This is a genomic window from Gorillibacterium sp. CAU 1737 (assembly GCF_039888655.1).
GTDB lineage: Bacteria > Bacillota > Bacilli > Paenibacillales > NBRC-103111 > Gorillibacterium.
In genome coordinates, this window is sequence record NZ_JBDQQO010000001.1 from 459,000 (window position 1) to 516,670 (window position 57,671).

45 protein-coding genes (2 of these 45 cut by a window edge) are annotated in these 57,671 nt (G+C 52.0%); 22 read left to right on the forward strand and 23 right to left on the reverse strand.

What is annotated here, in order from left to right:
• From AAFN83_RS02160 to AAFN83_RS02170, 3 genes are all read left to right on the forward strand, one after another.
• A protein-coding gene (locus AAFN83_RS02160; protein ID WP_347766704.1) for a molecular chaperone HscC crosses the window boundary here: on the forward strand, positions 1–254 show its 3' portion. Its footprint begins 1,444 nt before the window's first position; only the last 254 of its 1,698 coding nucleotides appear in the window; its start codon lies off the left edge, out of view; its stop codon occupies positions 252–254.
• A 245-nt stretch (positions 255–499) separates the two neighbouring features.
• A complete protein-coding gene (locus AAFN83_RS02165; protein WP_347766705.1) occupies positions 500–2,689 on the forward strand; it encodes an alpha-galactosidase in 2,190 nt (729 codons plus the stop codon).
• Positions 2,690–2,694: 5 nt separating this feature from the next.
• Positions 2,695–3,570: an Rgg family transcriptional regulator gene (locus AAFN83_RS02170; protein ID WP_347766706.1), complete on the forward strand. Its 876-nt coding sequence runs from the start codon at positions 2,695–2,697 to the stop codon at positions 3,568–3,570.
• A 44-nt stretch (positions 3,571–3,614) separates the two neighbouring features.
• On the opposite strand, the gene AAFN83_RS02175 is transcribed toward AAFN83_RS02170, so the two are convergent.
• The 3 genes from AAFN83_RS02175 to AAFN83_RS02185 all read right to left on the reverse strand — a co-directional run bounded on the left by AAFN83_RS02175 (position 3,615) and on the right by AAFN83_RS02185 (position 7,509).
• Positions 3,615–4,586, reverse strand: coding sequence for an immunity protein YezG family protein (locus AAFN83_RS02175; protein WP_347766707.1), 972 nt, complete (start codon positions 4,584–4,586; stop codon positions 3,615–3,617).
• 64 nt (positions 4,587–4,650) lie between these two features.
• The gene (locus tag AAFN83_RS02180) at positions 4,651–5,952 is read right to left on the reverse strand and encodes an MFS transporter (RefSeq protein ID WP_347766708.1); all 1,302 of its coding nucleotides are present in this window, start codon (positions 5,950–5,952) and stop codon (positions 4,651–4,653) included.
• A 183-nt stretch (positions 5,953–6,135) separates the two neighbouring features.
• Positions 6,136–7,509, reverse strand: coding sequence for an erythromycin esterase family protein (locus AAFN83_RS02185; RefSeq protein WP_347766709.1), 1,374 nt, complete (start codon positions 7,507–7,509; stop codon positions 6,136–6,138).
• A 259-nt stretch (positions 7,510–7,768) separates the two neighbouring features.
• Between AAFN83_RS02185 and argS the strand changes: the two genes are divergently transcribed.
• Together argS and AAFN83_RS02195 are read left to right on the forward strand one after the other, a co-directional pair.
• A complete protein-coding gene (gene argS / locus AAFN83_RS02190; RefSeq protein WP_347766710.1) occupies positions 7,769–9,481 on the forward strand; it encodes an arginine--tRNA ligase in 1,713 nt (570 codons plus the stop codon).
• 149 nt (positions 9,482–9,630) lie between these two features.
• The gene (locus AAFN83_RS02195; RefSeq protein WP_347766711.1) at positions 9,631–9,816 is read left to right on the forward strand and encodes a YqzE family protein; all 186 of its coding nucleotides are present in this window, start codon (positions 9,631–9,633) and stop codon (positions 9,814–9,816) included.
• 55 nt (positions 9,817–9,871) lie between these two features.
• On the opposite strand, the gene AAFN83_RS02200 is transcribed toward AAFN83_RS02195, so the two are convergent.
• The 9 genes from AAFN83_RS02200 to AAFN83_RS02240 all read right to left on the reverse strand — a co-directional run bounded on the left by AAFN83_RS02200 (position 9,872) and on the right by AAFN83_RS02240 (position 21,532).
• Positions 9,872–10,738, reverse strand: a complete 867-nt coding sequence (locus AAFN83_RS02200) for an ATP-binding cassette domain-containing protein (protein WP_347766712.1) — start codon at positions 10,736–10,738, stop codon at positions 9,872–9,874.
• Positions 10,710–13,148 (reverse strand): hypothetical protein, encoded by a 2,439-nt coding sequence (locus AAFN83_RS02205; protein ID WP_347766713.1) that lies wholly within the window; start codon positions 13,146–13,148, stop codon positions 10,710–10,712. The genes AAFN83_RS02200 and AAFN83_RS02205 overlap by 29 nt, the downstream gene beginning before the upstream one ends.
• Positions 13,149–13,150: 2 nt before the next feature.
• Positions 13,151–14,362, reverse strand: coding sequence for a hypothetical protein (locus AAFN83_RS02210; protein WP_347766714.1), 1,212 nt, complete (start codon positions 14,360–14,362; stop codon positions 13,151–13,153).
• Positions 14,363–15,069: 707 nt separating this feature from the next.
• Positions 15,070–16,038: a hypothetical protein gene (locus AAFN83_RS02215; protein WP_347766715.1), complete on the reverse strand. Its 969-nt coding sequence runs from the start codon at positions 16,036–16,038 to the stop codon at positions 15,070–15,072.
• A 159-nt stretch (positions 16,039–16,197) separates the two neighbouring features.
• Positions 16,198–17,289 (reverse strand): YqhG family protein, encoded by a 1,092-nt coding sequence (locus AAFN83_RS02220; RefSeq protein ID WP_347766716.1) that lies wholly within the window; start codon positions 17,287–17,289, stop codon positions 16,198–16,200.
• Positions 17,286–19,211: a DEAD/DEAH box helicase gene (locus tag AAFN83_RS02225; protein WP_347766717.1), complete on the reverse strand. Its 1,926-nt coding sequence runs from the start codon at positions 19,209–19,211 to the stop codon at positions 17,286–17,288. Before AAFN83_RS02225 ends, AAFN83_RS02220 begins: the two co-directional genes overlap by 4 nt.
• Before the next feature lie 201 nt (positions 19,212–19,412).
• Entirely contained in the window at positions 19,413–20,426 is a 1,014-nt protein-coding gene (locus tag AAFN83_RS02230; protein ID WP_347766718.1) for a hypothetical protein, read from the reverse strand.
• Positions 20,423–20,917 (reverse strand): RNA polymerase sigma factor, encoded by a 495-nt coding sequence (locus tag AAFN83_RS02235; RefSeq protein ID WP_347766719.1) that lies wholly within the window; start codon positions 20,915–20,917, stop codon positions 20,423–20,425. Before AAFN83_RS02235 ends, AAFN83_RS02230 begins: the two co-directional genes overlap by 4 nt.
• Positions 20,918–21,046: 129 nt before the next feature.
• Entirely contained in the window at positions 21,047–21,532 is a 486-nt protein-coding gene (locus AAFN83_RS02240; protein WP_347766720.1) for a DinB family protein, read from the reverse strand.
• A gap of 297 nt (positions 21,533–21,829) precedes the next feature.
• Between AAFN83_RS02240 and AAFN83_RS02245 the strand changes: the two genes are divergently transcribed.
• Both AAFN83_RS02245 and AAFN83_RS02250 read left to right on the forward strand, forming a co-directional pair.
• On the forward strand, positions 21,830–24,484 hold the full coding sequence (locus AAFN83_RS02245) for an adenosylcobalamin-dependent ribonucleoside-diphosphate reductase (RefSeq protein WP_347766721.1): 2,655 nt from the start codon (positions 21,830–21,832) through the stop codon (positions 24,482–24,484).
• 200 nt (positions 24,485–24,684) lie between these two features.
• Positions 24,685–26,124, forward strand: coding sequence for a helix-turn-helix domain-containing protein (locus AAFN83_RS02250; RefSeq protein WP_347766722.1), 1,440 nt, complete (start codon positions 24,685–24,687; stop codon positions 26,122–26,124).
• 64 nt (positions 26,125–26,188) lie between these two features.
• Here AAFN83_RS02250 and AAFN83_RS02255 read toward each other — a convergent pair whose 3' ends face one another.
• Positions 26,189–27,064: an AraC family transcriptional regulator gene (locus AAFN83_RS02255; RefSeq protein ID WP_347766723.1), complete on the reverse strand. Its 876-nt coding sequence runs from the start codon at positions 27,062–27,064 to the stop codon at positions 26,189–26,191.
• A 152-nt stretch (positions 27,065–27,216) separates the two neighbouring features.
• On the opposite strand from AAFN83_RS02255, the gene AAFN83_RS02260 reads away from it, so the two are divergent.
• Complete coding sequence (locus AAFN83_RS02260; protein ID WP_347766724.1) at positions 27,217–30,567, forward strand: DUF5107 domain-containing protein; 3,351 nt, start codon at positions 27,217–27,219, stop codon at positions 30,565–30,567.
• Between the two features lie 4 nt (positions 30,568–30,571).
• On the forward strand, positions 30,572–33,754 hold the full coding sequence (locus AAFN83_RS02265) for a galactose-binding domain-containing protein (protein WP_347766725.1): 3,183 nt from the start codon (positions 30,572–30,574) through the stop codon (positions 33,752–33,754).
• 73 nt (positions 33,755–33,827) lie between these two features.
• Here the strand turns inward: AAFN83_RS02265 and AAFN83_RS02270 are convergent, their stop codons facing one another.
• The 5 genes from AAFN83_RS02270 to AAFN83_RS02290 all read right to left on the reverse strand — a co-directional run bounded on the left by AAFN83_RS02270 (position 33,828) and on the right by AAFN83_RS02290 (position 40,849).
• The gene (locus AAFN83_RS02270) at positions 33,828–35,555 is read right to left on the reverse strand and encodes an ABC transporter substrate-binding protein (protein ID WP_347766726.1); all 1,728 of its coding nucleotides are present in this window, start codon (positions 35,553–35,555) and stop codon (positions 33,828–33,830) included.
• 73 nt (positions 35,556–35,628) lie between these two features.
• Entirely contained in the window at positions 35,629–36,531 is a 903-nt protein-coding gene (locus tag AAFN83_RS02275) for a carbohydrate ABC transporter permease (protein WP_347766727.1), read from the reverse strand.
• A gap of 12 nt (positions 36,532–36,543) precedes the next feature.
• Entirely contained in the window at positions 36,544–37,500 is a 957-nt protein-coding gene (locus AAFN83_RS02280; RefSeq protein WP_347766728.1) for an ABC transporter permease, read from the reverse strand.
• A gap of 129 nt (positions 37,501–37,629) precedes the next feature.
• Positions 37,630–39,192: a response regulator gene (locus AAFN83_RS02285; RefSeq protein WP_347766729.1), complete on the reverse strand. Its 1,563-nt coding sequence runs from the start codon at positions 39,190–39,192 to the stop codon at positions 37,630–37,632.
• Positions 39,167–40,849 (reverse strand): cache domain-containing sensor histidine kinase, encoded by a 1,683-nt coding sequence (locus AAFN83_RS02290; RefSeq protein ID WP_347766730.1) that lies wholly within the window; start codon positions 40,847–40,849, stop codon positions 39,167–39,169. The genes AAFN83_RS02285 and AAFN83_RS02290 overlap by 26 nt, the downstream gene beginning before the upstream one ends.
• 418 nt (positions 40,850–41,267) lie before the next feature.
• Here AAFN83_RS02290 and AAFN83_RS02295 point away from each other — a divergent pair, with 418 nt between their 5' ends.
• Positions 41,268–42,173 (forward strand): ArsR/SmtB family transcription factor, encoded by a 906-nt coding sequence (locus AAFN83_RS02295; protein ID WP_347766731.1) that lies wholly within the window; start codon positions 41,268–41,270, stop codon positions 42,171–42,173.
• 101 nt (positions 42,174–42,274) lie between these two features.
• On the opposite strand, the gene AAFN83_RS02300 is transcribed toward AAFN83_RS02295, so the two are convergent.
• From AAFN83_RS02300 to AAFN83_RS02315, 4 genes are all read right to left on the reverse strand, one after another.
• Positions 42,275–44,035 carry an ABC transporter ATP-binding protein gene (locus AAFN83_RS02300; RefSeq protein ID WP_347766732.1) on the reverse strand — a complete coding sequence of 587 codons (1,761 nt, stop codon included), beginning with the start codon at positions 44,033–44,035 and terminating at the stop codon, positions 42,275–42,277.
• Complete coding sequence (locus tag AAFN83_RS02305) at positions 44,035–45,786, reverse strand: ABC transporter ATP-binding protein (RefSeq protein ID WP_347766733.1); 1,752 nt, start codon at positions 45,784–45,786, stop codon at positions 44,035–44,037. The genes AAFN83_RS02300 and AAFN83_RS02305 overlap by 1 nt, the downstream gene beginning before the upstream one ends.
• A gap of 119 nt (positions 45,787–45,905) precedes the next feature.
• Positions 45,906–46,949: a HAMP domain-containing sensor histidine kinase gene (locus AAFN83_RS02310; RefSeq protein ID WP_347766734.1), complete on the reverse strand. Its 1,044-nt coding sequence runs from the start codon at positions 46,947–46,949 to the stop codon at positions 45,906–45,908.
• Complete coding sequence (locus AAFN83_RS02315) at positions 46,946–47,620, reverse strand: response regulator transcription factor (protein WP_347766735.1); 675 nt, start codon at positions 47,618–47,620, stop codon at positions 46,946–46,948. The genes AAFN83_RS02310 and AAFN83_RS02315 overlap by 4 nt, the downstream gene beginning before the upstream one ends.
• A 187-nt stretch (positions 47,621–47,807) precedes the next feature.
• Here AAFN83_RS02315 and AAFN83_RS02320 point away from each other — a divergent pair, with 187 nt between their 5' ends.
• The 11 genes from AAFN83_RS02320 to AAFN83_RS02365 all read left to right on the forward strand — a co-directional run bounded on the left by AAFN83_RS02320 (position 47,808) and on the right by AAFN83_RS02365 (position 56,114).
• Positions 47,808–48,437 carry a class I SAM-dependent methyltransferase gene (locus AAFN83_RS02320; RefSeq protein ID WP_347766736.1) on the forward strand — a complete coding sequence of 210 codons (630 nt, stop codon included), beginning with the start codon at positions 47,808–47,810 and terminating at the stop codon, positions 48,435–48,437.
• 24 nt (positions 48,438–48,461) lie between these two features.
• On the forward strand, positions 48,462–49,007 hold the full coding sequence (locus tag AAFN83_RS02325) for a hypothetical protein (RefSeq protein ID WP_347766737.1): 546 nt from the start codon (positions 48,462–48,464) through the stop codon (positions 49,005–49,007).
• A gap of 70 nt (positions 49,008–49,077) precedes the next feature.
• The gene (locus tag AAFN83_RS02330; RefSeq protein ID WP_347766738.1) at positions 49,078–49,614 is read left to right on the forward strand and encodes a GNAT family N-acetyltransferase; all 537 of its coding nucleotides are present in this window, start codon (positions 49,078–49,080) and stop codon (positions 49,612–49,614) included.
• 11 nt (positions 49,615–49,625) lie between these two features.
• Positions 49,626–50,066 (forward strand): hypothetical protein, encoded by a 441-nt coding sequence (locus tag AAFN83_RS02335; RefSeq protein ID WP_347766739.1) that lies wholly within the window; start codon positions 49,626–49,628, stop codon positions 50,064–50,066.
• 43 nt (positions 50,067–50,109) lie between these two features.
• Positions 50,110–50,880: an HAD-IIB family hydrolase gene (locus AAFN83_RS02340; RefSeq protein WP_347766740.1), complete on the forward strand. Its 771-nt coding sequence runs from the start codon at positions 50,110–50,112 to the stop codon at positions 50,878–50,880.
• Positions 50,881–51,459: 579 nt separating this feature from the next.
• Positions 51,460–51,996 (forward strand): NADPH-dependent FMN reductase, encoded by a 537-nt coding sequence (locus AAFN83_RS02345; protein WP_347766742.1) that lies wholly within the window; start codon positions 51,460–51,462, stop codon positions 51,994–51,996.
• Between the two features lie 143 nt (positions 51,997–52,139).
• Complete coding sequence (locus AAFN83_RS02350) at positions 52,140–52,565, forward strand: NUDIX hydrolase (RefSeq protein ID WP_347766743.1); 426 nt, start codon at positions 52,140–52,142, stop codon at positions 52,563–52,565.
• Positions 52,566–52,599: 34 nt separating this feature from the next.
• Positions 52,600–53,100: a cysteine hydrolase family protein gene (locus tag AAFN83_RS02355; protein ID WP_347766744.1), complete on the forward strand. Its 501-nt coding sequence runs from the start codon at positions 52,600–52,602 to the stop codon at positions 53,098–53,100.
• Positions 53,101–53,143: 43 nt separating this feature from the next.
• Entirely contained in the window at positions 53,144–53,641 is a 498-nt protein-coding gene (locus tag AAFN83_RS22100) for a DUF2569 domain-containing protein (RefSeq protein ID WP_481810470.1), read from the forward strand.
• A gap of 38 nt (positions 53,642–53,679) precedes the next feature.
• Positions 53,680–53,913: a hypothetical protein gene (locus tag AAFN83_RS02360; RefSeq protein ID WP_347766745.1), complete on the forward strand. Its 234-nt coding sequence runs from the start codon at positions 53,680–53,682 to the stop codon at positions 53,911–53,913.
• Positions 53,914–54,179: 266 nt separating this feature from the next.
• Positions 54,180–56,114: an FAD-binding protein gene (locus tag AAFN83_RS02365; protein ID WP_347766747.1), complete on the forward strand. Its 1,935-nt coding sequence runs from the start codon at positions 54,180–54,182 to the stop codon at positions 56,112–56,114.
• 24 nt (positions 56,115–56,138) lie between these two features.
• Here AAFN83_RS02365 and AAFN83_RS02370 read toward each other — a convergent pair whose 3' ends face one another.
• Positions 56,139–57,041 carry a LysR family transcriptional regulator gene (locus AAFN83_RS02370; protein WP_347766749.1) on the reverse strand — a complete coding sequence of 301 codons (903 nt, stop codon included), beginning with the start codon at positions 57,039–57,041 and terminating at the stop codon, positions 56,139–56,141.
• Positions 57,042–57,287: 246 nt separating this feature from the next.
• On the opposite strand from AAFN83_RS02370, the gene AAFN83_RS02375 reads away from it, so the two are divergent.
• A protein-coding gene (locus AAFN83_RS02375) for a hypothetical protein (protein WP_347766750.1) crosses the window boundary here: on the forward strand, positions 57,288–57,671 show its 5' portion. 33 nt of this gene lie beyond the right edge of the window; only the first 384 of its 417 coding nucleotides appear in the window; it begins with the start codon at positions 57,288–57,290; its stop codon lies off the right edge, out of view.

Sequence of the window (57,671 nt, forward strand, 5' to 3'; positions counted from 1 at the left end):
CCGAGCAAATCAAAGCCCGCCTCGAGGAGCTGAGTCATCTAAAAATCCACCCGCGTGATCGCAGCGAAAACCGCCTGTTGTTGGCACGGGGCGAGCGGTTGTACGAGGAGGCTTTGCATGAGAAGCGCGATTATATCGGCCGGCTTGTTTTTGCCTTCGAGAACGTGCTTGCCTCGCAAAATGAGCAGGAAATCAAAAAACAAGCGGTGATCTTCAAGCAGAAGCTGGACTCGCTTGAGCATTGGCTTGGCTAACCCATGCGCTAGGTTCAGAGGAGGGGAAGGCTTGTCTAAGGCAAGTCGGAGGTCGGGTGGCCGTTGCTCACAACTGCATGATCCTGTCCAAGGAAAGCCAAAACCCGCTCTAGGTGCAGGCGCGAATTTATTGTAAGATAGAGGGGGACAAATGACGGTCTCCCTTTTGTGAACTTCCAAAACGGAGGCGCTTTCCGTAAGCGATTGCACGACATAAATCCATGAACCCATAACAGGAGGACAACATGACGATCCATTATGATCCCGCTATTCGGACGTTTCACTTGAAATCCAAATCGTCCAGCTACATTTTGCAGATTACTAAAGAGGGCCTTCCGGTCCATCTCTATTGGGGACCGCAGGTGGAGCGCGTATCGTCCACCCATCCGCTCGTGACCATCGAGCGCTGCTCCTTCAGCCCGAACGTGTCCGCAGAGGACAAGACCATTTCCCGCGACACCCTGCCGAGCGAATTTCCGGCATACGGGAACGGAGACTTCCGGGAACCGGCGATCGAGCTTCGTCTCGCGGACGGAACCGTCGTTTCGGATTTCCGCTATATAGAATATAAGATCGCGAGCGGGAAGCCGCAGTTGGAAGGCTTGCCGGCGACTTACGCTGAAACCGATGAAGAAGCGGAGACGCTCGAACTTGTTCTGGAGGACGCGAAGACAGGGTTGCGGGCCATCCTGCTCTATACGGCTTATGCCGACAAGGATGTCATCACCCGTTCGGTTCGCATCGAGCATCATGGCAGCGAGCGCGTCGTACTGACGAGACTGCTGAGCGCATCCCTTGACCTGCATCGAACGGACCTCGATTTCGTTCACCTGTCGGGAACCTGGACCCGCGAACGACATGTCTACAAGAGAGCGCTCGTTCCGGGCCTTCATCGTGTAGACAGCAAGCGGGGAGCCAGCAGCCACCAACACAACCCGTTCTTCGCCCTATCATCGAAGGATGCAACAGAAGAGCACGGTGAAGTATACGGCTTCAGCCTGGTCTACAGCGGGAACTTCCTCGCGCAGGCAGAGGTAGATCAATATGGCATGACCCGTGCGGAGATCGGCATCAACCCGTTCGGCTTCGAATGGACCCTGGAGCCGGGAAGCCACTTCCAATCGCCGGAAGCCGTGCTGGTCCGCTCGAACGAAGGGTTCGGCGGCATGTCGCGCACGTACCATCAGCTGTATCGCACCCGGCTGTGCCGCGGTCAGTTCCGGGACAAGACCCGCCCGATTCTGATCAACAACTGGGAAGCGACCTACTTCAATTTCAACGCGGAGAAGATTCTGGACATCGCACGCGTGGGCCACGAACTCGGCATTGAGCTCTTTGTTCTGGATGATGGCTGGTTCGGTGAGCGGGACAGTGACAACTCATCCCTTGGAGACTGGGTCGTCGACAAGAAGAAGCTTCCGGAAGGACTCGGCAAGCTGGGTGAATCCCTGACTGCTCTTGGAATGGAGTTCGGCCTCTGGTTTGAGCCGGAGATGGTATCTCCGAACAGCAACCTGTACCGCAAGCATCCGGACTGGTGCCTGCACGTGCCCGGCCATGCCCGGACGGAAGCTCGCCAGCAGCTGGTGCTGGACCTTTCCCGCCAGGACGTTCAGGATTACATCGTCGAGGCGGTCAGTGCTGTGCTGGACTCGGCTCCGATTACGTATGTGAAGTGGGACATGAACCGCAACATGACCGAGATCGGTTCGGCCCTTCTTCCGGCTGATCGCCAAGGAGAGACGGCTCACCGCTACATTCTCGGCTTGTACGAAGTGCTGGAACGGATTGTTACCCGCTTCCCGCATGTTCTGTTTGAAAGCTGCTCGGGCGGCGGCGGCCGCTTCGATCCCGGCATGCTCTATTACATGCCTCAAACCTGGACCAGCGACGATACGGATGCCGTGGAACGGCTCAAGATCCAATACGGAACCAGCATGGTCTATCCGGCAAGCGCGATGGGCGCCCACGTCTCCGCCGTGCCGAACCATCAAGTGCACCGGATGTCTCCGCTTGAAACGCGAGGCCATGTGGCAATGTCCGGTAACTTTGGCTACGAGCTTGATCTTTCGAAGCTTCCCCAGGAAGACCGGGAGTTGATCCGTGAACAAGTGGCTCTCTACAAGGAGCTGCGTTCACTCATTCAGCAAGGAGAGTTCTACCGCCTGCTCAGTCCGTTCGAGGGAACCGAAACGGCATGGATGTTCGTCTCCGAAGAGAAGAACGAAGCGTTTGCCGCCTATTTCAAGGTACTCGCCGAGCCGAACCCGCCGCTGAAGCGTCTGCGTTTGAAGGGGCTCGATCCTAATAAAGCATACAAAATCAGTCACACCGGTGAAGTCGTTCGCGGAGACGAGCTTATGCACTGGGGCTTGCCGCTTCCGATGCTGGAAGGGGACTATCGCAGCGCTCTGTTCGTCTTGAAGGAAGTCTAAAGGGCATGGATCATCCCGGTGTTACCGTTCGAAGCATTCGTTTGTCGAAGGGGATTCCACAGAAGCAGATTTACACCGGCATCGTCGCCAAAAGCTTTGCGATCTCCTTCGAACAAGGCCGATCCATGCTGAACCTGCATGATTTCATTCAAGTACTGGAGCGAGTAGGGGTGAGCTGGAATGAGTTTGACTTCATTCAACGGGGATATCGCAACTCGGAACACACCTCCCTATGGAGGCAATTCGCCGAAGCGGCAAACAACCGAAACTCACGAACGCTAGACAGGCTGTATCGGGAGCATCGGGATGATCGCGCGGACTTTGGACGAGTGGTTGCCTATTTGGCTCGTGCGTTTCAGCACGAGCAGACGGCAGACAGTGAGGCTCCTTGTGCACCCTGCTCAGAAGCGGAGAAGCGATTCCTGACGCGTTATTTGCTCGACAAGGAATCCTGGTCTTTGGAAGAAACCAATCTCTTTACCAGCTTCTATTACTTGTTCGAGGAGGAAGCGCAAAGCGAGCTGATCCGCATTTGTTACCGCAGCCTGTTGCGTTATGAGGAGTATCCCGGCTATTTGGAGAGGATCTACAACCTTCTGACCAACTACACCTCCTCCTGCTACGAGAAGGGGAAGCGGGCGGAGGGGGATGAATGGCTGCAATGCATACGGGAGCTTCCGCATTCCAAAGCTTATCTGCACCAGATGCTCAATGCCAAGCTATGCGAAGCGCTCCACCATGCGGCGCACGGCAGGGTGGCGGAAGGAAGCAAGCTTGTGGAAGAGGTAGCGGGTGTCTATCGAACGTTCGCGTTTCGCCGGGAAGAAGAGGACTGCCGACTTCACTTCGAGCAGATTCGAATTCGGTACGAGGTAAAATAAAAGCAGGGCCCCTTTCATTACGGGGCCCTGCTTTTATTTTTGGTTCACGAACCTGTCTTGGCCAAGTATTTATCCAGGAAGGCTTGGTCGCGTTTGTTCGTCGGAAGCTTGCCCAGCTGGTTGTACTCCCATAGGAGAATGCGCTGCGGTTCTTTAAGCGTATACAGGGGTTCATAATCGCAGTCATATTCCACTTTCAAGGCACCCGTATTGTCCATGTGCAGGATTAGGGAGGTCCAGGTGAGTTGAGGGGTCGTATCCCACTCCTCCCACAGTTCTTGCAGGCGGGTTAGGGCACTCTGCCAGAGTTCGTCGAACGTTTCCGGGTTTATGGCGCATCGTTTTGGAATGGTTTGGGCTTTAACCAGCGTCTTGTCACTCGCCGTTGTGTAATAAAACCATTGATTGAGGCTCTTCTCGTAGGCTTCGGCGTACAAGGAAACCGTGCTCCATTCCTCAGGAATAAGTTGACGGAGCGCGAAACCGTACGCATCATGAAGTTCCTTCAATCGTTCCTCCTTGATGGTCATTCCTTCGATTTCACTCGCCAAGTGCTTATCCAGGAAGGCTTTGTCGTGCGGATGCGAGGGAGTCTCTCCCAAATGCTTGTAGCACCAGAGGATGGTTCTCTTGTGATCGTCGGCTTGGGACAAATCTGAATAGTCGTAGTCGATCTTGAAATGACCTGTCCTATCCAAGGAAAGGGTTAGGTTGGTCCAAGCCGATTCTCCGCTCGCTTCCCATTCTTTGTGAAGGGTTCGCAGCACATCCACCGAACGGTACCAATAATCGTCGAATGCATTCTGGTTCAAGTGAAAGAGCTCGGGAATGTCGTGACAATGAATGGGTTCTTTGCTGTCTTGAGGATAGTAAAAGAAAAACTGCTTCGCTACTCCCGGAGCAATTTCACCGTATAGAAGCAGCCGGCTCCATTTTTCCGGAATCATATCGACGATCGCTCCCGCGTACGCTTCATACAAATCATTCAGTCTTGCTGGATCCAGGAGTAGATTCACCTCGTTGGACCTCCTTCTATCGTGTACCTTCTCTACCAGAAAATATAAAATGCGAATGATTTCGTCAAGGATTTCCATCACAAGAGGGATTTTTGTCGACGGCTTCTCTTTCCGTTGTCTGATTTGCTTGACGGAAGGTGCCCTTTAGGAGATAGAGAAACCCGATCACCACAAGCAGGGAAAGGGCTCCTGCGCCTGCGGGAAGGGAGAGAGTGGACGCGGCTCCGCCGATGAGGATCTGACTGAGCGGGCCACCGATATTGCCAAGGGTGTTGGACACACCGGAGATCGAGGCCAGATGGCGGCGATCCACTTCCCGTGCAAACATCGCCCCATACTTCGGCGATAGTGCCCCGACGCAAGCGCAGGCGATCAGATACATAAGCAGAGTCAGGTAAAGCTGACCGGTCCAAAGCCCGATGCAAAAGCCCAACACCGCTGCGTAGTTCCAGCCGATGATCTTCATGAGCGAGGTCTCCTTCATCCATTTGGCTGAGACGACATTCCCCAGAATGACACCGACGGAGCCAAGAGTTGCAAACAGAGCCAGAGTGAAGGAGAAGCTGCGGATCAGGGGTGCGCCGGTAGCGGCCGAGGCCATGGAAAAGAGAGCATTCAACGGAAAGAGGGCGGCGTTGATCAACGTTACTTGAAGAACGAGAAAGAACATGCGCTTGTTCTGATAGAGCAGCCGGAAGGACTGCCGGAGGTCCCCCCAGTATGAAGTCCTAGGCGCCACTTCATTCTCATCATGAGCTTTCTTAGGAATCGCATCTTCCAGCTTCATGAGCCGTTTAGCAACGGTAAGCAAGAGGAAGCCGCCTGCAACAAAGGTTGCGCTGTTCAGCCAGGCGAGCGTCCGAAAGCTGAAGAGGAGAATGAGGAAGGAGCCGGCGAATTGGGAGACCACGATTACGATGCGCTGGATCGCCGATCGCCAACTGTTTGCTTCCTCCAGTTCATCATCCTTGACCGCTTGAACATATAAGGGAACGGCCAGACTCGATGCGAGCTTGCCGATCAAGTCCGATCCAAAGTTCAGAAGGGCGATGACAGCGATCATGGCCATAGAAGGCGCATAGCCGATGAGAACGCCGACGGCAAGGTAGCAGATCATGCGAAGCGTAAACGTGTGGAGCAACAGTCGGGTCCGTCTCTTGACGCGATCGGCGTAGACCCCGAGGAACAGGTGGAGGACACCCGGCAGTGTCTCCGACAGCGATACCCACCAGATCGCTTGCGCAGAATTGGGGAGCTGACTGGCGTAAGTCATGAGTGCAAGGTAATAGATGCAATCTCCTATGATCGAGATGGCGTCGGAAAGCAGCATACGGCGGAAAAGCGTGTTACGACGAAGCAGATTCATGGAACAATCCCGTCCTTCAATGGAGAATGGTAATCCCTTGCTCGATTCTCAGTATAGGGGGAGCCGGGATCACTGACGGAAAAGGTCCTTGATCGTGGACCAAGTGTAAAGAATGCGGTAAAATAGAAAAAAGACGCCTCCTTCCTTAAGAAACGGGAAGGAGGCGTCTGCTCTACCCTTGATTCATTCCTGCGCGACTTCTTCAATCAGAGTAGGAGCATGGATCTGATCGATGACGACGAGCCCGTCAAACTGTTCCCTCGGTATGAATTTCATGGAATTTGGCAGAATGACCTCGCGTGTCATGCCATCTTCCGCGGCGTAAATCGGCCTCCACATCCAACGGTTTGCCTCATCCTCCTTCTTTTGCCCGGATAGATCGATAAAGGTATTCTTATATCCCATTTGCATTACGGTGTGCTCCAGAGAGCCCTTTGGCATCGGACCGACAGAGAATTCTTTCATGGTGGTAATCGACACGGTTTTACCGGAGTTCATGTAAAACCCGAGCACGTATACCTGATCCTTCAGCTTCTTGTGCAGCAATTCTCCCATACTGGTAAAGCTGTTCCCCCATTTGTCGTTCTCCAGCACGCTGATTTGGGAGGTGTTTTTGGCTAGATGATCGTTATGAGCCCATAGAATGATTTTTTTGCCAGGATACCTTACCTTCGTCAGCCATTCCACATGCTCCGCCATCTCCCGGTCACGCGATTCATAGGATTTCTGTACGTCGCTGATCAAGCCGTCTTCTATGAACCGGATCCGGTCATGCAGCGATTTCAGGACCACATCGATGAGCACTGAGTCATTCGGGCTGGCCTTCTCAAACCGCTTTCGCATCTCCTCTATGTACTGAATGTAGTTTTCGTACATGGGCACGTAGCGCTGGATGACGGCCTTCATCTTTTTTGTGTACGTAGGGTCATCGCTGGGCATCCCATATTCATTCAGCACCTCGTAAAACTCCGTAATGGCTTCCAGGTCCCGTTTCAAAAAGGCTTCCCCGTATGTCTTGTCCACTCGCGAAACAAAATCGCTGATGCCATACGATAGCATAGGAGAGGTGTACTGGTTGTCATAACCCGCCAATTGCAGCGGGTTGTCCGTTGAGCGCGTCTTTTTGATATAGTTGAACAGCTCCAGTGTTTCCGTGGAATGCCATACCGGCATAACGGAATATTGCATGGCCTCGAACGGAGTCAACTGCTCCACTTGCCGATTGATGAATTCGGCATCGCCAAGCCCGGATTCAAAGGCGATGACATCGAAGCCGAGCTCTTCGTGAAGGTATTTGATCATCTTCGTCTTCAGACTGGAATATTCGGCGACCCGATGAAAATTTTCGCCGAGGCTGACCACGGTCTTCCCCTCCAGGAGCGGCTTTAAGAACTCTAAATCGCTGGAATCCTCTCCGCTCAAGGACTTGATCTCGTGTGCATAGGCAGGCGGCTTCTTTGCAGGATTTGCTGCCATTGCGGAAGAGGCTGAGCCCAGGACCAGCAGCGTCGAGAGAAGGGCAAAAGCTCCTTTTTTCAGATGGGTTTTTGATAACATAGGTGTTCCTCCTTTGGAATGATTACCTATCGGTTGATTGTTGCTACACTCTCATCCTAAAAGGTGTTTCTAAAGATTTGATAAAGCTGTTTTCCGAGCCTATCTCTTGTCTGTTCATGCCGCGTCATTCTTGACATTTTCAGGCGAATGGAGTAAGGTTTTAGAGAGATTGTGAAGGTCTCCTGGTGCCATACATAAGTCAAAGCACCCCATCGGGGTGCTTTCTTTTATAAGGATGATGAAAGGAAGTTGGAAGGCTATGCTACGCTATAAACAATTGGTCAGCCATCTCGTCGCCGCTCAAGTGGAGGGCGTGGAAGAGAGCGCGATCCGTGACTTGTTGGAATATCCGCCGAATCCGGAGATGGGCGATCTGTCTTTGCCCTGCTTCAAGCTCAGCAAGGCGCTTCGCCAATCCCCGCAAGCGATTGCGGACGGCCTGAAGGAAACCCTCACGCACGAAGCCTTCGAACGCGTGGATTCGGTATCCGGTTATTTGAATATTTTCCTCGACAAGACGCGTTTTGTCTCGGAGCAGGTTGACGAAATTTTGATGGCTGGAGCCCAGTATGGAGCCCGTAACCTCGGGCAAGGCGGAACGGTTGTCATCGACTATTCGTCCCCGAATATCGCCAAGCCGTTCCACATCGCGCATCTGCGTTCGACCGTGATCGGTAACTCGCTTAAGAAGATCCACCGCTTCCTCGGCTTTGAAGTCGTGGGGGTGAATCACCTTGGCGACTGGGGAACGCAATTTGGCAAGCTGATCGTCGGGTATACCCGTTGGGGCAATGAAGCCAAGGTGGAGTCCGATGGAATCGACGAGCTTCTGCGTCTGTATGTGAAGTTCCATGATGAAGCGGAAAAAGACCCGGCCCTCGAAGATGAGGCGCGCGCCTGGTTTGTTCGCATTGAGCATGGCGATGAGGAAGCCATCCGCCTGTGGAAGTGGTTCGTGGAAATCAGCTTGAACGAGTTCAAGAAGATGTACGACCTGCTCGGCGTGGAATTCGAATCGTATGCGGGCGAAAGCTTCTACAATGACAAGATGGACCCGGTCATCCAGGAGCTGAAGAGCAAGAACCTGCTCGAAGAAGACGACGGCGCCATGCTCGTTCGCCTGGATCAGTTCAACATGTCACCAGCGCTCATGCTGAAGAAGGACGGCAGCTCGCTCTACCATACCCGCGACGTGGCCGCAGCTCTGTACCGCAAGAATACCTATCACTTCGTGAAGTCTCTTTATCTGACGGACTACGCGCAAAACCTGCACTTCCAGCAGCTCTTCAAGATCGTGGATCTGATGGGCTATGACTGGGCGGATCAAATGATTCACGTACCGTTTGGCCGTGTCAGCCTGGAAGGAGCCAGCTTGTCCACCCGGAAGGGGAACGTCATCAAGCTGGAGGACCTGCTTCTGCAAGCGATTGACAAGGTCCGCGAGATCATCGAGAGCAAGAATCCGAACATGCCGAACAAGGAAGAGGTCGCCCGTCAAGTTGGCGTTGGCGCGATTATCTTCAACGACCTGTTTGCCAACCGCATCAAGGACGTGGTCTTCTCTTGGGAGGATGCCCTCAACTTCGAAGGAGAATCCGGCCCGTACGTGCAGTACACCCATGCTCGTCTCTGCTCCGTTCTTCGCAAGGCGAACGGAACGGAATCGACCGAGCTGCCGGAGGGCGCTCTCGATCCGAGTAAGCTGCTGAACACGGAAGCGGTCGAGGTGCTGCGTGAGCTGTCCCGATTCAGCGAACGGATCGAACAGGCGATGGTGAAGCTGGAGCCGTCCATCATCAGCCGTTACCTGATCGACGTCGCCCAAGCCTTCAACCGCTTCTACCACGAATGCCCGATTCTCGTGGACGATCCCGCGGTTCGCGCCTCCCGTCTTGCGCTCGTTAAGAGCGTCCAAATTACGCTCGCCAACGGCCTCGCCCTGATCGGACTGGCCGCACCGGAGAAGATTTAAAATCGCCCTTACCTAAATAGCCTGCTGGAATGCGCTGTGATCTGCGCGTTTCCAGCAGGCTTTTTTTCTCGTTCTCGCTCTTGCATAGAATCGCGCGGGCATAAAACCCTCTTCCTCCGGGAATGCTTATACCAAATGGAGGTGAACGGATGGCATCGAAGCGGGACGATCTTGTGAAATACATTACCGAGCGAGTCGTGATCTATATGGATACACCCAAGGAAAAGCGTAAAGAAGCACGGGAGGCCAGAAGGCCGAAGGAGGCTTGGACGGTCCGTTGGTTTGGCATGATCCCGGATTCGTTAAGGATGTTGATCGGCGGCAAGCGGAAATGATTCGAGCCTACAAAACCCGACAGGTAAAAGAAAGAGGGCGCCTGCCGGGTTATTTCTATTCAAATCGGTAAAGATAGACATCCTCTAAGTTGGGTTTTACGGCTTTTGCCTGGTAGCCGGCAGGCATTTCATCACTGACGATTCGAACGGAAACCGAGCCGTTCCCACCGCTCAAATTGCTCACCTTGTAACGATTCTGAATGAGCGGCAATTCGCTTTCCTCTATTTCAAGCTCAAACACCTTGTTCTCCATAGCGTTCAAGATAGCCTCCGGTTTATTCCTTTCCAAGAGAAGGCCACCCTTTAGCAGAAAAACCTCCTTGGCAATGAACTCAATATCACTCACTACATGAGTAGCCAATACGACGATTTTATTCAGCGCAATGGTTGAAATGAAATTCCGAATGCGGATGCGTTCTTTTGGATCAAGGCCTGCGGTGGGTTCATCCATAATCAATAGCTCTGGATCGTTAAGGAGGGATTGAGCAATGAGAATTCTCTGCTTCATTCCTCCAGAATAGGAGCCGAGTTTCTTATTCGCTTCTCGTTCTAGATTGACGAGCTCCAGCAATTGTTCAATCCGCTCTGCCGCGATTTTTCGCCTCAATCCTTTTAAAGAAGCGATGTACCACAAAAACCGTCTGCCGGTAAAATCGTCGTAAATCCCTTGCTGCTGAGGCATGTAGCCAAGCTTAGCCCGATATGCTTTTCCTAGCTTGCGAATGGGAATTTCGTTGTATCGAATATCTCCTTGATCGGGTTGCAGGTTATCGGTCATCAGATTCATTAGCGTGGATTTGCCCGCCCCGTTAGGGCCAAGAATTCCGTAGATGCCAGGAGTCAAAGTCGCCGAAAAGTCTTGAAGCGCTACCTTGTTTCCACGGCGATAGGTTTTATGAAGATGTGACAGTTCGAGCTGCATGAATCTTTACCCCTCCCCAAGAAGCTTTATTGTAGCTGCGCCAACCTAGCCAGAGGGAGCAGATTGCCATTCCAGCTAGCATGATGAAATAACCGATAATCCTTAGAATCGATGTGGAGGAGAAGCCAGCGTACAGAAGGAACGTTTGGTTAAAGCTGATCGAACGGATTGACGAAAGACCCATCCATTCCATGAGAAGGGGCGATCCCCAGAGTGTCATGTTGAGAAGAATAGTAAGGGATTGACGTTTTATCAAAAGGGAAGCGCACAAGGAACAGGATACTAAACAGAAAGTACCGAACAATTGGAGTCCGGCTACAAGCCACAAGAACACACGAAGACTGATGTCAAATGGAAAGGTCTTGAACGATTCGATACTTTGCACAGGAGCAGCCCAATCAAGCCTGTGGAAGTGTTGTTGCAAATTGAAGAAGGCCGGTGAATAGACAAGTACGGTTAGCAGGATCGCTATACCAAAGGCAGCCGCATATTTTATGGCAAACAAACGCCTTCTGCCGTGCAAGGTGGTTCGAAGAATCGCAGCCATACCCGTTTGACTGTCCAATGGAAAGAGGGAGCTGATTCCTACCTGGAGGAGACCCATAAGAAGAAGGGCTTGCACGAGTTGCACCGTCGGACGTTCGAACAAGTAGCTCGATGCTAACTCGTTTACGAAATACCCCTCGATTCCTCTCTCCCTATTCAGCTGTTCCAGTCGATCTGCTTGTTCCATTACCTGTTGAAATCCCTTTTGCCGGGTAGCAAGAAGCTGCAGCTCGCCTAACCGCTCCTGATAGGTGGCGGGAAGAATCATTCCCAACTTTTGGTCTTGGGTCAGTTTTTTCTCTTCGTTCGGGAGGTCTGCATAGACTTGCCTTTCCTTTTCAAGAAAATCGAGTTTTTCTTCAGTAACCATCCCTTCCAACTGAGAAAGATAGCGCTGGTAAACGGCCTGGTCCTGATTGAACCGAAGAGGGATACGGTCGATACTAAGCCACGCAACCATGATCGCAACCACTACAATAAGCCCGGCCTTTCCTGTAACCATAAGCTTGCGGAGCTCATGTGTGGAAACCGAGAGTGGGTATGAACGTGGCCGCTGTCGGAGCTTATCCAGATAAGGGGGGACTCCTCGGCTGAGCGGACTATGCGAGGAGCCATGAGCGTATTTCCATGTACAAAGGACGGGCAATGTTAGCAGCAACCAGAGTGTTAAACTAGCGGTTAACGCGCTTCGCGCAATGGGATATCCCAGGATATTCAAGTTTTGATAGTGAGCGAGAATCGAATAGCAGTCAAAGAATGCGACAACATTCAGGCTTTGCAGAGCATTCCAGGTGGACGAGGGTGAAAGAAGCAAAGTCGCAGCAAAGCTGCCTCCTACTAGCCCAATTAGTCCCAATAAAGCATGCGCCGCGCGATGAAAGAAGGTAAACAGTAAGGCTGCGATCCATGCAAAAACAACGGAGGCACATAGTTTTCCAATGCTCATTAGTACCAGAAACTGAAGAACGGTAAGCCGGAGGTTGCTGTGTTGAAAGGCATTCATGGACTGAATAGGCCGAGACAGATCCCCAAACCCATAAAATTGATAGCCAAGCAGAAGAATGGTTCCATGAAAAGCGATCACAAGGAGAGCAGTCAAGGTGAAAAGAGCCGAAAGTTTCGCTATACCAAGTGATAGACGCCCTCGCTCACAAGATCTCAAAAGCGGGATTATTTTGGTCTCCTTCTCGAAAAGGAAAAGATAGATCCCAATCAAAAGAATGGAAGCAGCAGCCAGAATATCCGTAATGGGATAAGTTGCAGCACGAACGATTCCTTCCTCCAAACCCGGACGCAATTCCAATCCTGCAAGCGATTCGAAGTCTTCACTTGTTTTCTTTATATTTCGATAAGAATAGGACGACGGCTCCTGAAAAATGGATACGGTGAGTAGGCTTTCTGCTCGCTGTTTGATTTCTTCCAAAAACGCGGGATAGTCCGTAAGGGCCTTGTATTGCTTCAGAAGCCATTCGGAGAAGAGCAACTCTTTTCGTAAGAGGTCGGGTTCCTTGGAATAGGGACTTGCCGCAAAGCTCTGGAGAAGCCCAGGGCGCTCCTTTGTTACCCGGTCAGCCTCCGCAATCCAAACGGGATTGCTCGGATCGGCTGCAGCTGTCAGCAAGGCCAGATAAGCAAACTGAGTCTCGTAGTCAGCCATCGCTTTATCAGCTGCTTGCTGAACCGGAAGGCGAGCATAGGCTTCTTCAACTTGTTCAAATTCAGAACGATAGCGGATCAGATCGCCATGCTCACTCCACTGCTCCTTACTAAACAGGGCTCCATTTGCTATGAGCATCAACGGAATGAGAAGGAACACCAGTTTTTTTCGCAGCACCTTCATAAGCTCATTACCAAATAAGTGCATGGCTACCCCTCCGTTCGATAAGGGGTTTCAAGAAAATCCTGAAATACAGGGAAACGGGTAGGGAATTCTGTTTTTTTCAAGATTTTAACGAGCTGGGAACCTTTTTGGCCATAACGAACAAACATGTAGGTATCGTCGCCCATGATCAAGGAGTGATCTTTCTTGAAGGCGGTCATATCGACTTTGCCCAGTTCCTCATATTGGGGGCTATAGACGGTCATTTCATAGGGGATCGACTGGAATGGGTCGGTATCCAAGTAATACCAGGGGGGACGAGCATAACGATAACGATCATCCGCACTAAAGATGCTCAGATACGTTCGATCTACGGGAAGTTTGTGAATTTGACTGCCATCCAGGTTGGAGGAATAGACAACCCAGGAACGCTTGTCCTCAAGAGTCCCATAGAAGTAGCCGAATACCAGTTGATTGTCAGCGATATCTTCCAAGGTGGGGTATACAGAATCGTCGTCTGTAAATAGACGAGTGAGGTTCTTTTCTTGAATATCATAATGCATGACGCGAGTAAGGTTGGGAGCGAACTCCGTGAAGTAGAGGTGTTTCCCATACGCCGTTAACCCTTGGATACTTCCCTCTGGGAGCTGCCCCTTATAAATGACTTTTGATTTAGGAGAAGAGGAAGTCAGAGGAAAGGTTCGAACCTCATAGCGCAAGTTCGAATCTTTATCGAAATCCCGAAGAGCGTAGTACACATTTCCTCGGTGGACGATGATGGAAACCGGCAGCGACTCGAAGGTGAACATTTTTTTTCGGCTCGACCCATCTTTGGCTACCTGCATGAGGTGCGTTCGCTCTGCAATGACTTGATCCTTCTTAAAGATCGCTTGGTTTTCAAGCGTGTAAAGCTTGTTCTTGTGATAGGCTAAAAACCCGTATGTGTCGGGAATGTTGACATAGGCCGAGCAATGAAGGGCAGGATCGGTCTGGTCGGGTTGAAGACACTGGTTGTCGGGCCGATTATCCAGCAGAACAGGTTCCATGGATGATTTATCCGCATAGTAGAGGTAGTTGGCATTCAGAATGTAATAGCCCGCTTCACTGGGAACGATCCTGGTATTACTAGCCTGCTGCTGGAAGCGAATGGGGTAGTCGGTTTCGGGTTGATAGCTGTCGCTGTAGTCGACTTGCTTTGAACAACTGGACAGGATCAGACCAACCACGATCAGCGTAATGATTTTTCTAATCCGGCTCATGAACGTTCTCCCTTGACTAAATTGTGAAAAAAAGCACAAAGAAGAACAAACTTCTTTGTGCTTTTTCTGGTTATCATTGGGTTGAAGTGTTTGGACTCCAGTAATACGAGTCAAAGGAGACAGAATGACTGCCTGTTGCAGAAATAGACACAGAACCGTAGTGATTTGAATTTGCGGTTGCACTCGTGTACGTACTATTTGCCGAGTTGCTTGCAGAGACGGTATACCTAGCAACGCCAAAGCCGTACGTATAGCTAGTTCTTGCAACGACCGCCCCCGCTTTGCCGCTTGTGGTGGAAGCGGTTGCACTTGTGCTGCCCATAGACAGACTTGCGGACACACTATATCCTCCTAATGTGCCGCTTTGATAGAGAACGGCAGCAGAGGAAGGGAGACTCCAACTGAAACAGGCAACCATTGTTGCGGTCAATAAAGCGAGACGCTTTTTTTTCATAGCAAACTCTCCTTTTCAGTGATTTTGTTCAGACCGTTATGCATCAGGAAGCTCTGTCGATAATGGGCCGCACCTCCTCGAAAAAGGATGGCATTCCATGATTGGGAAAACGAAGATGTCCCTTCAATTATAGACACATAAAATGGAATTTGTATACTATAAAACCCATAATAAGAATTTTTATAAAAGAAAAGGCATCTGAGCTGCGCAAAATCGCAGGTTCAGATGCCGAATTGGGTCAAAAAACATGAGCTTAAAATGGGGGAAGCGTATAGATGGCCTGCTCGGTGAAAGCCCACGGGATAAAGCGGCTGCCTTCGTGGTCGACAGAGACAAAGGCAATGCCGTTCACCCAAAGGTGTATCCCGTTCAATGAAAAAGGATAAATGCATTGACCCTCATACAGAGTGAACGTTAAATGGACAGGGCGCTTCATCAATTGGGATAAAAGCTCTGATGCATTCGGCAGGATTACTTGCTTTGCTTGTGGATGGATCCAGTCCGCTCCATCCAGAGGGTCGCTTCCTGGTTCTTCGGCATGCCATTCCTTCTCAATCGTTGCCTGTGCGGGAAGAGTAGAGTAGCTCCCTTCGGGCGCTCGCGAGGATGAAGTCTTGTCAAGCTTTGGCAGGCGCTGCCCGGATTTGGCATCCAGGTAGAGCATGCCCTCATCCGTCGGAACGATCCAGTAGCTTTCTAGCGGCCCGAGGTACATCCTCTTGATGCTGTCCGCTTCATCGGATAAGAGAATAAGTCCACGCTGCGCCAATACGCGGTGCAGCGTCTTCATGCTGAACAAGGGATAGGAACCGGTTCCATACTCGGCAAGGCCGAGCTGACCTTGGGGATCGTAGGTTACGACGAGGTAGCCTGCCTCTGTGCCGTCAGCTGTCGAGAGTGAGACCAACCAGGAGTGAGTTCCAGGCCCCAGAGGTTCGGTGCGATGGACGGCATCCTTCCAGGCTTCGAAGCCCGGCTTGCCGGACAATTCCTTGATCCAGGCCTCGATTCGCGCTTCCCTTGCTGCTTCGGAGGGGGAGACGGAGTTTTCAGTTGTTGCTTTAGCTGACGAGGAGCCGGAACGATCGGGAAGGGGAAGAGGCGCCTCCACCGTCGGAGCGGAAGGGGAAGGAGCTTCTGCCCTAGCAGGTGCTGCGGACAGGAGCAAGCAGGTCGAGATCAGCCATACGGTTCGTACCGCCGCTCGAGAGAAGGAGTTCAATGCGAAGCCACCACCCTTTTTCGGGAATCCGTTGTATGCTGTCATTGTACAAGCTATGCCCGGAGAAGTTTGTTTATTCATGGGTGACGAAGGGGCATTTTCTTTCAAGGATTATGCCGGGGTTTAGCGGCTAGCGTCAGCAGCGCTCCGACAACATCCTTACGTCAGGTGCAAAAGCGCGGAATTCACAACCGATACGACAATTCGCGGGGCATACTGCCATTCGGCTTCTTCCCGTCTCATGGTATAGTGCTTGGACCCTTCTTCTTTCTCCTCGTCGGAAAGTCCCTTCAGCGCTTCCTCGTAAAAACCATCAATACGCGCAAGTTCTTCAGACAGGCGCTCCTTGGCGTCCTCTGCCCATTGATGATCGTAGCCTTTGAGCTTCTTCTCCAAGTGGGCTTCCAGCAGCGAGGCCGCTTTGTTCAGCGTATACTTGGCCGGGAGCAGGTGGATCCCCGCCGGGATGCGCGTCGTGAGCTTGCGCTTGCGGACCCCCTCCCAAAAGCCCTCCACCAATTCTCCTGTCCCGAGATGCAGGCCAAGGGAGTGAAGCTCTTCTCGCTTCATGTCCGAAATGAGGTCGATGCGGTAGTTAACGCACAACCAGGGATGGGCGGAGGACGGCGCAGCGCCTGCTGCCGGTTTCCCGTTGTCCTCAAACAGTCTGATGAAGCGCCCTTTCTGCCGTACGACCTGGAAGATCTGGTTCAGCCTCCGGCTGCCGAACGTTACCGTATCGGTGGGAATCCGGCTAATGGGAGGAAGCGACACGCCAAAGTAACGGCCCAGGATGGAATCAGGGGCAGGAGCAGCCGGATTCGCGGGCAGCGACGAGGCCGACGCGGTAGCCGGAGACTCGCCTCCTGCAGGCGCGCGAGGGGCAATATCAGGCCTTGCGCCAACAGGGGCGGGCGCAGGAGAAGCAGCCGGCGTTGCGCCACCAGCAGCCGCCGCGGGAGGAGAGAATCCCGCCGGAACGGCCATCGGCGGCAAGCCGCTTGCTCCCGGCGCGGCGACGGTGCCGATGCGGGCCTCCGCCGCCGGGTCAAACACGAAGCGCATCGTCATCGGTTCCGGCTTCACGCCGGTCTTCTCGACGAAGCTCCAATAATAGGATCGCCCGGTCAGGTCCTTATCGGCTTCGGGCGACAGCTTGACGAGCACCGAGGAGGAGGTTTTCTCCTCGATGGTGCAGTTCATCGATTCCAAGTACCGGAGCAGGTAGCGCTCCACCTGTTTGCTGTTCATGTGAAGTCCTCCTCCGTGGACGCAACCGCTGCAGCTTCTGGAAAGGTGTTTGCCGTTACGGCGCCGCTGTCCGGCAGGAAGCGGTACGAGGTCAAGCCGCTTCCTGGAGAGGCTCCGCCTCTTGCGGCTGGACGTCGCGATCTGCTTCCGTCATGAGAAGACACGCTGGCAGCGGTCCGTTTGTCAACATCTGCCCTTCGGGAGTCACGAGCAGCGCGGGGCGATTCTTTCGTTAAAACCCCGTCCCCCAACCGGTCGAGCTTCGTTTTCAACTCCTGGTCGCTGTCCGCTTCCATGACGAGCTTCATCAGGTCATTTTCGAGCGCAGCCTTTTGCTCCATCGATTCGAGGATTTCATCCAGCCCGCCGATGACCAGCTCGAACAGGTTGATTTTCTCATGCAGCAAATTCAAGATGTGCTCCTCGATGGTCCCGCGAGTCGAGAGATTGTAGATATGAACATCATGCTCCTGACCGAGCCGATGCACCCGTCCGATCCGCTGCTCCAGCCGCATGGGGTTCCAGGGGAGATCGAAGTTAATCATGTGATGGCAAAACTGCAGGTTGATGCCTTCGCCCCCGGCTTCTGTCGCAACCAACACCTGAGCGCGTCCCCGGAAGAGATCCATCATCCAGTCCTTCTTGCCTCGGTTCATTCCGCCCCGATAGGGGACAGCGGACAGTCCATGGTCCTTCAGAAACTTCAGCAGGTATTCCTGGGAGGCCCGATATTCGGTGAAGATGATGACCTTATCTTGAATGGATTGGACGAGCTCCATTACCTTTTCCGCCTTGCTGTTGGCCTGGATACTGCGAATCAGTTCAACAAGCTCCCACACCTTAGGCCGCATGGGCGAGGTCTCCGGCAACTTCTTGAACAGGTTGACCAATGTCACGAACACCGCATCGCGGCTGCTGCACACTTCTCGCTGGAGCGTGACCAGGGTGAAGGCGCTCGCGGTCTGTCGGCCCATCTCGTCATAGCGCTCCTTGACGAAGCGGGTAACGCCGTCGTACAGTGCTTGCTCCTCCGGCGAGAGCGTGAGCGGAATGTTCTTGACCTGCCGCTTGGTGAAATCGACGCCGCCGTCCGAGCGGCGATTGCGGATCATGACCTTGGACAGCTCGGTTTGCAGCCGTCCCTCGTTCTTTGGCGTCCGCTTCTCGACAACATAGTTGTCCTGGAAGCTGCCCTGTCCACCGAGCTGTCCCGGCTTCAGCACATTGATGAGGTTGTAGAGCTCCTCCATGTCGTTCTGCACCGGTGTGGCGGTGAGAAGCAGGCAGTATTTGCGGCGCAGTTGGTTGACAAAATGATAGTTGGTGGTCTTCTTGTTTTTGAGCTTGTGTGCCTCGTCGATAATCAGCATGTCGTAATCGAGACCGAGCACGATGTCCTTGTGAGGAGGACGTTTGGCGGTGTCGAGCGAGGCGACGATGATATCGGTCGTCGCCCACATGTACGCCTTCTTTTGCGCAGCGGCCGATATGCCGAATTTCTGATTGAGCTCCCGTACCCATTGGAGCACGAGTGAAGCGGGAACGAGGATGAGTACTTTTTTGACCAGCCCGCGGATGAGGTACTCCTTTAGTACAAGGCCTGCTTCAATCGTCTTCCCGAGCCCGACCTCATCGGCCAGAATGGCCCTTCCGCGCATATCGAACAGCACCTTCTGAGCGGTCTCCATCTGATGGGGCAGAGGGGTGAGATCCGGGAGATGCTGAAGGCATTGAAGCGAATCAAAAGCTTTTACAAGGCGGGCCTCCTCCGATTCGAGAGCAAGCTGAAAGAGGGCAGTGGAATCCCAAGGCCCGTTCTGGTCCAAACGTGTCTGGAGATCGGCAAGCCAGTCCCGTTCGAAATGGATCGGGAGCCCGCCGCCCAAGGTTTTCTGTATGGTGCTTGTATCCGGTTGGCGCATCGGGTTTCCTCCGTTTCGCTAGAGCCTGTCAACGAAGCCATCCAGGGAGGACAAGTTGAGCACGCGCTCTATGTGAGATTAGTATGGTCGAAGGATGGAATTTTCATAACCCTAAGCAACGGCATGTAAAAAGCCCTTTCGACTCCAAGAGTGGAGGGGCGAAAGGGCTTGGCACGCGAGTATCATTTCCTTACTGGCGGATTACAGCTGCATCAATTCCTTCCACAGGTTCTCAAATGCCGATCCGTCCACCTTAAACAGGACATCCGCGAACCCGTAGGAAACGTACCCTTGCTGGAACAATCGCAGCTCGACATCCGTCCCGTCCTTCAACACAAGGTGCAGGAAGGCTTGACCGTTCTCTTCAGAATAGAGATCCGTGTCGAGGTAAGCCTTTCGGTCGAGAGGCTTTGCTTCATACAAGGCATCTACAAATTCATCGACGGCGCTTCGATTCGCGACCGTGGTTCGGTGATTCTCCCCTTGATTCCAGTTGGAAAAGGTAACATACTCGGCCGAGGTTACCTCGTTCTTTAAGCCAAGCAGTCCAAAGAGATCTTCCCCTTTTACAAGGGAGCGGTCATTTAGGTTTTCATACAGCTGTGCATACACTTGTCCATCCACTAGGTCATACGTCATCAGGCGAAAGCTCTCGTCGTAGCCCTGGACCGAATAGATATCACTCTGCCCGATCGTGGAAGCCAATTCCGTGGCATAATCGCTTTGCTTGCTCCATTCGTCGATCCCTCCTGTGGTCCGACCGACCTTCTCTCCAAGGAGGTCTTTGGCTCGTTCAGGAGCCAGGCTGCTAGCCGTCTGGGTGTAGATGCGACCCTTATAAACGAAGAGCCCGATCATATCCATAAGCGGGCCGGTTTCCTTCGGGAGCTCAAGCTTGGGAAGATGGACCGACCCCGGAGTAGAGGTGCCCGATGGGGCAAGTTGCCCGGTTGTCGTCGTTGGTTCGGGCCCAATGGCATGGGGAGTCGCATTCCTTTGCTCCCATCCGTAATAGATGCCACCTGCCAAGGCAAGGATCAGGAAGCCGGCAGCCACAGCGCCGAAACGCTTGGGCAGCATTTTGGTTATCCGCATGGACTCACCCGCCCTTTGCTGGTTTTTTGCGGCGTTCTCAACATACCGTTTCACTCGCTCCTTCATTTCTACTGGAGGCTCCACCTGATCGATGGCTCGTTTAAATTGGTCTTTGTTCATGCTTCCTTCTCCTCCAGTTCCAGCCGAAGCAGCTCTCTGCCGCGTTTCAATCTCATCTTCACGGCGGATTCCCCGATGTCGAGCAAGTCAGCGATCTCTTTCACGGAATAGTCCTCGTAATAATGGAGATACAAGACGATTCGATATCGCCGATGCAGCAGCATGACTTGCTCCAGAATGGGCCGGTCCGGCTGTCGCACAGCGGGAAGCCACTCTTCGAGGTTCTCCATGCGCTGGACACGGCTGTGCCATATCCCGCGTCGCTGGCTCCGGCAATGGTTGGTGATCACGCGGATCAGCCATGCCTTTTCGTGTTCGGGGTCACGGAATGCAGGTGCTTGGTACAGCAGCTTCACGAAGGTCTCCTGCACCGCTTCCTCGGCATCCGCCGTATTGCCAAGCGTGAGGAGGGAAATGCGGTAGAGCATGGTGCCATAGGCTTCATAGTTTTGGGTAAACCGATCGTCCGGCCGGGACGTGACTTCCGACATCGCGCGCTGCCTCCTTCCACCTCTAACACGAATGGGGGGAGCGTTTGGTCACATTTGGCACAAAAAAAGCTGCTCCTCGCGGAACAGCTTGGGTGTATGGGGGAACTTGGGAAACGAATAGGGTGTTGGCTACTCCTTCGCTTGGCTGAAAAAAGCGCGGAGCTGGTCGAGGTGGTGCTTGTCGTGGGAAGCAAAATCGACAATGTACTCCTCCAGATCAAAGCGATGGCCGGCTCCATCCAGATAGCCTCGCTCCGGAAGGAAGAGATCGGCGGGAAGTTGTTGGAGCAAATCGACAACCTCACTGCGGGCTGCTATGGCTTCTTGAAGCAGCTGATCGGGCTTCGTTGCTCTGCCGTATTCGGCCGCCTTCAAGTTAAAGGTGTCAAAATCCACATGTATCAGAGTCAGCAATTCACCTGCAACGGCAGGACGGATGGCATTCTGAAGGAAATAGTCGTCCCATTTCAGAAGATGGGCAAGGGCTTCTGCGCCGGTCCATTTCCCGGGAGCGAGCGGCTGTCTCCATGCTTCCTCAGGCAGGCTCATCCAAGCTTCTGCTTGTTTGAGCCACTCGCCCAGGCTCGCGATCAAGTCTTCTTTGGTTTTGCTCATGGTCATCACCTTTCGAATGGGGATTCCTATGTAGAGAAGGATGTATAGCAACACCTATTCGCCCCTGGAAGGAAAAATCCTTTTTCTCTCTTGCGAAGGGTTGGTCGCATTTTCCATAAAAAATAGAACAATTGTCGCTCGAAACACTAAATGTGGTACGATATAATGAGATTTGTCACTAAATCTGGTTCGTACTTGCGATTGATTTGCCATTCGATCAGGATGGTGATTTTGCTTGGTTACCTGCCTCTGCCCGCTGGACCGGACAAGCAGATGATGAATAGGAGGAGATGTGGAATGAGTACACACACACCGGGTCGCTTGGAAGGATTGAGTGAGAAGATTTTTCTGGACCGTTATGCCCGCAAGGATGCGGACACGAGTCACACGAAGCCGGGAGATACCGTCTTGGTGCTGACCAAGGACGATCCGAAGTTCCCGACCAAGGAAGTAGGAGAGGTTCTGGAACGCAACGGCCGCGAGGTGACCGTTCGCACGAGGAGCGGGGAAGTCGTGCACTCCAACATCGACAAACTGACGCTCACCTTGGAAAAGACCCCGGAAGAACTATGGGATCGATTGGCGAAAGCCATGTCTTTGGTAGAAGCTCCTAAGAAGCAAGCAGAATGGACGGAGAAGTTCCGATACATTCTTGACGATTGGAAACTCGTTCCAGGTGGCCGGATTGCGGCGGGAGCCGGTGCAAGCGAAGAACTGACGCTCTTCAACTGCTACGTCATTCCTTCGCCGAAGGATAGCCGCGGCGGCATTATGGCGACCTTGAGCGAGATGACCGAGATCATGTCCCGCGGCGGCGGAGTCGGCATCAACCTGTCATCACTCCGTCCGCGCCGTGCCATCGTGCAAGGGGTTAACGGTTCGTCCTCCGGTGCCGTTTCCTGGGGCGGCCTATTCAGCTACACGACGGGGCTGATCGAACAAGGCGGCAGCCGCCGCGGTGCACTCATGCTCATGCTGAACGACTGGCATCCCGATCTCCTTGACTTCATCACCGTCAAGCAGACGATGGGCCAGGTCACCAACGCCAACCTGTCGGTTTGCGTCAGCAACGGTTTCATGAAAGCCGTCAAAGAGGACCTCGACTGGGATCTCGTCTTCCCGGATACCACGGTGGAGGACTACAACGAGACCTGGGACGGCGATCTCGACAAATGGCGCAAGGCGGGCAAGCCAGTCAAACTCTTCCGCACGGTCAAGGCACGCGAGGTCTGGCATACCATCATTGAATCCGCCTGGAAATCAGCGGAGCCGGGTGTCGTGTTCATGGAATACTACAACCAGATGTCCAACAGCTGGTATTTCAATCCAATCATCTGCACCAATCCGTGCGGGGAGCAAGGTCTTCCGGCTTGGGGCGTCTGCAACCTGTCCGCCGTCAACCTGTCCAAGTTCTATGATGCGGACAAAAACGATGTAGAGTGGGATGAGCTGGGCAAGGTGGTTCGTTGGTCGACCCGTTTCCTGGACAATGTCATTGACACGACCCCTTATCACTTTGAGGAAAACCGGGTGAACCAGCAAGGCGAGCGGCGCGTCGGCCTCGGCACGATGGGGCTGGCCGAGCTGATGATTAAGCTGGAGATTCGCTACGGGAGCCCGGAATCACTGCTCTTCCTGGACAAGCTGTACGGCTTCATGGCGAAGGAAGCCTACCTGGCCAGCTCCGAAATTGCGATCGAGAAGGGCTCCTTCCCGCATTTCGACACCGAGCTGTACCTGCAAAGCGGCTTCATGAAAAACCTGACGGAGGCTTACCCGGAAGTGGCAGAGGCCATCCGCCAGCAAGGGATGCGCAACGTCACGGTTCTCACCCAGGCTCCGACGGGAAGCACGGGAACGATGGTGGGGACGTCGACCGGGATTGAGCCGTATTTTGCCTTCGAATATTACCGCCAAAGCCGTCTTGGCTTTGACAAGCAATACGTTCCGATCGCCCAGGAATGGCTGGAAAATCACCCCGGACAAGAGCTTCCTGCCCACTTCGTGACCGCGATGACGCTGTCCGCGGAGGATCACATCCGCGCGCAAGCGGCCATTCAGCGCTGGGTGGACAGCTCGATCTCGAAGACGGCCAATGCCCCGAACGACTTCACGGTCGAGGATACGAAGAAGCTGTATGAGCTTGCCTTTGACTTGGGCTGCAAGGGTGTAACGATCTACCGCGACGGCAGCCGCAACGAGCAGGTCTTGTCCACCGAGAAGAAGGAGGACAAGAAGGAGGAAGCGGCTCCGGCTGAACAGAAAGCAACCACCGAAGAAACGGAACCAGCAGCTGTTTCCGTTGCCCCATCGGATGCCTCCGCTTCAAGCGCTTTGGCCGCAACGAAGGTGATCGACAAGGAGTACAAACGCCGTCCGCAGATCTTAAGAGGGGCTACTTATAAGATCAATACCCCGTTCGGAATGGCGTACATCACCATCAACGACCTGAACGGAGCACCGAGCGAAATCTTCCTGAACGTGGGCAAAGCCGGCTCGGACGTCTTCGCCATGGCGGAAGCGCTCGGCCGCGTCTGCTCCTTGTTCCTGCGCTATGGCGATCACGGCAACAAGGTGAGTCTGCTCATCAAGCACCTGAAGGGAATCGGCGGCTCCGGCGCCATCGGCTTCGGTGCGAATCGCGTAGAATCCATCGCTGATGCCGTCGCGAAGGCGCTGGAGATCCACATCAGCGATGCAGAGGCGACCGCTCCAGCGGGAGGAAGCGCATCTGCGGGCTACCTAAGCGAAGCCGACTTGGCGGTGTCGCATGCCGCCAGCGAAGCGGCGGGGTCTGCGCTCCCGCCTGGGCTGACTGCCGTGGAGCCGATGCAAGCGCACGCCTATGATGACAGCAGCAAGGACCTGTGCCCGGCCTGCGGCTCGATTTCGTTGATCAATACGGAAGGCTGCAAAACCTGCGCAAACTGCGGGTACAGCAAGTGCAGCTGAGGATGTAAGCTGACAAAGTGCAGCCTGGATGATAAAAGTTCTCGTTAAAAACAAACAAGCGATCTTCGAGAAGGCAGCTAACCCTTTCTCTCGATGGATCGCTTGTTTTCTTATTTGGACATTAGACACAAACGAGCATTCTATGACAGGATAAAGAGACGCCTTGATGCTACCATAACTCTCAGGAGGGTGGGGAACAGATGGATTGGATCCAGAGTATTCAACTTGCGCTGAACTATATCGAGAATCACCTACTAGATGAAGAATTAGACAACAACAGCGTCGCAAGACATTCCTACTCGTCCAATGCAAATTTTCAACGTACATTCAGCATCGTCACAGGGGTGACGATTGCGGATTACATTCGTTGCCGCAGATTGACGCTGGCGGGCGAAGAACTGGCGAAACCCGATTCAAAAGTCATGGATGCTGCATTGAAATACCGGTATGATTCACCGGAAAGCTTCTCCAAGGCATTTACGCGATTCCACGGCATTACACCGTCCGAAGCAAAACGCAGTTCGAGCAAGCTTAACTCCTTTGCCCCCATCTTCCTAAGAATCGAAGTACGAGGAGGCTTTAATATGAACACAAAAATGATTCCGCACATTCCCCGAGTTTTTTTCAATAGGGGTGGGGAGAACTACCATTTCAACAGTGCGGCACGGTATGTGATGGATTGCATTGGGGAAATGAAATTTGCGGATTATTCGTTGATTGCAGGCATAACGGGTGATAGTTTCGTTCCATTCTATTCATTAAAGAGCTTTAAGGGTGACAGCGCATCCGATTATTATTTGGGATTGCGTAAGTTCTCAAGTGTTTTTGATAAGTTAGGTTACGCTGCTGAATCCATCTCCATTCGTGAACTTCAGTCGGAGAAAGAAAAGTACATAAGAAGGATTACGGCAAGCATCGACAAGGGGGTGCCCGTCATTTTATATCACGGCGGTCCTCCGGGAGTTATCGTAGGGTATGAAGGGGATGGCACTACGCTCCTGTATTTGCGCGAAAACATGACAGCGCCAGAACGTTGGGTTCTTGATGAACAACGGTTTGAAAATGAAGAGTATGACACAAAGGGATGGATAGTCACAGGCAATAAAAACCGCGAGGTGCCGCTAAAACAAATCTACCGTGAAGCGATCATCCAGTTGCCTAAATTGCTAACCATGAAAACAGACGAGTATGTGTTCGGCGCAGAAGCGTTTCACTTATGGGCAAATGACATTGAAAATGGCAAATTTGACAAGGTCAACGTGGACTTTTTCACTTACGAAGTCTATGTATTGAATTTGGCAACCAACAGCGGAGGGAGCCAAGAGTTTCTTGAAAAGGCTCAAGAGCTGAACCCGGATTTCACATTCTTGGAAGACGTGCGCAAGCAATACCGAATCATGAATTACCTGTGGAATGGCGGTCATTGGATAAAGGATGTTCACTCGCCCGAAGAACGCGAAGAAATGAAGCAACGATATGGCGATTCTAATCTGGAAACGCTCGGCGGTGCTTTTGGCTGTAAGACAGAAACCTTACAAGTGAAAGAGACACGCGACCCCATCGTGAAGCAAATCCGCAGATTTGCAGATTGCATGGACGAGGTTGTGCGGATTCTAGATGAAAATATGAGGGGATTTTAGCAAGTTGAGTACGATTGAACGATTCCCTGATCACCAAACGCAATCGTACTGTCCGTTTTCCCGTTTACCCCTTCAGCTTGTTCCGGTAATCGGTGGGTGATAGCCCGATGATCTTGCGGAACAGTCGCGAGAAATAGTACGGATCCTTGAAGCCGAGCGTATGGCAGACCTCTTTGACGCTGAGTGCGGTTAGGTCGAGGAGTTGACAGGCGCGCTGCATTTTCAGACGGAGATAATAATCGATTGGGGCGAACCCGACCGAGGTTTTGAACAGATGATTGAGATGCTGCTTGGAAATTTGCGTATACTGGCTGATTTCGTCCAGAGTCAGACTTTCCTCCAGCTTCATCTTCATCAGGTGGATGGCGGTTTCGATAGATTGCTTCCTGCGATCCTCGTCCTCGCGCTCGGGAATGAGCCCAAGTGTGCTCAACGCATAAGCGGCTGTCTGCATCGCAAGAACCTGATGCGCCGGAGAGTAGGCGCCCCCGGACAACAAGTCGAAGCATTGATGGAAGAGCGTGATGAACTTCTCGGAATCCACAGCGGATAGCGTCAACGGAGAGGCCCCGCCTTTGAGGAGAGTCGCATAGTCTGCCGCCTGGTCACCCTTGAAGTGGAACCAGTATATCGTCCATGGATGCTCGGTATCCGTCCAGTAGGCATGCGGTGTGTCCGCCGGGAGGACGATGAGCTGCCGCTCCATTACCTCATGCTCAATTCCGTTGATGACGACGCGGCCTGCTCCCTCGGCGCAATAGATCAAGATGCAGGTATCGCAGCCTTGCGGCCGCTCCCTGTAATGATTACGCGCGCGCGGGAAAAAGCCGATATCCGTGACGTACAGGTTTCGGTTGAGCGGATGTGCGGTAATTTGCTCCAGCTGATAGGCGGGGAGGACGATGATCTTTTCCGACTTAAAGCCTTTTGTCTTTTTCACAATGGGGAATCCCCTCTCTGCTTGATCAAGCCCAGTATAACGTTGCATAAGAGAATCGTCCATCATGTTCCGAATTTCGTGAATGGTAAGGCCGCACGTCCTCCTGTATTGTGAACGTATACCTTACCTTTACACACGGGAGTGATTGTGGGATGGATAGAGCCTCTACCGCAAAGATTTGGGAAGAAACCGTGCAGATCCCGACCTATGGAATCGGTGAACCGAATAAAAACCCAATGTTTCTGGAGAAACGCGTGTATCAGGGAAGCTCTGGACGGGTTTATCCGCATCCCGTTGTCGAGAAGATCGAAGACGAAAAGAAGCCAGCTCCTTATCAAATCGTCGTGCTGGAGAACCCGTACCTGCGTATTGAAATCATGCCGGAACTGGGAGGACGAATTTACCGCGCGGTTGACCGCACGAACGATTATGATTTTGTCTATTACAACCAGGTGATCAAGCCGGCGCTCGTCGGCCTGGCCGGGCCGTGGATTTCCGGCGGAATCGAGTTCAACTGGCCGCAGCATCACCGTCCGAACACGTACGGACCCGTCGAATACAAGCTGGAGGAGAAAGCGGACGGCAGCGTCACCTGCTGGGTCAGCGAAATCGACCGGATGTACGGCACGAAGGTGACGGCTGGCTTTACTCTATATCCGGACAAAGCCTATCTGGAGATTTCGGCGCAGCTGTACAACCGCACCCCGGAGCCGCAAACGTTCCTGTGGTGGGCGAATCCGGCCGTGGCCGTCAACGACCATACCCAGTCCGTTTTTCCTCCCGATGTGACCGCGGTGTTCGATCACGGAAAACGGGACGTCTCCCGCTACCCGATCGCAACAGGCACTTACTACAAGATGGATTACTCCTCCGGCGTAGACATATCTCGTTACAAGAATATCCCCGTGCCGACGTCCTACATGGCGTACAAGTCGGATTACAATTTCGTGGGCGGTTACGACCATTCCGTGCAGGCTGGACTGCTGCATGTCGCCAACCATCACATCTCGCCGGGTAAGAAGCAATGGACTTGGGGCAACGGAGAATTCGGCCAGGCTTGGGACCGCAATCTGACGGACGAGGACGGTCCGTACATCGAGCTGATGACCGGCGTATTTACGGACAACCAGCCGGACTTTACGTGGCTGCAACCATATGAAGAGAAGACCTTTACCCAATACTTCATGCCTTACAAAAACATCGGCGTCGTCAAGAATGCAACCACCGAAGCAGCGGTCAATCTTGAAGTGGATGAAGGGCAAAGCCTTGCGTCCGTCTATGTGTATACGACGTCCCGCTATGAGGATGCCACGGTTGAGCTCTCTGGACCGCAAGGTCTTCTTCTGGCCAAGAGGCTGACACTGACGCCAGCGGAGACGTTCTCGGCGGAAGTTGAGCTTGCTTCGGGTGTGCAGGATCACGAGCTAGTGCTTTCGGTAAAAGATGCGGCAGGTGTCTTGCTTGTTGCTTACGCACCGCAGAAAAAAGAGATCGAACAGGTACCGGATGCCGCTAAGCCGCTGCCGGAACCGGCCGAGCTGGCTACCAATGAAGAGCTTTATCTGGCCGGGCTGCACCTGGAGCAGTACCGCCATGCCACCTTTGAGCCGGAGTCCTATTACCTGGAAGGGCTCAAGCGCGACGAAGGAGACAGCCGGATCAACATCGCCTACGGTACCCTGCTGCTGCGCAGAGGGCTGTTCGCGGAAAGCGAGCAGCATTTCCGCAAGGCGGTCAAGCGGGTTACGTGGCGGAACCCGAATCCGTATGACGGCGAAGCCTATTATCAGCTTGGACTCAGCCTCAAGCTGCAGGGGCGCCTGGACGAAGCGTACGCCGCCTTCTACAAGGCGGTCTGGAGCGCGGCATGGCAGGATGGCGGATATTTCTCCCTGGCGCAAATTGCCGCCGCCAAGGGGAATTTCGCCGAGGCGCTCGACCTGGCCGAGCGCTCACTGATCCGCAACGCGCGCAACTACAAATCGCGCAATGTCAAAACGGCCGCGCTGCGCAAGCTGGGCAGACTGTGCGAAGCTACCGCATTCGCAGAAGATACGCTGAAGCTGGATGTCGCCGACTTCGGCGCTACTTACGAGCTCGCTATCATCCGCGAAGCATTGGGCTTACGCGACGCATCCGCCGCCGCGCTCGACGAATTCAAGGCACTGCTGCGCGGTGAGCCGAGGAACTACCTGGAGCTGGCTTCCGATTATGCCGCCGCCGGCTTATACGAAGATGCAGCGGGCGTGCTGCTTCTGTTGAACGGCTCGCAGGATCCGCTCGTCCACTACACGCTGGGCTACCTGTACGGCCAACTCGGCCAAGCCGAAGCAGCGGAGCGTTATCTTGCTGCCGGCAGCGCCGCGGCTCCCGATTACGTGTTCCCGAATTCGCTGTTCGAGCTTCAGGTGCTGGACTATGTCATTTCGGCCAACGCCGCAGATGCCAAAGCCCGCTATTATCTTGGCAACCTGCTCTACGACAAGAAACGTCATCAGGAAGCCGTTCTTCTGTGGGAGCAATCGCGCGCCATCGACGACAGCTATTCGGTCGTGCATCGGAACCTGGCGTTGGCCTATTCCAACAAACGGGGCGACGCTGCCGCTGCACGGATCTCTCTGGAGAAGGCTTTGGCCTGTGAGCCGGACGATGCCCGCATATTGTTCGAGCTGGACCAGCTGTACAAGAAAATGGGGCTTACGGCGGCAGAACGCCTGAATTTCCTGGAGTCGCATATCGGACTTATCAGCGCTCGCGATGATCTGTATATCGAATACGTAGCTCTGCACAACTTGCTCGGGAAACAGGAGGAGGCGTTGGCGCTGCTAGCCGCGCGGAATTTCCATCCGTGGGAGGGCGGCGAAGGCAAGGCGACCGGGCAATATGTGCTGGCGCATGTCGAACTGGCAAAACAAAGCATGGAGGCGGGCCATTACGGGCAAGCGGTTGAGCTGCTGCATAAAGCGCTTGTCTATCCGCTTAACCTTGGGGAAGGCAAGCTGGCCGGTGCGCAGGAGAACAATGTCTATTATTATCTCGGCTGTGCTTACGAAGGTTTGGAGGAGCGGGAAAAGGCGGAAGCTGCGTTCCGCGTAGCCTCGAGTGGACTGGAGGAACCGACGAGCGCCATGTACTACAACGACCAGCCGCCGGAAATGATCTTTTATCAAGGATTGGCCTGGCTAAAGCTGGGCAATGTACAGGAAGCGAAACGCCGGTTCAACAAACTGGTGGATTACGCGGAGAAGCATCTGTTCGACGACGTGAAGATCGACTATTTTGCCGTCTCGTTGCCGGACTTCCTCGTCTTCGACGAAGACCTCAACAAGAAGAACGAAATCCACTGCCGGTTCATGAGAGGGCTTGGACTGCTTGGCCTCGGTCAACAGGCTGCGGCAGAAGGAGAGTTCCATGAAGCCCTGCGGCTGGATTGCAACCATATCGGCTCGGGGCTGCATCTGCGGCTGAGCAAGGAGTCCCTATCTGACGGGAACGGAGAGTGAAGAGATGGCTGGAATTCAACCGGAAAGAGGCATCAATCTAGCAGGGCTGTGGAACTATGCGCTTGATCCGCAAGACCAAGGGGAAAGCGAGGTTTGGCATCAACATCAATCCTTTGCAGCTCAGGGTGTGGTTACGCTTCCCGGTACCTTGACATTAAATGGCGTAGGCCATGCCGAGGAATGGGGGGATGAGCTAAACAGGGAAACGGTTCGTTCTCTTCGTCAACGATATTCCTATATCGGAGCGGCCTGGTATGAAGTGGAGACGGAAGTTCCCGCCGAATGGATAGGCAAGCCATTCTCGCTCTTCCTGGAACGCGTGATGTTCCAATCTACGGTTTGGGTGAATGGCGAACTTGTCGGTCAGCAGGATAGCCTGTCTGTTCCCCATGAGTATAATGTCTCGGCATATATCCGAGTAGGAGAGACGAACCGGATTGCCATCCGAATCGATAACCGCGATATTCAGAATCTGGGAACCCACCCTAGCGCATACACCGAAGAAACCCAGTCGATCTGGAACGGAATAGTCGGTAGAATCGAGCTCCAAGTTGTGGAACCGGTACACATCACAAATCTGCAAATCTACCCGGAACCAGATCTGCGTTCGGTTATGGTGAAAGGGACATGTCATAATCTTACGGAAGCAGAGGCTGCTGTTGCCATTAGCATGTACGCTGAGACTCTTACTGGGGAGAACAGGCATACCGTACCAGCCATCGAAGAGGAGTTGTTCATAGCGGCGGGTTCCTCGGAATCCTTTGAATGGTTCTATGACATGGGAGATCATCCGCTGCTATGGGATGAGTTCCATCCCAACGTCTATGAGATGAAGATCGAAGGGCGAATGGATCAGGACGGAGAGGCTGTTCAAGTCCATGCCACGCAAACGTTCGGACTTAGAAGTTTTAAGCGAAACGAAAGGTTGCTGGAGGTCAATGGAAGACCGGTGTTTTTAAGGGGAACTTTGGAATGCTGCATTTTCCCCCTTACAGGCCACCCTCCGATGGAGGTCAGCGCGTGGGATCGATTGTTCACCATCGCAAAAGAGTACGGCTTGAATCATATCCGATTTCATTCCTGGTGTCCGCCGGAAACCGCATTTGAAGCAGCAGACCGATTAGGAATCTATCTCCAGGTAGAGGCTCCCCTATGGATGGACACCTGGAATACGCCGGTCGGGGCACATCCTGACCATTATTCTTATTTACCTATGGAGGCTCGACGGATTATAGAAGCTTACGGAAATCATCCTTCCTTCTGCATTTACAGCAATGGAAATGAGCTGAACGGAGATTTTGATTTACTCCATCGGATGGTTGCCGATCTAAAAGCAATCGATAACAGACGGCTGTATACGCTAACGACCAACTGGGATCGACCGCTGGATCCGGCGGATGATCTATTCTGTGCCCAAACCGTGGATGAAGTGGGAGCTCGGGGCCAGTACTTCCTTGACGAATTATCGACTTCCACGGAACTCGACTTTCGCGAGGCCATAGCCAGGCGGCCTGTACCTGTGGTTACACATGAAGTCGGTCAGTATTCGGTTTATCCTGACGTGGAGGAGATTGATCGGTACCATGGAGCTTTGCGCCCGGTGAATCTGGAGGTCATCCGTGAGGACATGGTCAGACGGGGAATCGATAAGGATATTCGCCGCTTTGTGCATGGATCCGGTATGCTGGCGCTTCAGTTGTACCGGGATGAAATAGAAGCGGCCCTCCGCACACCGGAGCTCGGCGGATTTCAGCTGCTTGATCTGCATGATTTTCCAGGGCAAAGCACGGCTACCGTCGGAATCCTGAATGCCTTCTGGGAGTCCAAAGGGTTGATAGCCCCTCGTCAATTCCGCCGCTTCTGCGGGCCAACGGTTCTTCTGCTTCGGATGCCTCAACGGATCTACCGAGCAGGCGACCCTTTTACTGCCGAGGTTAACATTGCTCATTTTGGTGAAACCGAACTTCCGCCGTCCCGCATCAAATGGAGCATCAAGGATGGGGAAGGGAAGCTCGCTGACTGCGGCACAATCGAAACGGAGAACATTCCATGGGGATCGGGGATTTCGCTGGGAGGGTTGACTTCGGACGCTTTGAAGAAGGTTCGGAAAAGCGATCGTTACACGGTAACCCTGGAAATGGAGGATACGGAACTAAGCAACGAATGGCCGATTTGGGTCTATGCCGTTGCAGAAGAGAAGCCCGAGCCCGACGAGAAATGTGAAATTACGGTTGCAAACCGTTTGGACGAAGAGCTGCTTCGCAAGCTGACGGAAGGAGCGCGAGTTCTTCTTCTCCTCAACCAGACCGATCTGGAGAATTCGGCTCCCGGAAAGTTCCATCCTGTCTTTTGGAGTCCGGTTCACTTTGCGACGGAGAATCCTTGCGGAGTTGTAATACAATCGGATCACGCGGCTTTGAAGGGATTTCCGACCCAAACGTATGCGGAGTATCAATGGAAAGACCTGCTGGATCGATCAATATCGCTTGTCATCCCGGAAGGCCTTCCGTTTGACCCGATTGTTCAAGTGATTCCAAACTTCTATCATAATTGGAAAATGACGAATCTAACGGAATATGTTGTCGGCGCGGGTAAGCTGCTCATTTGCGGGATCAATGTTGAAGATGAATTAGAGAACCGGCCTGCAGCGGTTCAGCTTCGAGAGAGTTTGATTCGGTACATGTCTACGGAGGCATTTGCCCCGAACATGACCGTGGAGGTCCAAGATCTCCGTAATTTGCTGAAAAAGAAAGAGCTTAACGCCGATTCGGAAGAAGCGCAACCCTTTCAAGAACGGGAACTCGCTTTAGGGAAATACGCCTTGAGCGACAGTGTGAAAGATAACCAATTCGAAGCTCATTATGGAAATGATGGCCTCGCTCATACGATGTGGATGGCGGCTGACGATCGATCCGGCCATTGGTGGCAAGTCGACTTGGGGGAGGAAAAGTTCATTACCGGGACCCGGGTGACGTTTCATCAGGAAGGCAATTTCCTGTATGTCATTCAAACATCGGTAGACGGGAACGAATGGAAGGTTGCAGCGAACCAAACGGGTCAAACCTTAACCGAACAAACGCGACGGGACTCTTTTATTGCCTCCGGGAGGTACGTAAGAATTGTCTACAATGGGTTACCCAAGAACGTCTGTGCGGGGCACTTTTCATTTGAGGTATATGGAAATTAGCAGTCTTCCTTACGAAAAGAGGAGCCGAGCGGGCGATCCGCTTGGCTCCTCTTTATTACGGTTCGAGATCCGCCTATTTACTGCTCCACAGCGATACGCGGTCCTTCACATACTTGGTGAAGCCTTCTTCCATTTTCTTCACGCCGGCTTTATCCAACTCCGCCATGTACGAATCCCAGATCTTATCAAAATCAGCCGGTTTGGCTAAGATGGCTTCGGGGATTCGCTTCCAAGTAATGTCCTTCATCTTGTTCGCCAGAATCGTGACTTCATCCTCGCCGGGAATGGTAATATTCCATGCTGCTCCATAGGCCTTTTCCGGGAACTCTTCTTCCTTCGGGAAGAGGTCCTTCCAGGTGGTGGCATTATAAGCCTTCAAGGTTTCCTTCTCGGCCTCACTGTAGCCAAGTACCAGTTGTTCCGGGAAGTTCTTGGTATAATAATTGCCCGTAGAATCCTTCACACCATCCCCGTAGTGAACCATCATATTCCAATAGAAGCCGATCCCCGATTCTTTGGTGAATGCGGTGTTGTCGTTGTTGATTCGCTCTTGTACTTCTGCGGGAACCACACGTTTGCCGTTCTCGACTACATATTGTTTGCCTTCGACTCCCCAGTTGTTCAAAATTTGCCCTTCATCAGAAGCGAGGAAATCCAGGAACTTAATCGTTCGAACCGGGTCCGGATTCTTGGACGAGATGGATATTCCGTACCCGCCCATAAAGCCGGTCGGCCAGAAGCTTGTTTCTTTATAGTCCTTCGTCAAGGTTACCGGGTAATGGCCATACGTTTGATCGAATTTGCTTGCGGTTTTCAAGGCTTGCTGCGCGTCATTATAGTCCCAGTCCTGATCGATCAGGCCAAGCACACGTCCCGTAGCCACTTTTGCTTTGTATTGATCGTACTTTTGCACGAAGCTTTCTTTATCCAGCAAACCGATATCATTCATATGGTTCAACCAACGGAAATACTCTTTCTCTTCGGGACGGCGGAAGTGGTAAATCGCCTCATGTGTCTTTTGGTCAATGTAATATTCCCCGTCATCCGAACCGCCTGTTGTGGCAACTGCGGGGTTGGTAACCGAAATGTACATGTGCCAATCATCCGAATTCAGGGAAAGCCCGATGTTTTTATTGCCGTTCTCATCGGTTGGGTGCTTCTCCAAATAGGCTTTGATCACATTCTCATAATCCTTCACCGTGCGGATTTCAGGGTAACCGGCTTCCTTGACGACGCGATGCTGAAGCTCGAAGCCGCCGCCCGCCACAAATTTTTTCTCATCGACGGCCGACCAGGTGGGGATCGCATAGATGGACTGGTCCTCGTTGGTGTATTTCGCGCGGGCCAGATTATCCCCGAGAACACGTTTGATGTTGGGGGCATACTTGTCGATCAACTCGGTCAGATCAATGACGGCCCCGGCATCCACCAGCTTTCCGATATCGCCCTTAGCCGAGATGATGTCCGGGTAATCCCCGCCTGCTGCGATAAGGGCGATTTTTTGCTGAGGATCGCCGACAGCGAATTCGGCATCCAGGGTAACGCCGGTCTTCTCGGTGATGACTTTGCTGATATCATCCTGCATGTTGTTCCAATTCGGGTTTGGATCTTCCGCAAAGAAAGTGAGCTTCAGCGGACTTAGATCCTCTGACTTCGTTGCGGCGGAAGTCGGTTTTGTGCCATCGGTGCTGGCTTCCGGTTTGTCTGCTGTGCCCTTGGAGCTTCCGCAGCTTGCGAGCGTACCGATCAGCAGTGTCAAGGCCATTGCCATCGCGAGTGTTTTGGCTTTCTTTCTTGCCATGATTGAAACCCTCCCTTTAATGATGAACGCATTATTGTACAAACAGGCAGAGCCTGAACATACCAGAGGTTCGTTAGCTTTTTACGGAACCGAGCGTCATTCCCTTGACAAAATAGCGCTGCAAGAAAGGGTAGACGAGCAGGATCGGGACCGTAACGACGATCGTGATGGCCATCTTGACGGATTCCGGGGAGATTTGAGCCATGACCTCCGTCATGTTGCGTCCGCGGAAGCTGTCCGCATTGGTCGTGGTGCTTTGAATGACCTTCATGAGCTCAAACTGCAAGGTGGTCAAGTGCGGCTTGGATCCGTTGTAGAGATAGGTATCCAACCAAGCGTTCCACTGGCCGACGGCCAGGAACAAGGCGATGGTGGCAAGTGCGGGCTTAGTCAGCGGGAGGATGACCCGCCAGAAGATGGTAAAGTCGTTGGCTCCATCCAGCTTCGCAGATTCTTGTAACGCATAGGGGAGTCCGTCCATAAAGGAGCGGATAACGAATACGTTGAATGCACTTACGAGGGAAGGGAGGACGTAGACGGCGAATGTTCCCACCATGTTTAAGTCTTTGATCAGAATGTAGATGGGAATCAGCCCTCCCGAGACGTACATCGTCAAGGCGAGAAAGGTGGAGATGAATTTGCGCGCCTGGAAATCCATACGGCTCAAGGTGAAGGCCAGCATGGACGCGCTGATCAAGCCGAGCAGAGTGCCGACCAAGGTGCGCAGAATCGAAATTTTGAGGCCTGTCAACAGACCGGAGTAAGCAAATATGGTTTCATAGTTTTTTACCGTAAAGACCCGAGGGAAAATGGTTATTCCGCCTTTTATGCTGTCCGTGGAGTCGTTAAACGAGATCGCGAGCACGTTGAGAAAGGGATACAGCGTGGCGATCGTCACGACGGTAATCACCAGATAGACAGCCAGATCGAAGATGCGGTCGGACCAGCTCATGGCGGCCATTCTTTTCATTCTCATCAAGGGGGCCTCCTAAATAATGCTTTCCTTCGTGATTTTTTTGAAAATGCCATTGGCTGTAAAGAGCAGGATGACACTCACCACGGAATTAAAGATATTGATCGCCGTCCCGAATGAGAATCGTCCCAAGCCCAAGCCGTAATTGAGGGCATAGAGATCCAAGGTTTGGGAGTAATCGCGAACCAGATTGTTCCCGAGAAGAAACTGCTTTTCAAAGCCAATGCTGGTTAGGTGACCGATCGACATAATGAGCAGGATAATGATGGTCGACCGGATTCCTGGCAGCGTAATATGCCATACTTGCTGCAAGCGACTGGCTCCATCCACCCTGGCTGCCTCATACAGGTCTGGGCCGATTCCTGCGATCGCGGCCAAGTAGATGATGGCATTCCAGCCGGTCTCCTTCCATACATCGGAAGCCGTGACGATCCCCCAGAACAAATGACCCTTCGCCATAAATTGAATGGGCTCGTCGATGAGATGCAGAGCAAGCAGGAGATCATTCACAGCCCCGTTCTCAGTGGACAGCATTTTCGTAACAATCCCGGCCGCTACCACCCAGGATACGAAGTGGGGAAGGTAGGAAATCGTCTGAACAAACCGTTTCAATATCTGGATCCGCAGCTCATTCAATAGAATGGCGAAGAGGATGGGAACCGTAAAACCGGCGATCAACCCCATGAAGCTCATGCCCAATGTGTTTCGCAGTGCCTGATAGAATTGCTCATCCTGAAACAACTCTCGGAAATATTGCAGTCCTACCCAGGTCTGATCAAAAAAAGACTTGCCTGCCTTGTATTTTTGAAAGGCCATCGTCCATCCCCAAAGGGGCAAATAATTGAATACGAAAGCCCAGAGTACAAATGGAATGGCCATCAAGTAGAGGTATTTCTGCTGCATGAACGTTCCCCAAAAATGGGATCGCGGTTTCTTGGATTTCACCCGCTTCACGGTAGTAAGCGCTTTCATTTTGAATCCCCCTTCCGTATTCATCATAGTATCCGCCGACATCCGGTAACACCCGAACATTTTCGAAGGAAAACCGGGAAAAACTCATCATTTTTCGTAAGCGCTTTCAGAAAATATTCCTGCACCATATCATGAATTTGGGTTATTCCTGCGGTAATCCGAGGGGGAGACGCCTTCAACCTTCTTGAACTTATCACGGAAATAGTCGACATCTTGGAAGCCCACTTCTTTGGCAGCCTGGTGAATTTTGTACCCCTGATCAAGCAATTCCTTCGCTTTCTCAATGCGAACTTGATCCAAATAGCTGTTGAAGGAGAGCCCCATGTTGGTTTTGAACAGCTTCCCCAGATAGGCGCTGCTGTAGGCGAAAACATCGGCGAGTGTTTCGAGTTTCAAATTCTCGGAGTAGCGGCGATGGATGAGATCCACCATTCGTTTCATCAGGACGTCAAACTGGTCTCGAACCATGCGGTTGCTGTATTGCTCCAGTAGAGAGACCAGGTATCGCTGAAGGCTGAACAAAGAGGTGTGTCGGTAAATATGCTGGATTTGCTCATCCATTCGGGTAGGTGACGGCTCAGACTCCGGGTACTGGGAGGAAAGCTTGTTAAGGAGATAAGTCATGATGCGCACAAACCGTGATTTTACGGCCATCTCAGAATAATGAGCGCTGATCATCAGTTTGCCAGCTTCTTGGATCAAGCGAGGGTATACCTCTTTGCTTCCGGTATCCATAGCGAAATACAAACGTTCCACGAGGGTGTCCAGTTTTCTCTCCAATTCTTCTGTTCCGACTTGAGCCTCCAGCCTAAACCGTTTGGAATCCGGTCCAATTGTCCCCGTGTCTTCATAGAAGAAATAATCCCTCATTCGAGTCAAAGCCGTTTGATACGAAGATGGAACTCTCTTGAGGCTATTTGCCCTATCGCCTACAGCGATCATACAATCCAGGCCATGAGTCGTTACGGTCTCCCGGATCTCTTGGACCATGGCTTTCCGTTCCAGCTCCATTTGGAAGGAGAACCGAATCAGAACACCCAAATAAGAGTCGATGGAGAACACCGTCCCCCATTCTTGCTTTTCGAAGCTCGTGGATAGCTCTGCCTTCACGGCGGTAGAAGGGCCGTTATCGGTCTGATCCAGGAGAAGCAGCCGGATCAGTACGATCTGATAGGAATCCCCGCTTATCCCTGCTTCTGTGAAGAACTTTTGTGAAGCAGGGATCGCTTCCGGGTCCTTCTCCAATAGCAGCGTTTGAACCAGCATTTCCCGACTCCAGCCCTTCACGACGGCATTCTTTTGGCGATCTAGGGCTCTCGCATCCAGCTTGGCAGATAGCTGGAGCAAGCTCTGTTGCAATTCCTCTTCGTCTACGGGTTTCAGCAGGTAGTGATGGATCCCGTATGCCATTGCGGATTTGGCATAGCTAAAATCCGCATAGCCGCTGAGGATCATAATCGACAGCTCCGAATCCACTTCTCGCAGTTCACGGATCAGTTCGAGTCCGCTTTGCCCCGGCATGCGAATGTCGATGATCATCAAATCGGGGGAATAGAGCTTATATTTGTAATGGGCTTCAATGGCATTGGCTGCTGTGTCTACAACCTGAAAGCCAAGTGAAGCCCAATCCAACAGTGCGGTCAGCCCTTCGCGAATTCCCAACTCATCATCCACGATCAATACTCGGTACATTGGAATCTCTCCTTAAAGGAATTTCAAAGCTGACTTGGGTTCCGTAGCCGTATTGGCTTGCGAGGGATAATCCATATTCCGGGCCATACGTCAGTTGAAGCCGCGAATGAATGTTTCGCAGGCCGATATGAGGAGACTCATCATCGTCCTGGTTCGCCAGCAGCTGTTGAATGTCGTCCAACCGCGTTTGATGGATGCCGATTCCGTTATCGTGTACCTGCACGATAAGCAGCTGGTGCTCGATGCGGATGTCGATTCGAACCATCCCCCCATCAATCCGATTCTCCAGCCCATGAATGACGCAGTTTTCCACAAGCGGCTGAATGATGAGAGGCGGAACTAGAACCGAATTCGCCAGCGGATCAACCTGCAGCTCATAAGAAAGTCGGTCTTCATAGCGAAATTTCTGAATCATGAGGTAGCATTCAACGGTCTCCAGCTCGCTTTGCAGGCGGATCAGGTTGTTCCCAACCTCCAGGTTTTTACGCATCATTTTCCCAAGAAGACGGACGACCTGAGAGATATCGGTTTGGCCCCTGACAAGGGCTTTCATCCGAATGGCTTCTAGCGCATTGAATAAGAAATGGGGATTGATCTGGTTGGCCATCATCTTAAATTTGATTTCGTTTTGTTTGGCTTCCATCGCATTTTTTTGTCGGTTGGTTTCCTGTACTTCGCTCATCAGGCTGTTGATGTTCCACACCATGTTGTTGAATTGCCTGGCAAGGTGGCCGATTTCGTCTTTCCCGTCAATGACGGCGGTAGCCGCTAAATTCCCGGAAGCGACTTTGGAGATATGCTTGCTTAATAGCAGAATCCGTCCAGTAAGCAACCGAGAAAAGAAGGTGATGAGGAGAATGGCTAAGAGGAACGCCGACAGGATGACAGTGAGGGCCATTAGCATGATCCGGTTAGGTTCCTGAACGATACTGGCTACCGGAAAGATGGAAATAATGCGAAGGCTGTTAAGGCTCCCTCCCGGCTGCCAATGGTCGATCATCATTTTGTACGGCTTATCGTCAATGGTTACGTTGTAGAGACCTTGTTTGGTGGCCGTGGTCTCCGGTTTCCACTTCATCTCACTCAGGGATTTCCCCAATATCTCCTTCGAATTGGAGGCGACGATATGGTCGCTCTCGTCCACAATGATGGTTTCAAAGGTCTCTTGTTCCAGAATGGTGTTGAGCTTATCCGTGTTCAAATTGATGACCAGCACACCGGACGTCCTCTGTTTGGCAAAATCCACTTTGCGAATCAAGCTTAGATAATAGTTCTCGTTGCGATTATCCTGGATGTATTTCCAAGCGACCCGATTTTTCTGAGCCATAGCGGTTTGGTACCAGGGTTCTTTTTTGAGGTTCTCATCAATCTGGATAAACTCCCAGTTGTTGATCATGGTCGGATTGTTGATATACAAGCGGATGCTCAGAATCTCTTTGTTGTATAGGGAGACAAACTCACGAAAGTTGGGATAGTCCCAATAGGCCTTCACCACATCATAGACCGATTCATATTGGTAATTGACGGCTTCCTCCAGACGGCTGTCGTTGGCTAGACGGTAGGATATGTCGAGAGGGACGTTGAGCATTTCGCCTGTTCGCTTCTTAACACGGTCAACATTGGCGGTGAGCTGTTTCAACGTGTTGTCCATCGCCATATTACGGAGCTCCCTTGTCAGAAACATTCCAACAAGGAGGATCGGGATCAACGCAACACAGGCAAAGGATACATAAAGCTTTGTTTGAAGCCTCAAGTTGTTAATCCAATTGATAAAAGGAGACCACATAGAAAGAACAACCCCTACCGGTAAAGTAACGTTCAAATGCGGGATCTTGAGAAAAGAACCATACTGGGCAGTGAAAGAAGACGGCGGGAGCCTACCGAGAGTGAAATCCTCTATATGGAAGAGGATATTAGGGGGGAGATCCGGTTCATGCTAGCAAATGAAGGGAGTCTGCTAGAAAAATTAAACAACACTGCGATGAAACTGGCAATGCAGCTGGATTGTAAGCGCTTGTAAAATCTCTTAAAATAAGATAAACATAAATTCAGCTTTTGGTCAGGAGATCTATGTCATGGTAAAAGCGAATGGAGATCCCCACTACTTACCCTTGTACGAGGCGCTCGCCAGTGAAGTGAGATGGCAAATCATGAAATTGATTGCGGACAAGGAAATGAACGTGAAAGAGATTGCCCATGCCTTGGAGCTTAGCCCGTCGATGATTACCATGCACATTCGCAAGCTTGAACGAGCGGGATTAGTGGGAAGCCGCAGGGTGAGGCTTCATGGAGGAACTCACAAGCTGTGCAGGCTCTTAGAAAAAAACATTGAAGTGAAGCTGCCATTCGTCCAAAAGGAGGAAAAGGGGAGAGAACGCTCAATATCAGTCGGGCATTATACCGCCTTTGAGATCTATCCGACATGTGGGCTTGGCACCCTCGAAAAGGAAATCGGGGTATGGGATGACCCGCGCTTTTTTTCAGATCCGGAGAGGGTGAATGCGGCCATTCTGTGGTTTGGCCGGGGCTATGTCGAATACAAAACACCGAACGTCCTGCTTCCCGATCGAACTGCCGATTGTATAGAGATCTCCATGGAATTGGCTTCGGAAGCACCTGGCTTACGAGATTACTGGCCATCGGATATCCGATTCCTCTTTAATGGAGTCTCTCTTGGAATGTGGACAAGTCCGGCTGATTTTGGAAGAGCCGCTCGCGGGAAATACACACCGAAGTGGTGGCATCGAAATGTGAATCAGTATGGGTTATTAAAGACCATCCGGGTCGATGCCTCGGGTACCTATATGGATGGAGAATGGATGTCGGATGTGGTCGTGGAGGATATCAACCTGCAGGCCCCCTTTTGGACCCTTCGATTTACCGTAGACGAGAATGCGGTGAACGTCGGTGGATTGACCCTCTATGGTGCTGGCTTTGGCAATCATGATCAGGACATCGTGATTCGGGTGTACCCGTCTTGATAAATACGAGTACAAGGAACAGCGCGGCTTGGCGGGAAAAACAAAGAGCAGCTCCGCCTGGTTAATCCAAGGCGGGCTGCTCTCTTTTGGATGCTCGTGCGTTACGAAGCTTGTTCGAACTGGCTGTTGTAGAGCTCGGAGTAGAAGCCGTTCTTCGCCAGCAGCTCGCTGTGGCTCCCGCTCTCCAGAATATCTCCATCCTTCAGCACCAGGATGACGTCGGCGTTCTTGATGGTCGATAGGCGGTGGGCGATGACGAAGGAGGTTCTGCCCTCCATCAGCCGGTCCATCGCTTGCTGAATCAGCAGCTCCGTTCGGGTGTCGACCGAGCTGGTCGCCTCGTCGAGAATGAGCATCGGCGCATTCTTGAGCATGGCGCGGGCGATGGTCAGCTGTTGCTTTTGACCAGCGGATAGATTCACTTTGTCGTTCAGTACGGTATCGTAACCGGCGCTCAAGGTCTGAATGAAATGATGCAAGCCCACCGATTTGCAGGCCTCTTGAATTTCTTGATCGGTGATGCCGGTTTGGTTGTACACCAGATTCTCTCGGATGGTTCCTTCAAACAGCCAGGTGTCCTGGAGCACCATACAGAACTGATCATGGATATTTTCCCGGGTCAACCTGCTGATCGGGGTTTCATCGAGATAAATCTCCCCGCCGGTCAGTTCGTTGAAGCGGATGAGCAAGTTGACCAGCGTGGTTTTGCCTGCGCCGGTAGGGCCGACGATGGCGATCTTCTGCCCCGGTTGAACCTCTGTGGTGAAATCCTTGATGACCAACTGATCGGTCCCTTCGTAAGCAAACCGCACGTGCTCGAACTTCACCTTCCCTGTTGCAGCTTCCAGCTTGGTTGTTTTCTCGCTCTCGTCATCCATTTCCTCGGCCTCCAGGAATTCAAAGACGCGCTTGCTGGCTGCCGAAGCCGATTGCAGGCTTTGTGCAGCCTGGGCCATCTGGGAGAGGGGCTGGGTGAAGAAACGGACGTACATCATGAAGGCGACGATGACCCCGAAGGAAATATCTCCGTTTGCGGCGAGAATTGCCCCTACCACACACACGGCCACGAAGCCCAAATTCCCGATAAACATCATGATTGGCATCATCAGGCCGGAGAGGAACTGAGCCTTGAACACACTGGTTTTCAGATTCTGGTTCAAGTCCTCAAAGGCGCCGTGCATCTGTGCCTCGGCATTGTAGGCTTTTACCACGGTATGCCCGGTATAGACTTCCTCGACATGCCCGTTGATTTTGCCCAAATACTCTTGCTGACTCTGAAAGTACTTCTGGGATTTCTTCATAATCACCGCCATCAAGCCAAAGCCGATGATGGTTGCAACAATCGCCGTCACGGTCATGATCCAATTCGTTTTGAGCATCATGACAATGGACCCGACAAACAGGGCGAGGGCGGTAACCAGTGTACCGATACTTTGATTCAACGCCTGCCCGATCGTATCCACATCGTTGGTCACCCGAGAGAGAATGTCGCCGGTGGTGGATTTATTGTAGTACGAGATCGGGAGTCGGTTCATTTTATGAGCCAGGTCGCCTCTTAACCGTTTGGAGACCTTTTGCGTCACCGACGACATGATGAGTCCTTGCAACAGAGAAAGCACGGCGCTGATGCCGTAGATGATGATGAGATAAAATCCGATGGAGGCGACGGCATCCAGATCAATCCCGGTGGCGACGCCTTGGGTGATCAGGTCGGTCATCTCGGAAAGCTGATCCGGTCCGAACAAGGTCAGCACGGTCCCGATGGCCGCACTGAGTACGGCGACGAGGACAATTGGTATCGAGGTCCGGCCATAACGAAGGAGCTTGCTCCAGGTGCCGGGTTGTTTGGTTTTGGTAGTCATTAGGCCAACTCCTCCTTGGACAGCTGCGAATAGGCGATCTCCTGATACACGCTGCAGGTGTCCATCAATTCCTCATGGGTGCCCATGCCGGCGATACGCCCGTCTTCCAGCACGATGATCTTGTCCGCATCCTTAATGGTGCCAATTCGCTGGGCGACAATCAGCATGGTTGTCCCGCGGGCGCTCTTCTTCAGCTCGCTGCGCAGCTTCCGATCCGTCTTGTAATCCAGCGCGGAGAAGGAATCGTCGAAGATCAGAATCTCCGGGCGGCGGGCGATGGCCCGGGCGATGGAGAGGCGCTGCTTTTGGCCGCCGGACAAATTCGAGCCGCCTTGGGCAATGTGCGCATCGTAGCTGCCCTCCATTTTCTCCACGAAATCCGAAGCTTGGGAGGTATATAACGCATCCACTACGTCAGCGGAAACATCGGTTCCGTTGTCGCCGAATTCAACATTGGACGTTACGGTCCCGCCGAACAGCACGGCCTTTTGCGAGACATAGCCCATCTTGTTGCGGAGGGTGCTCTGCTCGTATTGGTTAACGTTGACTCCGTCGACGAACACTTCTCCTTCCGTTGCATCATAGAACCGGGGGATCAGGTTGATGACGGTGCTTTTGCCGCAGCCGGTTGACCCGATGAAAGCGACCGTTTCGCCTCTCTTGGCGGTAAAGCTGATGTCTTTGAGGACGTAATCCTCCGCATCGGGGTATTTAAACCCTACATTTCGGAATTCCACCTCTCCGATGAGCTTGGAGGGAGATCCCGAAAGAGAACCATTCGTCAAGCTTAGAGGAGTATCCAGCACCTCGTTAATCCGTTTGGCCGACACATGGGCACGAGGCATCAGAATGAAGATCATGATCAGCATCATGAAGGCCATGACCACTTGAATGGCATAAGAAGAAAAGACGATCATATCCGAGAACAGGTCCATTTTGTCAGGAAGAGCGGCGGATTGAATGAGGGCCGCGCCTACCCAATAAATGGCGAGGCTCAGCCCGCTCATGATCATGGTGATGCTGGGCATCAGCACAGCCAATACGTTGTTCGCGAACAGGTTCGTCCGGGTCAGCTCCTGGTTGGCTTCCCCGAACTTGTCTTCCTGGTAGCCTTCCGCATTATAAGCGCGGATCACACGCAATCCGGTCAGGTTCTCGCGGGATACCCGGTTCAGGTTATCCGTCAACTGCTGCAGCTTTTGGAACTTAGGCAGGACGAGCAGGACGCAGATCCCGACAATCACGATGAGCACTACGACAGCAATGCCGGTCGTCAGCGACCACTGCCAGCTCTTGCCGGTAATCTTGAGCAGCGCCCATACCGCGAGGATCGGCGCCTTCACCAGCAGCTGCAAGCCGATGACAATCAGCATCTGTACCTGGGTGATGTCATTGGTCGAGCGGGTAATCAGGCTGGCTGTTGAGAAGCTGTTGATTTCCTCCATGGAGAAGGACTGCACCTTATTAAACAGCTTGGAGCGCAACCGGGAAGAGAAGTTGGCGGCAATTCGAGCGGCGATGCCGGCTACGATGATGGAGGTTGCCAAACTGCCGAGCGCACAGAGCAGCATCCAGCCGCCGGTGGCGATAATTTTGCTCATTTCGCTTCCCGGTGTCTGAACCAACTGGGTAATTTTCCTCATGTAATCGGGCAGTTCCAGATCCAGCCACACCTGAGCGATGATAAACAGGATGCTTATGCCGAAGAACGCCCATTCCTTCGGCTTCAAGTACTTAAGTATTTTGACCATAAGTCTGACTCCTTTGTGGGTTGATGCTTGTATCGTACCGAAGCAACATAAACTGAACGTTAACTTTTCTGAAAAAGAAAAAGCCTTGAAAAAACCTCGCGGTTCTTCCAAAGCTCGGGTTATCCTTCAAAAGGCAGAGTGACGATGAATGTGGTTCCCCCGGAGGGCTCGCTCTCACAGGTGATCTTCCCGCCGTGCAGGTTCACGATTCGCTGCACAATGGTTAGGCCGAGCCCGTTGCCCGCTGTCGAGTGGGAGGTGTTCCCCTGATAGAATTTATCGAAGATTCGGGGGATGGCTTCCGGAACAATCCCGGTACCGGTATCGCGGAATACCAATTCGAGAAATCCTTCGGCACGCTTCATCTCAATGGTTATCGTTCCATGCTCGGGTGTGAACTTAATCGCATTGTCCAGCAGATTGAGCCAGACCTGGTTGAGCAGCTTTTTGTTGCCGGATACGGAATAGTCATGGAGATTGAGCTGGAGCACCAGATGCTTTTTTTCCATCTTGGCGGTCAGCAGCAGCACGCACTGACGGATCTGCTCTCCGACGTTCACCTTTTGCTTATCCGTCAGGATGGATTGAGTCTCAATCTTCGAAAGCTCCAGCACATTGGAAGCTAACGAGGCGAGCCGGGCGGATTCCTCAATGACGATATCGAGGTATTCATCCCGTTCTTCCTTAGTGAGATCATCATTTTTTAGAATTTCGGCAAAGCCTTTGATGGAGACAATGGGGGTCTTAAATTCATGGGAGAAATTGTTGACGAAGTCGGTGCGCAAAATCTCGATGCCGCCAAGTTCTTCGGCCAATCGGTTAAAGTTCTCGGATAAAATCCGGTATTCGGGTGGATTCTTCAAATGCAAGCGCGTGGAAAAATCGCCGGCTGCCAGTCGCTTGATCGCTTCGATGAATTCGCGTACGGATTTAACCATTCTGCGGCTGGCAAACCCGGATATCGTGGTACCGATGATGATACAGGAGATCAAAATAAGGACGGTCAGTACGGTTCCGTCATCATCGAATAGACCCAAAACATGCACCGGAAAGAACAGCATGCCGGTAATCACAACGGTACTAAGGAAAATAATAAAAACCATAAATGAAAACAGAACTGATAACGTAATTTTTTCTTTGATCCAAATCGCCAGTCTGCTCATGGATTTCGTACCGCCTTGTACCCGAGGCTGCGGACGGAGACCAGCTCGAACTCGGGGTATCCTTCAAACCGCTTCCGCAGGCGGTTGATATGCACGTTGACTGTGGTATCGCTGCTTTCGCTATCCATTCCCCAAATCTCATCCATCAGTTGGATGCGGGTGAAGATGCGATCCGGATAGGACAGCAGCTTGTACAGCAGATAAAATTCCTTTTGCGGAAGGGTCTGCTTCTCCTCACCTCGCGTAACCGTCAAAGCATCATAATCCAGAACCACCTGGCCGACAACCAGCTTGCGGGCGCTGGCAATCTGGGTGCGGCGAAGCAGAGCGTGAATCCGAAGCAGCATTTCCTCGGTATCGATCGGCTTGGTCATATAATCGTCAGTTCCGAGCCGGAAGCCTTTCTTCTTATCCTCTGGCAGAAGCTTGGCTGTAGCCATCAGAATGGGAATCTGGCTTCCGGCATCCTGAAGTTCCTTGGCAAACTCATACCCGTCCATGTTTGGCATCATTATATCCAGGAGGATGAGGTCAATATGCTGTTGCTCAAGCATGTCCAAAGCCTGAACCCCATCTTCAGCGGTAGAAACCAGGTAGCCCTCGCGCTTCAGCACGGCTTCAAACAATCTTCTGGTATGCCGGTCGTCTTCTACAACTAGAATATGGATCATCGGGCTCACTCCATTGGGTTGGTCTATGCACAACCTTATCATAACCATCCTGAAATGGATTAGGCAAGAAAGGGACGGAGTGGTCATTTGTTATAGTCTCAACTTACAAAAAGATGGTAATATGGAGGTCAAAATGAACTCTTTCAGTTAAAGAAAGTGCTACATGCTATAACACAGGAGGAACCAAATGACCCTTCACGAAAAGATCAAACTCTGGGAACGGGAAGAAGGAGCCAAGCTATTCCATGACCTCGGGTTACCGAAGGATGCGGTTATTCTGGATTACGGGTGTGGCTTTGGCCATTACACGTTTGCTGCTTCAAGATTTTTAGGGGGAACCCAAGGGAAGGTTTATGCGGTTGATATCAACAAGGTTTGTCTGAATTGGGTTGCTCAAACCGCTCAAGAAGAGGGACTAGCCAATATTCAGACCGCGAAGGGGAATGCCGAGTATAGGTTGGAATTCCCCGATCAATCCTTGGACATGCTCCTGTGCTATGATATCCTGCATGGAGAAGGAGACCATCGATTCCGGCTGTACGAAGAAGCGAGGAGAACCCTTAAGCCGGGAGGAATCCTGTCCATTCTGCCTTTTCATTTGTCCAATTTCCGAGATCGGGACGGCAAGAAAAAGACCTACACCTATCCAAAGCTCGTGTCCGAGGCAAACGAATACGGATTCGGTGAAATGGAAGCCATGCCGATCGGCATTCATTTCGAAAAGGTTCATAGCAAATACTATATCCACAAAGGCGGAGTAGAGTTCGAAGCCTTGGAGACAGCGAAGATAGTAAACTTGAAGAAGAAGGAATCGTAGCACACGAAAGAGCGAGGTGCTTCAATGGGCTTGGATTATCGATTTGTCACCGTCATTCCCAATGAACATAGAGAACGAATGTATGAGTACATAAAGAACAATGGAGCTCTATTCGATAGCGGTTGTACGGTCATTCACTTTCCGATGGACTCTTTTATCCTGAAATATCTTGAAGGCGGGTATGATTGGAAGCCGCATTATGATCAAGAAGAGATCGAAAAACACATTGAGCCTGACGGTAAAGCCAGCATTGGTTGCATCTACATCAAGGAGCGAGAACAACCAGGCGGTGAGTTGGAAGTATCCCTTACGGCGGCAACCACGGATATGAGTCTGCTGTTCAGAGATTCCTTTTCTATATCCAAATGGTTTGTGCAAATGAGCATCGAACTGAACTCGATTCTAACCTACTTGGACAAAGAAGATGACGGGGTACGGATCCTGTTTTATCAAGGCGCTCCTGTTCAATTGGATCTTAGCAGCGACACTCATCTAGGAAACTTACGAGATCGGTTCCTTCCCTTGGTTCAGGATTTCGCTCGTCGTTATGAGCATTTTGAGGATAGATGAAACTTCGGATTATAAAGAATTCACTCGCCACTTGAGCAGGGTGTGAAGGAAGAGATGGAGGGTAGGCACAATGGAGAGGGCGCCTGAGTTTGATTTGGTTCTAGTCGAACCGCAAGAAGCATACAAAGAAGCATTCCTTCGGATGGTAGAGGAATATCGAGCCGCTGGTGAAGTGGAATGCTTCAACCGGTACAAAGAAGCGCCAACCGATTTTGACGGATACCTTCAAAAGCTGAAGGAGCAACGAAAGCACTGGGAAGGATGGGTTCCTACTCATTCCTACTGGTTGCAGGATGCAGGCAGGATTGCAGGGGTGACAAGAATCCGGCCCGTGTTAACGCTTGATGAAGCGAGGCTGTATGCGGGACATATCGGCTATGACATCGCTCCATTGTCCAGAAAAAAAGGCTATGGCTCTGTTCTGCTTGGGTTAGCATTGGAAAAAGCTCGACTTCTTCAACGGGATAAGGTTTTGCTCACGTGCGACGTCGGCAATACGGGGTCGCAAAAAATTATTGAGAAACACGGTGGAATTCTGGAATCCGTGGTCGTGATGCCGGAGACGAATAAGGAGCTCCGTCGCTATTGGATCACGCTTGCCATGTAGGAGGAGAGAGGATGGAGCAACAATGGAAAATCATACATCCCTGGGGGAAGCTGACGATTGGTTCTATGCTCATTCTTAGTGGATTGCTGTCGATGAACCTAGCGCGAATTTCGAGTCCTGTCGGGCAAATCGCTGTAGGTGTTTTGCTCCTCATTCCCTGCATCAGTACGGTAATTAATGTAAGGAGAATCCTTGCAAAGCGTCAAATACGATTGGGTGAAACGCACATGATCTCTACGAGAGCGAAGCGATATGAGGCGTCGCAACTGGAAGCGATCTACATGACCCCTTTCAAGATAGGGGTAAAGGTGAAGGGGAAAAGGCTAGTCCCTATGGATTTATGCTTTTATTTTGACAATGATCACGAATTTTTGGGGAAACAGGCATTAAGGGCCTGGGCGAAACAGAATGGCATTCCGGTTTCTAACCAATCATTCGTTATGTGGTGGTAGCAAGCATAGCTTTGCCGATTATTCCGACATCAGGAGGTACATCATGCGCTTTGTGTTCGACTTGGACGGAACGATTGTCTTTCAAGGGAGGCCGATCGCCGCGATCATCCAGGAAGCTCTCGATGACCTGCTTGCCCAGGGGCATGAGGTGATCTTTGCCTCAGCGCGGCCGATTCGAGACATGCTTCCCGTCATTCCAGAACGCTATCATTCCCTTCCGATGATAGGGGGAAATGGCTCATTCGTGATGCAAAATCGGACGAATCGGTTTGTGGCTACCTTCCCGGATGAGCAGCTTAAGGCCATTTTGCTTCTTATGGAGCAGTACCAGTGCACGTACTTGATTGACGGCGAATGGGACTACGCCTTTACGGGAGTGCCGGATCATCCGATTCGGAACAACGTGGATCCTCTTCGCTTGGCCAAACAGGTTCCGATCGAAGCTCTCGGAACGATGGTTAAGATTCTTATCTTGTCCAGCCTGGACATGGAGGCGCTGTACGAGCAGTTGACTCCCTTTGATATTGTGATTCATCGACATGGGAAAGAGAATGTACTCGATATCAGCCCGACGGGGATTCACAAGTGGAGCTCGCCGCAAAAGCTTGGCGTGATGCCTAAAGGGTTTGTTGCCTTCGGAAATGATGCCAACGATATTGCCATGTTCCAGCATGCCATCCATTCGGTGAGGATCGGCGGTCACGAAGACCTTGCGCTTCATTCAACGGAGACTGTTGAGCTGTCAGGAGAGGTTGAGCAGGTGATTGCGGCGAAGATCAACGAGCTATCCCGTTACTACTCGAATCTGGAGTAAGCGCAACGGACGAGCGGGAGGGAGAAACAACGATTGTCTCAATTTTACTATTTGGCTTCAACCCGAGAACTGCCGGGCGGAGCATTCGGTCGAAGGGGCAGTAAAATGACGCTTGGAGAATGGGTGAAGCTCCATCCCACCGAGATGGATAGCTTTGGGCTTCAGGCATGCATGGAACAGGCAGGCTGGGAGAACAGATGGATGGAGATTTATGAGACGGAGTTGGACGCGGCGGGATCGGGGACTTGTCGGCATTTGCCTCGGAAGTCCCCTTCGATTGGCAGGACGGACAATACCTGCGGATCAAGAAAAACGAATAGGATGCCGATTCGAAGAGCACCTTTAAAGAGAGCCCTTGTCAGAGAAGAGACAAGCTCTCGTTAAAGGTGCTTTCCGCATGTACGAAATAAATATGTTACATACTTAAAGTTAGCCACTTGACAAAAGAAACTAAATTACTTATGATAACATCATAACAAACAACAAGAACACGCAACACAAGATTGATATGAAGGTGGTTAAACCATGAGTTGGTTCAAGACATTATTCGGCGGCAAACCCGCCCAGGAGGAAAAGACCATGACGAAATTGAACATCGGGATTATTTTGGGAAGCACTCGGGAAGGCCGCGTTAGCCCGCAAGTCGGAGCTTGGGTAAAGAGCATCGCCGACAAGCGCGGAGACGCCAACTACGAAATCGTCGACATTGCCGACTACAAGCTGCCGCTTCTTGGTGAGGCGGATGCTCCTGGAGCTGGAGCGTGGAATGAGAAGCTTGCCAGCTTGGACGGATTCGTCTTCATCGTTCAAGAGTACAACCACAGCATCTCCGCTTCTTTGAAGAATGCTCTTGATTATGCCCGCGAAGCCTGGAACAACAAGGCTGCCGGCATTGTCAGCTACGGCTCGGTTGGCGGCGCTCGCGCTGCTGAGCATCTGCGAGGCATCCTTGGTGAGCTTTCCGTTGCAGACGTACGCGTGCATCCTGCGCTTTCCCTCTTCACTGATTTTGAGAATGGCACGACGTTCAAGCCGGCAGATCTTCATCTGACGAACGTGAACGGCATGCTGGATCAAGTTCTGGCCTGGAGCGGTGCCCTGAAGCCCCTTCGTTAAGCGAAGATAAACCTCATTGCTCATCAAAATCGAACAAGAAAGCTGTAAAGTCCCTTTGACTTTACAGCTTTTTTCTTTTTTATGTGCAACTTTGTCGACAAATGCTAAAATGGGGAAAGCTGGAATAGAGGAGTGGATAGCGGTTGGAGGTTCGGTTTTATGAACGAGAAGAAGTTTCGGATGACCGGGTGAAATTTGCGGTCATCGTTGCATTCGAAGAAGAACACGGGATTTTTGTAAGGCACAACAATCGAAGCACGTGGGAAATCCCGGGGGGAAGACGGGAACCGTTTGAGTCGATTGAAGAAACCGCTGAAAGGGAATTGTACGAAGAGACGGGAGCCGTGTCCTATTCCATTCGACCCGTTTGTCTCTATTCGGTGAAGCGAGATGAGAACGATGAATCCTTTGGGGCGCTGTTTTACGCAACGATTCAAGAACGCGGCCCCATTCCGGCGGAAAGTGAAATCGGGGAATGCATCCGATCGAAATCGCTTCCTGATGCGTTAACCTATCCCGAGATTCAACCCTTTTTACATAAGAAAGTTACGCAACATTTGGGCATCTAGCGAAAAAGAGAATGAAGTGGAAGGAGAGAAAACCATGAAGATTGCTCTATTGATTGTGGACCTGCAGCCGGTGTATCTGGAGGAAGAACCTCTCGAAGCGAGCGTCTTGAACAGCGCGTGCATGTACATCAATTACGTTGCCAACTTGCTTCGTTCGAATGGCCAGCCGGTCTTTCATATCCAAGACATCCAGGATCGAACCGAAGAGAACAAGCATCGGTATGAGGTCATCCCGGACATCGTTATCCATCCCGAAGATCGGAGGGTGACCAAGGTTTATTCGAATGCATTTTGGAAGACGGAACTGGAGAAGGAGCTTCGGGAGCTGAAGGTGGGCATGGTGATTGTGGCGGGCTTCGCGGCGGAGCATTGCGTTCTCTTTACCTACAATGGAGCGATGGAGCGGGATTTCAAAGCGGCCATTCTCCAAAATGGAATCCTGAGCACTAAACAAGAGGTAATTCCGGCGACTTACCGTGATCGGAACCTAATCTCGTACCCGGTCATCGAGCACTTGATTGCAAACGAACAATAATCCGTGAGAGTACAGAAGGGAATGCTGTCCATTGGAACGTCAAATGATAGTTGAAGGAAATGGAATCACTCACCAACCCGTGGGGATCCAAGGATTGGGGGGGTGGTTGGTTTTGATTCAAATCCACCTTTACCTAGCCCTACTGGAGTTTATGGTCTATTGGGTTCAAACCCCCGTCCTAGAAACGATAGACCTATGGAGTTTCATTCCTTCAAAAGGCTCTGCGGACTACGAACCGTTTTTAAAGCCGATGCTTATTTTTGAACCTACCGCTAATCTCCTCATGTTTCTCTTTAGTGCGTTCATTCTGTTTCAATTTTATCGGAAAAAGTCCGTTTTGCCGCGCTTGATGATTGCTTTTTACTGCCTTAGTCTCACGGTGGTTGTCCTCGACTTTTTCTTGGTCCTCCAGATCCCCAGCCTAGTAGAGTCTCTTGGTGGAGACTTAATCAAAACGATGGTGAGATCCACAGCGGCTTGTGCAATATGGATTCCTTACTTCTTGAAGTCCGTGAGAGTTAAAAATACCTTTGTAAGGTAGGACTTGAATGAGAGCTGCGAGGTAAGTGAGGTGAAGGAATGAAAAAATGGGGTTGGGTTGTAGGAATCGTCCTGCTGGCTGCGGCTACCTTGCTTGAAGCTGGTGATGTGACATTGCAATTAAGCAACAAGGAAAGCTCACTCGCTAACCAGAGCGGAAGCCATAGCGGAACCTTAGCCTTTCAAGAGAATGAGAAGAATCAAGTGTTGGATTTGCTCACTTCTGGCAAACAGGCAAAAGGGAGCTTCCGCATCACGTTGGAGCGGAAATGAGTAGATCGAATCCCTAAAGACTAGGTGCATGTTCAATCCATCATGGATAGAGGACCGACATGTCTAATTGACATTCGGTCCGTTTTCTTTTTAACAATGAATATGGATTCCTGCCAAGGCCATAACAAAATGGTTATGGCGAAGATACCAAACACGTATTAGGCAACCCTCCCACCTTCGGGCAAAATGGAAAACAGATTCGACAATATGTGATTTATTTCCCATAGTTGAATCGAAAACAGCAGGAATTAGGGAGGAAGCAAGCAATGAAAGGCTTTACGAAATGGAGAAGAGTAATCAGTTTGGTTCTGGCGTCATCCTTGTTGTTGTCGGCCTGTAACAGCGACACGACCAAGGAAGCAGGTGAAGAGAGTCCGACGGCTGGACAGGTCAGTCCATCCGTTGCGCCGAGCAGCGCGCCTGTGCAGCAGTACAAAGAAGGGACTTATACCGGAATCGGAAAGGGAAAAAACGGAGAGGTCAAGGTAGAGGTTACCTTCTCCAAAAATAAGATTGAATCCGTCGTCATCCAAGGGGAGAACGGGGAAACCAAAGGCATCAGCGACGCGGCACTGGAGCGGATCCCCGCACAGATCGTCGATCAGCAAAGCCTGGCGATCGACTCCGTGGCTGGAGCAAGCATGACGAGCAACGCCATTTTGGAGGCGGTTGCAGCGGCCGTGCAGGAAGCGGGCGGAGACGTTACGCAGCTGAAGGCAGCAGGTCATGCGGAGAAATCCACGGCGGTCGAAGAGCTGACCACGGACGTGGTCATCATCGGAGCGGGTGCGGGTGGCATGACCGGTGCGATGGAAGCAGCGCGCAGCGGATTGAAGGTCATCGTGCTGGAAAAAGGGGCCAGCGTTGCCGTCAGCAACGGTGCGATGGCAGGCGGGCCGGTAGCCGTCGGTTCGCGGATTCAGAAGGAAGCAGGCGAAACCTTCACGGTGGACGACGTGTTTAACCGAATGATGGAGTATTCCTCCTCGACGGTCAATGCGTCTCTTGTGCGTCAGGCGCTGGAGATTTCCGGAGAAACCATCGACATCTTTGAAGGCTTGGGCATGGCCATTTCGCTTCGAGAGGATAACTTCGGCGTGGGGTATCGCCCGCGGATGAAATTCGAGAAGAAGGGCCTCGACCGCATGGGGCTGGTCCAGAAGGACATTGAAGCCAACGGAGGACAATTCCTGTTCGAAACCACTGGCAAGCAGGTTCTGATCGAGAACGGCAAGGCCGTGGGTGTCGAAGCGGAAAAAGCGGATGGAACCAAGGTGACGGTTCACGCCAAAGCCGTCATTATGGCAACCGGAGGATATTTGGGCAACGATGAGTTGATGAAGGAGCATTTTGGCGGCGTCAAGGTCAATCCGCTCGGGTCCACGCTGAGTGTCGGCGAGGGAATGGACATGGTGGTGAAGGCGGGCGGCATGTTGGATAACAACTTCGGGATTGTCGCGAACGAATTCTCCGGGTCGAATGAAGCGAGCGGTCCATGGAAAAAGGACGCGAACCAGGCGCTCAATCTCGGGGTATACGGAACGCTGCTGGTTAACCGTGAAGGAAACCGTTTCAACAACGAAGGGCTGATCGCCAAGGAACCGTTGTCGACCGGCGGTGAAATTACGCTGCGCGAAGGACTGTACTACGCGGTAGTGGATCAGGCTTATATCGACGGTCTCAAGACAAAGGGCGTCTATCAATATATCGGCAGCCCTGCAAGCTGGATCTACGGCAAGAAAACACTGGACGGACGCAAGCTGGAGAACCTGGATGCGGGTATCGAACAAGCCATTGCTCAAGGCTGGGGCGTGAAAGCCAATACGTTGGAGGAAGCCGCGGCGGCGTTTAAGCTGACGAACCTGAACGATACGGTGCAGGCTTATAACGAAATGGCCAAAAAAGGCGTAGACTCTCAATTTGGCAAGGACAAAGCCTTCCTGCAGCCGATTGGCAAAGGTCCTTATTACGTATTCGAGTATCAGCCCAGCGCCTGGTGTACGATCGGCGGGGTGCGTGTCGATGACCATTTGCGTGCGCTAGATACGAATCATGCGCCTATTCAAGGCCTGTATGTAGCGGGCGTTGATGCAGGCAGCTTGTATTCCAATCCTTACTATGATATCGAAGGCGCTGCATTTTCGCTCGCGCTGAACTCCGGCCGCTTGGCCGCGATGAACATCGCCAAGGATCTGAAGTAATCGGCCAGCGTGGAGATAGCGGAGTCAACCTGGAAGCTGGAGTTCCCGGCATACCAGCTCGACGAAGGTACGGGCAGCCAAGCTGGAGTAGGCCTGCGGATTGGTGACGATGGAGATGGTAAATTCGGGTGTCTTCTCCTTAAGCGAGAAGTAAACGAGATGATGCGGGTTGTTCTCCTTGTCAATCATCGTTTCGTGGAGGAACATCACCCCAAAGCCTTTCGCCACCAAAGCCTTGGCCGTTTCACTGTTTTTGCAATTGAGCAGCACGTTGTACGTTAATTGTGCGTCTTGAAAGAATTGCTCGAGCCGTTCTCGAAACATGGTTCCGGGAATGTTGGAGACGAATTGCTCGTTCGCCAAATCGGTAACGGATAGCAGCCGCTGCGGGAATTGATTCACGAAGGGATGGTTCTCGCCGGTGGCCAGCTTGTAGACCTGATTGAGCACAGGCGTATGCTGCAGTCCGCTATCCTGCGGCCTGGAGGAAGTAAAGCCAACATCCAGGCGGCCTCGGGCCAATAGTTGCTCGATCTCGGCAGGCAGCAATTCGAGAAGCTCAAGTTCAATATTCGGATGCAGCCGATGAAAAGTCGGTAGAATCAGAGGCAGGATGTAGGAGCCGAGGCTGAACGGACAGCCGATGCTTACCTTCCCTGCCTCTAATTCTTTTGTATCCTGCAGCCTGCGTTCCAGCTGGTTTTGCAGATCGATCACCTTTCGAGCGTGGTCTATGTACAGCTTTCCTTCGTAGGTCAATTGCAGAGGAGACACCGAGCGGTCGAATAGCTTGACCCCGAGATTCTTTTCAATGCTGGAGATCAAGGCGCTTAAGTATGGCTGGGCGACAAACAGCTTTTGCGCCGCCTTGGTGATGTTTTGTTCTTCTGCTATGGTGCACAGGTAGTGGAGCTTGCGTATGTTCAAGGGGGAATGACCTCTTTCGCCGGTAAGGTTCGTTATACACTAGCATTATAAGCCATAGGATGATTTCTGAATGTGATCGATAATGACATTTCGGAGAGGAGCGCTTCGTTACCTAAAAAAAGACGATGAGGCTTCCACTCTATGCCAGCGAAAGGTATACTTGGAGAAGATGACTCGCACAACACACGACCCGGCCTAAGATAAGCGCTATCTATGGCGGGGTCTTTTTAATGGAGGAGGATCAACATGAAGAGCAAAGGATTTTTAGCCTTAACCGCTGTCGCCATTGTAATCATCGCCATTTTGGTAAACCCTTTTGCAACAAAAAAAGTGAAGGTTGAGCAAGTCACCTTGGAACAAGTAGAGGACATTGGACTGAGGAACTTGATCGGGATGTTAACCGAACCGAATGTTTATTTCTTCGAGACGGATTCATCGGTTATTCTGTACTCCACTATGGGGAAATCCGGCCTTTATACTTATCCAACAGCCGATATTAAGCTGAAGGGGAAAAGGCTGGTTGTCGATATTACGAGTAACCAGAAAACCGCACTCACGAAAGAAGGACTCCTCGTGAAGATGGATTTGAAATCCTTGCCAGAAGACATATCCGTGCGTTTCTTGGGAGGA

Coding starts and splice junctions, on each gene's coding strand:
- AAFN83_RS02165 (WP_347766705.1), top strand. CDS start 500: ATGACGATCCATTATGATCCCGCTATTCGGACGTTTCACTTGAAATCC.
- AAFN83_RS02170 (WP_347766706.1), top strand. CDS start 2,695: ATGGATCATCCCGGTGTTACCGTTCGAAGCATTCGTTTGTCGAAGGGG.
- AAFN83_RS02180 (WP_347766708.1), bottom strand. CDS start 5,952: ATGAATCTGCTTCGTCGTAACACGCTTTTCCGCCGTATGCTGCTTTCC.
- AAFN83_RS02185 (WP_347766709.1), bottom strand. CDS start 7,509: ATGTTATCAAAAACCCATCTGAAAAAAGGAGCTTTTGCCCTTCTCTCG.
- argS (WP_347766710.1), top strand. CDS start 7,769: ATGCTACGCTATAAACAATTGGTCAGCCATCTCGTCGCCGCTCAAGTG.
- AAFN83_RS02195 (WP_347766711.1), top strand. CDS start 9,631: ATGGCATCGAAGCGGGACGATCTTGTGAAATACATTACCGAGCGAGTC.
- AAFN83_RS02200 (WP_347766712.1), bottom strand. CDS start 10,738: ATGCAGCTCGAACTGTCACATCTTCATAAAACCTATCGCCGTGGAAAC.
- AAFN83_RS02205 (WP_347766713.1), bottom strand. CDS start 13,148: ATGCACTTATTTGGTAATGAGCTTATGAAGGTGCTGCGAAAAAAACTG.
- AAFN83_RS02210 (WP_347766714.1), bottom strand. CDS start 14,362: ATGAGCCGGATTAGAAAAATCATTACGCTGATCGTGGTTGGTCTGATC.
- AAFN83_RS02220 (WP_347766716.1), bottom strand. CDS start 17,289: ATGAACAGCAAACAGGTGGAGCGCTACCTGCTCCGGTACTTGGAATCG.
- AAFN83_RS02225 (WP_347766717.1), bottom strand. CDS start 19,211: ATGCGCCAACCGGATACAAGCACCATACAGAAAACCTTGGGCGGCGGG.
- AAFN83_RS02230 (WP_347766718.1), bottom strand. CDS start 20,426: ATGAACAAAGACCAATTTAAACGAGCCATCGATCAGGTGGAGCCTCCA.
- AAFN83_RS02235 (WP_347766719.1), bottom strand. CDS start 20,917: ATGTCGGAAGTCACGTCCCGGCCGGACGATCGGTTTACCCAAAACTAT.
- AAFN83_RS02240 (WP_347766720.1), bottom strand. CDS start 21,532: ATGAGCAAAACCAAAGAAGACTTGATCGCGAGCCTGGGCGAGTGGCTC.
- AAFN83_RS02245 (WP_347766721.1), top strand. CDS start 21,830: ATGAGTACACACACACCGGGTCGCTTGGAAGGATTGAGTGAGAAGATT.
- AAFN83_RS02250 (WP_347766722.1), top strand. CDS start 24,685: ATGGATTGGATCCAGAGTATTCAACTTGCGCTGAACTATATCGAGAAT.
- AAFN83_RS02260 (WP_347766724.1), top strand. CDS start 27,217: ATGGATAGAGCCTCTACCGCAAAGATTTGGGAAGAAACCGTGCAGATC.
- AAFN83_RS02265 (WP_347766725.1), top strand. CDS start 30,572: ATGGCTGGAATTCAACCGGAAAGAGGCATCAATCTAGCAGGGCTGTGG.
- AAFN83_RS02270 (WP_347766726.1), bottom strand. CDS start 35,555: ATGGCAAGAAAGAAAGCCAAAACACTCGCGATGGCAATGGCCTTGACA.
- AAFN83_RS02275 (WP_347766727.1), bottom strand. CDS start 36,531: ATGAGAATGAAAAGAATGGCCGCCATGAGCTGGTCCGACCGCATCTTC.
- AAFN83_RS02280 (WP_347766728.1), bottom strand. CDS start 37,500: ATGAAAGCGCTTACTACCGTGAAGCGGGTGAAATCCAAGAAACCGCGA.
- AAFN83_RS02285 (WP_347766729.1), bottom strand. CDS start 39,192: ATGTACCGAGTATTGATCGTGGATGATGAGTTGGGAATTCGCGAAGGG.
- AAFN83_RS02290 (WP_347766730.1), bottom strand. CDS start 40,849: ATGGCGATGGACAACACGTTGAAACAGCTCACCGCCAATGTTGACCGT.
- AAFN83_RS02295 (WP_347766731.1), top strand. CDS start 41,268: ATGGTAAAAGCGAATGGAGATCCCCACTACTTACCCTTGTACGAGGCG.
- AAFN83_RS02300 (WP_347766732.1), bottom strand. CDS start 44,035: ATGACTACCAAAACCAAACAACCCGGCACCTGGAGCAAGCTCCTTCGT.
- AAFN83_RS02305 (WP_347766733.1), bottom strand. CDS start 45,786: ATGGTCAAAATACTTAAGTACTTGAAGCCGAAGGAATGGGCGTTCTTC.
- AAFN83_RS02310 (WP_347766734.1), bottom strand. CDS start 46,949: ATGAGCAGACTGGCGATTTGGATCAAAGAAAAAATTACGTTATCAGTT.
- AAFN83_RS02315 (WP_347766735.1), bottom strand. CDS start 47,620: ATGATCCATATTCTAGTTGTAGAAGACGACCGGCATACCAGAAGATTG.
- AAFN83_RS02320 (WP_347766736.1), top strand. CDS start 47,808: ATGACCCTTCACGAAAAGATCAAACTCTGGGAACGGGAAGAAGGAGCC.
- AAFN83_RS02325 (WP_347766737.1), top strand. CDS start 48,462: ATGGGCTTGGATTATCGATTTGTCACCGTCATTCCCAATGAACATAGA.
- AAFN83_RS02330 (WP_347766738.1), top strand. CDS start 49,078: ATGGAGAGGGCGCCTGAGTTTGATTTGGTTCTAGTCGAACCGCAAGAA.
- AAFN83_RS02335 (WP_347766739.1), top strand. CDS start 49,626: ATGGAGCAACAATGGAAAATCATACATCCCTGGGGGAAGCTGACGATT.
- AAFN83_RS02340 (WP_347766740.1), top strand. CDS start 50,110: ATGCGCTTTGTGTTCGACTTGGACGGAACGATTGTCTTTCAAGGGAGG.
- AAFN83_RS02345 (WP_347766742.1), top strand. CDS start 51,460: ATGACGAAATTGAACATCGGGATTATTTTGGGAAGCACTCGGGAAGGC.
- AAFN83_RS02355 (WP_347766744.1), top strand. CDS start 52,600: ATGAAGATTGCTCTATTGATTGTGGACCTGCAGCCGGTGTATCTGGAG.
- AAFN83_RS22100 (WP_481810470.1), top strand. CDS start 53,144: ATGATAGTTGAAGGAAATGGAATCACTCACCAACCCGTGGGGATCCAA.
- AAFN83_RS02360 (WP_347766745.1), top strand. CDS start 53,680: ATGAAAAAATGGGGTTGGGTTGTAGGAATCGTCCTGCTGGCTGCGGCT.
- AAFN83_RS02365 (WP_347766747.1), top strand. CDS start 54,180: ATGAAAGGCTTTACGAAATGGAGAAGAGTAATCAGTTTGGTTCTGGCG.